The organism is Stenotrophomonas sp. STEN023 (genome assembly GCF_056760135.1).
Genome location: NZ_JBRREF010000031.1, coordinates 1 through 50,669 on the forward strand (window position 1 = coordinate 1; position 50,669 = coordinate 50,669).

Here is a 50,669-nt window from a genome sequence, read left to right on the forward strand (position 1 = left end):
GGGGGCGGGGGGGGCCGCTCAGACCCCCCCCCCCCCCCCCCCCCCCCCCCCCCCCCCCCCACCCAAACCGTGCGGGGCCTGCCGGGTTTGGCCCGCCCCTGGCCCGCCAAGGCGCTATCCCGGCAATGCCCCTGCCGAGCATGGCTCGGCACTGCAGACAAAAAAAAGCCCCGCTAAGCGGGGCTTCTCATCAGCGCGCCATCGCGCGGGTCTGTTCCAGTTCCACCTGGAGCGTAGATGCCAGCTCGTCCCTGGCAACCTCAAACTGCTGCTCGCGGAGCAGATCCTTGACCGCAACCACACCGCGCGCCAGCTCATCCTCGCCGGCCAACACCACAAAGCGAATGCCCGCCTTGGCCGCGTACTGGAACTGCTTGCCGATCTTCTTCGGCTCCATCTGCACTTCGGTATTGATGCCTCCGGCACGCAGGCGACGGGCGATATCCAGCGACTGCGGCATTGCTGCCTCGTCCATCAACGCCACCATCGCATGCACGCTGCTTTCGGCAATGCCATCGATCAGGTTGGCCTCGCGCAGCTGCCAGAACAGACGGGTCAGGCCGATCGAGATACCAACACCCGGCAGCTTGGACTTGGTGTAATGGCTTGCCAGGTCTTCGTAACGACCGCCCGAGCAGATCGAACCGATCTGCGGGTGATCAACCAGACTGGTCTCGTAAACGGTACCGGTGTAGTAATCCAGGCCGCGGGCGATGGAGAAATTCAGGCAATACGCGGTTTCCGGCACGCCCAGCGCCTTCACCAGCTCCAGCACTTCACGAAGCTCGGCGGCACCGGTGCGCAGCGACTCGCTGGCCGAATCACCTGCAGCTGCCAGTACCGCGTCAATCTGCACCAGCGCATCAGAATGCGAGCTGGAACGGACTTCGACAAAGGACAGGATGCGCTCGACGGCGTCAACCGGCAGGCCGAAATCGGGGCCAACCAAGGTTTCACGCACGTAATCCGGGCCGCGCTTGTCGAGCTTGTCGACTTCACGCAACACCAATGCCTGCTGACCGGCATCCACAACACCCTGCGCTTCAAAGAAACCACGCATCAGCTTGCGGTTGTTCAACTGCACGGCGAAGTTGCCGATACGCAGTTCGGAGAACACCGCGTAGATCACCGCCAGAACTTCAGCGTCATAACGGATGCTCAGCGTGTCCTTGCCGATCACATCGACGTCGCACTGGTAGAACTCGCGGAAACGGCCGCGCTGGGCACGCTCACCACGGTAGACGCGCTGCATCTGGTAGCGACGGAACGGGAACGTCAGGTCGTGCTCATGCTCGGCTACATAGCGGGCCAGCGGCACGGTGAGATCAAAGCGCAGGGCCATCTCCGGCAGCCCGCCCTTGTCGGCCGATTCGGCCGCATTGGCCAGCGCACCGGTGGACTGCACGAAATACACCTGGCGCTCGGTCTCGCCACCTGATTTGGTCAGCAGCACATCGGATAGCTCGAACACCGGGGTCTCCACCGGCAGGAACCCGAAGCGCTCGTAGTTGCGGCGGATGACGTCCAGCATGCGCTGGAACGCGATCTGCTCGCGCGGCAACAATTCCATGATGCCGGGCGGGGTACGGGGCTTGATCACGGGCAAAACTCCTGCAACTCAATGGGGAAACGGTCGCCAATTCTAGCCGCACGCCGCCCGTCTGGCCGCATGAAGTATAATTTAGGACATTATTCCCCCCTGTCCTAGTCATGTCCCGGCCAGCCCAAGGCTCCGAGCAATCCCCTGTGTCGTCCGTTGCCAACGAAGGCAATGGCGTGCGTGAGTGCCTGCAATGCTCGGTCCGCCACCTGTCCGTGTGCTCTGCCCTGTCCTGTGATGAGGTGCACGCACTGGAGCAGATCACCGTCTCCACGCCAGTAACCATGGGTACCACGCTGGCCCGTGCCGGCGAGCCGCGCACTTATGTCTATACAGTAACCGAGGGTGCACTGCGCCTGGTCAGGACCTTGGCCGACGGCCGTCGCCAGGTGAACGGCTTCGTGCTGCCCGGCGATTACCTGGGCCTGAGCGGCAGCGACCACCACCGTTACGACATCGAAGCCATCGCCGACAGCCGGGTCTGCCGGGTGCCGACCACACAGATGCGCGACCTGCGCCAGCGCTACCCGCATCTGGAACGCAAGCTGCTGCAGCGCGCCTGCCAGGAGCTGGATGCAGCCCAGGACAACGCGCTTGCACTGGCCCGCCTGCAGCCGCCGGAGCGGCTTGCCGATTTCCTGTTGCGGCTGGCGGCCCGTGAGGCAACCTTGAATGGGCGCAGCAGCAACCGGGTGTCGTTGCCAATGGGCCGCGGCGATATCGCCGACCACCTTGGTCTGACCATGGAAACGGTAAGCCGCACCTTCACCAAGCTGCGCCAACAGGGGCTGATAGCCCTGCCGCATCTGAATGTGGTGGAGATCCTGGATTTCGCTGAGTTGCAACACCTGGCCAACGACGAGTTCTGAGGCTTCACCAGTAGAGCCGAGCCATGCTCGGCTGAGGCATTACCGCTGAAGCCCCCTGCCGAGCTCGGCACTGCATGCGCAGCCGCCCCTTTTTGTGGGAGCGGCGCAAGCTGCGAAGCTCGTACAGTTGCGGAAGGCAGGAATCATTGGCCGCCAAGCGATACCGGCTTCCAGGCTTACGCCGCTCCTACAACCGGGGTTGTCGGTGAGGCCTCTTGCCGAGCATGGCTCGGCACTACGGGCTGGGTTTAGAGCAGCTTTTGGCGCAGTGCTGCGTAGTCCGGTGCGCAAGGCTCGGCGTGGGCTGGACGCTTGAGCAGCTCTGCCAGCGCTGGCGGAACTTCCACCTCGCGACCAATCAGCGGCTCGACCACCGATTCGAACTTGGCCGGATGCGCGGTCGCGGCCACTGCCCAATGCTGGTCCGCGGCTGCACTACCACTGGCGCGCAACTGTTCCAACACCTGCACTGCGGTGGCGGTATGCGGGCAGAAAACTTCGCCGTACGCGTCATAGCGATGCGCAATGGTGTCGCGGATGGTGGCATCGTCCACCGCCTGCGAGGTGAAGGCGGCGCGCAGTGCTGCGTCATCGCCCTTGTACAGCCAACGCAGACGCTCGAAGTTACTCGGCGCGCCCACATCCATGGCATTGGCCAGCGTAGCGACGCTTGCTTTGGGGACGTAATCACCCCCGTTGAAATAGTCCGGCAACACGCCATTGGCGTTGGTCGCCAACACGATCCGCCCCAAAGGCACACCGAGTGCACGCGCCATCACCGCCGCCATCGCATTCCCCAGGTTGCCGGTAGGGATGACGAAATTCAACAACGAGCCGTGCGCAGCCTGATGGCTGAGCGCGGCATGTGCGTAATAACTCATCTGCGGCAGAAGGCGGCCGAGGCTGATGCTGTTGGCTGAACTCAACGGCACCTGCGCCTGCAGCGTGCTATCGCTCAGCGCCTGCTTGGCCATGGCCTGGCAATCATCAAACGAACCAGACACACGCAGCGCTCGGATATTGCCGCCAAGGCAACCAAGCTGATGCGCCTGACGCGGCGACACGCGCCCATCCGGATACAACACCACGACCTGCAGGTTGGGCTGGTTGTGGAACGCGGCGGCAACCGCGGCACCGGTGTCGCCTGAGGTGGCGACCACGATCGTCAGCGGACGCTCCTGCCCCGCACGCAACCGCGACAGGCTGGCAGCGAGGAAGCGTGCACCGAAATCCTTGAATGCTGCCGTTGGGCCATGGAACAGCTCCAGCACATGATCCCGAGGTGTCGCCAAAGCCTGCAGCGGCGCAGGGAAATCAAAGGCTTCGTTGCAGATCGTCGGCAGATCGGTTGCCAAGGCGTCATCTGCGAAGAACGGCTGCAGCAGCCCAGTGGCGGTCGCAGCGAGCGTATCGCCCATCTGCAGATTGCGTGCTGCTGGCATCTGCTCGGGTACGTACAAGCCCCCATCTGGCGCCAAGCCAGCGGCAATGGCCTGACTCAGCGTGGCGGCGGGCGATGCATTGCGGGTGGAGATGAAGTTCATTCGGAAATCCGCGAAAAGGTTGGTGTACTGCATTTGACTCAAGGACTGCGCAGGCGTCTCCCTCACCCCAGCCCCTCTCCCGCAGGGAGAGGGGTTATCAGGCTCAGAGCAGTCGGGCGCCGGGACTGTTGATCGGGCTCACCCAGCTCTGGCTGTCGAAACCTGCGGCAGCGAACGCTGCCTGCACCTTTGGCGCCGCGGCCAATGCGGCGTCACGTTCTTCAAACCAGGCAAATACGCTGGGACCGGCACCAGAGATGCTGGCACCCATTGCACCTGCAGCCAGTGCGGCTGCCTTGGCCGCATCGAAACCAACGATCAAGGGCGCGCGCCGCGGCTCGATCAGAACATCGGCCAGACCCGCACGCACCAAACCCGCATCGCCGGCATGGCAACCAGCGAGCACCAAGGCCAGATTGCTGCTCTGCGCGACAAACTCATTCAGCGCATAGCTGCCCTGCAGTGCCTCGCGTGCACGCCGCGTTTCCAACAGCGCGTCCGGATGCACCAACAAGCTATGCCAATGCGCAGGCACCGGCACCGGCACCAAACGCTCCAGCGTTGAAAGCACCAAGCCACCCAGGAACATCGGGCCAAGGTTGTCACCGTGGCGGCTGCCACTGGCAACTGCTTCACCGTCCAGCGAGTACCTGTACAACTGTTCTCGACTCAACGGCACATCCAGCAAGGCATTGGCTGCAACCAACGCCGCTACACAGGACGCAGCCGACCCGCCCATGCCCGAACTCAACGGTATGCCCTTGTCGATCTCCACCTCGAAGCCGAACGGCAGCGCCAAAGCCTCGCGCAGGGCGATCAGCGCCGCACCTGCAGTATTGCTGGGCGCGTCCAGCGGCAGCTCCACCGCTGCACCACGAATGGCGACAATGCGCACTTCCGCTGCATCGATGCGGCGCACTGTCACTGTGTCGCCAACATCTGGAACCGCATAACCCAGCAGATCAAAGCCGACTGCCACATTGGCCACCGACGCCGGCGAAAACGCCCGCGCCTGACGTGCACCAGAACCCGTCACAGCATCACTCACAATCGCGCTCCCTCGCCCGCTGCCACACGCAGCACATCAGCAAACACACCAGCTGCCGTTACTTCCGGGCCCGCGCCCGGACCCTGCACTACCAAGGGATTGTCGCAGTAACGACGGGTGGTGAACTGCACCACGTTGTCGGTCAAGCGCAGGTTGGCAAAGGCGTGATCGGCAGGCAGCTCAACCAGCCCAACGCTGGGCTGCTGCCCGGGTTTGAACTGCGCCACATAACGCAGCACGTTGCCGCGGGCGCGCGCATCGGCCAAACGCTGAGCGAAGCTTGCATCCACCTCATCGAGGCGCGCCATGAAGTCGTCGACGCTGGCTTGCTGCAGCGCTGCAGGCACCAGGCTCTCCACGGCCACATCTTCCAGACTCAGTTCGTAGCCAGCTTCGCGGGCAAGAATCACCAGTTTGCGCGCCACATCAACACCGGACAGATCATCACGCGGATCCGGCTCGGTGTAGCCCATGCCGCGCGCCTGCGTGACCAGTTCGGAGAACGGCACGCTGCCATCGTACTTGTTGAACAGCCAGGCCAGCGTGCCGGAAAAAATGCCGGCTATCGCCGTCACGTCGTCACCGGTATCGACCAGATCCCGCAAAGTGGTTATCACCGGCAAGCCAGCACCCACCGTCGCCTCGTAGCGAAAGCGTGCGCCGGTGGAAGCCGCCGCCTCACGGATCGCCTGATAGCGCGGCAGCGGGCCGGAACCGGCCTGTTTGTTCGGCGTGACCACATGGATGCCGGCGGCCAGCCAACCGGCATAGCGATCAGCCACTTCGGCACTGCCGCTGCAATCGATGATCAGCGTATGCGGCAGACGCGCCGACAGCAGGTGTTCGGTGAACAGATCAAGATCATTCGGCAGCGCCGCCGAATCGAACGCGGATTTCCAGTTGCCGTGCATACCACGCTGGTCGAGCACCATGCGATTGCGCGAGGCAACCGCACGCAGGCGCAGATCCAGCTTGGCCCTGGCCAGCAGCGCGGCTTCGGACGCATATAGCTGCTCAAGCAAGGCCGCACCGACATTGCCCGGCCCGATCAGGCCGACCGAGAAAGTCTGCGGCGACAACCAGAAGCCGGCGTGCGCCGCACGTAGCGCCTTGGTTGCATCACAGGCCTCGATGGCGACCGAGATATTGCGCTCGGACGAGCCCTGCGCGATGGCCAGGATATTGACCTGCGCACGCCCCAGCGACTCGAACAGGCGTGCGGCGACGCCGGGCTGTCCGGTCATGCCATCACCCACCGCTGCAAGCACGCTCACCCCGCTGGTGAGCTGCACGCGTTGCACCTGGCCTGCGGCCAACTCGTGCGAGAAGGCTTGGGTAAGCGCGTCACGGGCGAACTCGGCCTCGGCCTGCTTCACCACGCAGCAGATTGAATGCTCGGAGGACCCCTGCGAAATCATCACCACCGATACGTGCGCATTGCGCAGCGCCGAGAACACCCGTTCAGCTGTGCCCGGCACGCCGATCAGGCCGGTGCCTTCGACGTTCAGCACGGCCAGGTCCGCACTCAGCGTCAAGCCTTTGATCGGGCCATTGCTGGAGCTATCGGCGGTGATGCGGGTGCCCGGATGATCTGGACGGAAGGTGTTGCGGATGATGATCGGCAGACCGCGCTCGATGGCCGGTGACATGGTCTGCGGATGCACCACTTTTGCGCCGAAGTACGCCAGCTCACAGGCTTCGTCATAGCTCAACGCATCCAGCTGCACGGCTTCGGGCACCACCCGCGGATCAGCCGAGAGCACGCCATCAACGTCGGTCCAGATATGCAGTTCATCGGCGGCGAACAAGGCCGCGAAGATTGCGCCGGAGAAGTCACTGCCGTTGCGCCCCAAGGTGGTGATGTTGCCCTTGCGATCGCGCGCAACAAAACCAGTTACAACCAGGCGCTGCGACGGATGCGCATCCCGCCACAACGCGAGTTTGGCAGCGCTGGACTTCCAATCGACATCCACGCCCAATTCGCCATGGTTGACCACCAGCACGTCACGCGCGTCCAACACATCGGCGTCTTCGCCAAGTGCCTGCAGGTGATGGCCCAGCAGGTGGGCCGAGAACACCTCGCCCAATCCCTGTACACGATCCAGTACTTCCTGCGGCAATTCGCCGATGACCGCCAACGCGGCCAGGATCTCGTGCAGACGATCGAAGCGCGCATCCAGCCATTCAATGGTTGCCCCGGAATGTTCGCCCAACAACGCGGCGGCAGCGCCACGGTGGCGCGCCCGCAACTCGTGCCAACGATCATCCCACTCCGGATCCGCAGCAGCCGCGGCCTTGGCCAAACCAATCAATGCGTCGGTCACGCCCTTCATCGCCGACACCACGGTGACCTGCACTGTCTCGTCGCGGGCCAGCAGCAGCTGCGCTACATGGCGGTAGCGCTCGGCGTCGGCCACGGAAGTGCCGCCAAATTTGTGCACGACGGTACGAACGGCAAGGTTCGCGGCGGGATCGGCGGGGGATACAGCAACTGACGACATCGGAAGAACCTCGGCTGGAGGCCCCGACACGCATCTGGATGGGGTTCCCCCGCATCCTGATCCGGGTGCGGGGCCGTTATTTTCGGAAATTACGCGAAGACGACGGACCGCACCGGGCTAATGGTGACGGTAATAGTGGTGGTGGTAATGGTGGCGCCGGGCCCAGGCACGCCGACCCGGCCGCCAAAGGGCGACTGCGAGGTAACGGCGAAGGGCTGCGAGCTGTTCATGGCATTCAAGAGACAACAGCCGGGATCAGGCTGTCAAGTGCTGCGATGCAAAAACGCAGATAAAGGCAACGTCGGCCAAGCTGCGGCTAAAAGTTGCAAATGTCATCAAGCGCGAACGTCGGGCATCTCACCGGCAAGCAGCGAGCAATACCCTTGCCGACGCGGTTGAGCCGGTCGGCACGCAGACCGGAGCCGCCGCCAGTCGCCGCCAGACGAAAGAACGAGGTTGAACTGGCTTTCGCTCCCTGACTGCGCGGATTCCTCAGGCAGAAGTCGCCACTGCTACCTTGGGCCGGTGCGCCGCAGCGCTCCAGATCACCCCAGCAAGAAGGCACAGGGCAGCAACGACCTCGATAGCCACCGGCCAGCGCTGCTGCCACAGGAAGCCGTAAACCAGGCCGAACAAGGTCTCGAACACGATCATCTGCCCGCCCAGGGTCAATGGCAGGGCGCGACTGGCGCGGTTCCAGCAGGCGTTGCCCAGGATGGATGCAAACACCGCAACGGCGGCGGCCATCGCCCAGAAACCTGCCCACTCGCGACCGCTATGCCCAGCGCCGCCATCGGCGAAGGCCAGCGGCGCCAGCAACAACGCCAAGCCACCGGTTGCCACACCGGTCAACAACGACCAGTCGTGCCCGGATACATCCGGCACCTTGGCCAACCAGCGGGTGTTACCAATCGAATAGGCCGTCCATGAGACCAGTGCGCCGACCCCACACAGCAGCCCGATCAGCCGCTGTGCGCTGCTGGAGTGCACATGCGTGGAGGCGATGGCCTCATAGCCCATCAGCACCACCCCGGCCACGCACAACGCCAATGCTGGTGCCAGCCGCGACAGCGGCACCGCGCCCGGCTCGCGGGCGCCGGCCACGGCCACCAGCACCGGCACCATGCCGACGATCAACGCCGCAGCACCACCCCCACTCCACTGCACGCAGATCGAGAGCAGAACGAAATAGATCAGATTGCCGAGCAGACTCAACCAGGTCAGCGCGGTCCATTCGGCCTTGCCGATGCGCGCCCGCAGCGCCGGCCAGCGTGGCACCAGCAGGATTACCGCGATCAATCCGTAAACGAGATAACGCGCGGCAGCCAACTGCAGCGGCGAGAAGTCCACCAGCACAGCCGGTGCCAGGAACACCAGCCCCCATAGCGCGCCGGAGGCCACGCCGTTGCCGACACCAAACCACATCCGATCTTTCATCACTCCACCCAACGTCAAAATGCCCAGCCAGCATCCAAGTGCCGACCCGGCATGTATTGTCCCAAGCTGCGCGGCGCTGGGCTCAAACTACGCGTCCAGGCCACGCCGATAGCGGCCAGGAGTGGTTCCGAGCGTGCGCCGCATGGCCCGGGTCAAAGCACTCTGGTCGGAGAACCCCGCCTGCTGGGCGACCTGCGCTACAGACAAGCTGCCTTCCAGCAACTTGCCTTGCGCCCATTGCAGACGCTGTTGCTGCAGCCATTGCCCCGGCGTAAGGCTGAACCGGCGCTTGAACGCACCATGCAACGCCGTCAGGCCCATGCCCGCCACCTGCGCCATACGCGTCAGCGGCCACGCCTGACCAGGCGCGCCACGCACCTGTCCGCACAACCGCCGCAGGCCGACGCTGTCGCCCATTGGTTCGGGCTGATCGGCAAACAAGCAGTCCAACAGCAGCGGCAATACATGCCTGGCAACGGGCGCGGCCACCGCATGACCGTCACCTGCACCGATGTCGACGAACTCAAGCAAGCTGCGCGCCGCCGCTGGAATTGCCAGAAATGGGCGTTTCCGCCCGTGATCCAACTGTGAGCGTTCCAACAAGGCACTGTCACAATCCACGATCAGAAACCGGTTCTGTCCATTCCCTGCCTGTACATGCGCCGCCCCCGGAACAATCAGAGCACCTTGCAGGGCATCAAGGCGACCGCCGCGCCCATCGACCTCCAACTCCAGACTGCCCCGTAACGGCAACACCAGCTGCAGATGGTCATGGCTGTGCGAATGGCCGGCCGGGCCATAACTACGAAAATTCAGGGCTTCACCGCATTGCATCGGCATGCGCACCGGGGCTGGCTGGCGCTTGCAGCTGCTGCCACAAGCCGCGCGGAATGATGGTGACCCCGACACGATTCGAACGTGCGACCTGTCCCTTAGGAGGGGACCGCTCTATCCAGCTGAGCTACGGGGCCAAAAGAAGGACGCCAAGATTACAGGCAAGCGCCCCGCCCAGCCAGTAGTTCCCGCGCAGCGAATAGCCCCAGGCCATTCAAGGCCTCGTCAAGAACCACCTTCAACGCACACCCTGGCCTGCGTTTTCCCCAGAACCACGCCATACCCGACTCGCTTCACGTCGACGTGGTTCGCACCAGCACTGGTCGAACTCGAGCAGTGCGGGCAACGCGAAGGGCTCAATTGATGAAAATCACCTGCAAGTTTCAGACAAAACCTAGTCCAGGCACCCCGTCGCCCTCCCTACAATTTCTGCGGTCGTCTGCGAGCCGCAACCGCTCGCTTCAGCAGATGCCCAGGTAACCGCGCGCGCCTACGGCCCGTCGGCAGAGCCCCCCAAACGCAGCCGCTTCCAGCGGAAGATGAGAACCAGCAATGAAGAAATCTTTTTACGCACTGACCCTCGCCGCGCTTTCGTTCCCGGCAATTGCCCAGGACCCGCCGGCGTTTGAGCAGCCTGCCGCCCCCCAGGAAGCTGTTGCACCCGACGAACAGCCCGCAACCGAGGCACCGGCGCAGCAGGAAATGCAGAGCTTCTCCGACACCGTTGCCACCGAAGAGGCCGCTGCAACCGGCGAAGCCGGCCTGCACGAGGCCGAGGTCAGCACCGAGCTGGCAGGCACCGAAGCAGCCACCAGCGCTGCCACTGGCAGCCTGAGCACCGGCATGTTGGTTGGCGCCGGCATCGCTGCCAGCGCACTGGTCTATGCCGTGGTCTCCAACAACGACGACGGCAATGGCGGCGGAACCAAGACCCCGGGCCCGACCGGCACCAAGTAACTCACTACCAGCATCTGTCAACGCCCCTTGCCCGCCATCGCGCCGGCAAGGGGTGCATATAGCCCGACTCGGGCCAGGAATACATAATGAACTGCAAGCGTCTTGTCGCCCCCTTGGCGCTCGCGTTGTTACTCACCGGCTGCGCGCTCGCGCCGGGGCAGCACCTACGCAGCAATGCACCAGCACATGGCGGCCAAACCGTTACCGACAGCGACGTCGAGTTGCTGCCGATCACGCCCAAGCTGATCGCGATGGAGCGCGCCACGCGCGATACCGATGCACTGCCAGCTGCACTGCTCCGTTACCGGCCCGCTCCATATCGGATCGGCGCAGGCGACATGCTCTACATCACGGTTTGGGACCACCCAGAACTCACTGTGCCCGCAGGCCCTCAGCAGCAACTGAATGCTGCCGGTCGCCTCGTGCAATCGGATGGCGCAGTCTTTTACCCATACATCGGCAAAGTCAGCGCGGCAGGCAAAACCCCCGGCGAGCTGCGCGAGGAACTCACCACCAAACTTGCACGCTATATCGAAGCGCCGCAGGTGGATGTGTCCATGCTCAGTTACGCCAGCCAGCGCGTCTGGGTCACCGGCGCTTCGCGACAGCCGGCAACCATTCCGCTGACTATCGTGCCGTTGACCTTGAATGACGCCATCAGTCAATCCGGTCTGGACCCGACACAAGCGGACTTGTCCAGCGTGCGCCTAAGCCGCGAAGGCGTCAGCTACATCGTTGACCTGGAGTTGATGGGCCGTATCGGCGGCAACACCACCATCTTCCTGAAAGCAGACGATCAGATTCACTTGCCATATCTGGATCGCAAAGAGGTCTATGTTGTCGGCGAGGTCAACCAACCCGGCGCGATGAGCTTCAGAACCGGGCGCATCTCGCTGAGCCAGGCATTGGGTCGCGCACGCGGCTTGATACAGACCACATCCAACGGCAACGCCATCTATGTGATCCGTGGCTCCAGCGATCTGCATAACGCGCCCTCCCAGGTCTTCCACCTGCAGGCCAGGTCACCGGCTGCGTTCGCCATTGCCAGTCAATTCGAGTTGAACCCAGGCGATGTGGTGTTTGTCGGCGCAGCCGGCGTTACTCGCTGGAGCCGCTTTGTGAATCAGCTGCTGCCCTTCACCGCGATTCTCAGCAATGCGGCCAGCGCACACAGCGATCTGGACAACAACTGAGGTCCATCTTGATGCGCAAGGATGCCGCTGTAGTGGTGCGAATGACGCGCCCGCTGACAGCTGTCACAACGTTGGTTGTCAGCCTTTTGTTGGCTGGTTGCGGCGCAGTTGCCCAAGCCAGCCTGAAAAGTGTTGGCATTGCCATGCGCGGCAAGTCTGATGTCGCCATAGATGCAAATGCCGTCGCCAACAGTCGCTTCGCTCAGATCAAGGCCTCCAGTGCAGCCGGTAGCGCGATTCTGGTATTGGGCAATATCGATGGACAGCGACAAGCCTGGTATAGCAGCGACAAGAACATTGTCTTCCTACAGCAAGGCCTGATCGTAGCCACCCATGGTGGAACGCCGGAACTGCGCGGCATGTCGATCATGGGGGAGAACCCCTTCACAGACCTGCGTCATGTCGTGGCTGGGACAACCGCACAGCGCCGTTACGACGTGATGCCCGGCTATCGCTACGGGATGCTGGTGACTGGAACCTTGCAACCCATGGGCCACGAAACACTGAACATCCTAGGCAAGGCCCGCAGCCTGTTGCATGTACAAGAAACCTTGCGGGGCGGCGAGTGGTCAGCAACCAATCACTATTGGGTGGACCCAGCCAACGGCTTCATCTGGAAGAGCGTGCAGGCGATCGCCCCTGACGCCTCGCTGGAAATCATTCAACTCAAGCCGTTCGCTGGCGATCTGGAACGCCGATGAAGCGAGCACTCGCCCTGCTGTTCATGCTGCAGCTTTGCATGGATGCCGCATATGCATCTTCTGAGGAAGTATCAGGCAGCGTACATAACCCAGGCCTGCATCAGCTCCCATCCGACAGCCGACTGAGCCACCTCGCACTGGCTGCTGCCCCTACTGCGGATGCCTACATCCTTGGCACCGCGCTGCTGCGCGAGTCGCAGCGCCCTGAACAGACCCGATTGAAAGCAGGCCTGATCTATGACCTCGAGCAGTTGACCCACCACGCAGGAAGAACACCAGCAGTAGCCGCAAGCATTCGGAGGATCTCGCACTGGATCAATAGTCTTCCCGTTACCGGCCGTCTCGCCCTTCCGCTGGAGCCTCGTGCACTTGAAGCAACGCGCTCGCGGGACGTCCCTGTACAAGCCGGTGACGTACTGTTTTACCCCGAGCGCCCTTCCACGATCACGATCACCGGTGCCGTATCGCAGCAATGCTCGCCTTCGCATATCAGCCTGCAAGAGCCTGTCGCCTATCTGCGGCACTGCCCGCAGGCAGCCGGCGCCAGCTCTGACTACATCCATGTGATCCAGCCCGACGGCCATAGCGAACGGCTAGGCATCGCGCGTTGGAACCTTGGGCGGCCATCGACTCTGGCCCCAGGCGCCATCATCTACATACCACTTGCTGAGAAGGTTGTACGAAACACAGCGCCCCACTTCAACGAGGATGCGGTCCGCTTCCTTGCCACCCAGCTATTGGCTGAGCCAGGAACAAACCCGTGAACAAACCACTCAGCCAGTCGCTGATCCCCATCAGCGTCAGCTTGCTATGCCTATGCATCAGCGCCGAACTGCACGCGCAGCAGGCCCCGCAACCTAGGGCTAGCGATTGGGGCAGCGTTGGCTTGATGCAGACCCCTACCGCACGCATGGTCGATGAAGGCGAGGTAAGCATCACTGCGAGCCACACATCTCCCTACAGCCGTTACACCGTCAGCATGCAGCCGATGCCGTGGCTTGAGGGATCATTCCGCTACATCTCGATCGCCAATCGCCGTTATGGCCATGCGTGGCTGAGCGGCGACCAGAACTACAAAGACAAATCCATTGATCTGAAGGTCCGCCTGCTGCAGGAAAGCCGATGGCTACCCGAAGTTGCCATCGGTGCCAGGGATATCGGCGGAACCGGGCTGTTTTCCAGCGAATACCTGGTCGCCAGCAAACGGCTGGGGTCGTTTGATGCAAGCTTGGGATTGGCCACAGGTTACATAGGTAACCGCGGTGATTTCGGCAACCCGCTGAAGCTTGTCGATGACCGCTTCAGGACCCGCCCGAATCGCTCGGATGACACGGGCGAACTGAATACCTCCGCCATGTTCCGTGGGCCGGTCGCTGTATTCGCAGGCATTGCCTATCAGACTCCATGGGAGCCGCTACAGATAAAACTGGAATACGAAGGCAACGACTATCGCAATGAGCCGCAGCGGAATCATCAGCGCCAACGACTGCCACTGAACATTGGCGCGGCGTATGCGCTGAACCAGAACCTGCAGTTCCAGATCGGCTGGGAGCGCGGTGACAAACCCGCATTTGGCCTCACCCTGCACGGCAACCTGGCCACCGCACCAGCGGTAACGAAGTCACTCGACCCGGCACCGATAATTGCCAAGGAAGAACGCGCAGCGCATGGCGATCGAACAAGCCCGCCCGCTGGCGCGGCTCCTACAGATTGGTCGGCAGTCTCACGCCAGCTCGAAGACAACGCAGGGCTTCGCGTAAGCCGCATCACACGGCGCGGGCCCGAGCTTACTGTCAGCGGCGAGCAGCAACGCTATCTGGACCCGGGCATCGCTTTTGGCCGCACAGCACGCATTCTCGACCAGACCGCAGCCAACGATATCCATTGGTTCAACGTGCAGAACACTCGACGGGGCCTTCCGCTGATCGAAAGCAGCGTGGAACGGAGCAGATTCAAGCAATTCTCCGACCATCGTTTGGCAGCCAAGGTACTCGGCATCGACATGGCTGCACCAACGCGCGCCTATCGACATACGCTGTATGAGGCGCCTTTGCGACGCTTCGAAGGAACCTTCAATCTCGATTACCAGCAATCACTGGGCGGGCCAGACAACTTCATCCTGTTTCAGGTAGCAGGCAGCTACAGCGCCGAGCTTCGGTTCACCCACAACATCTGGCTGAGTGGCACACTGAACTACAATCTGTACAACAACTACGATCAATTCCGCTACGACGCCCCCAGCGAGCTCCAGCGGGTGCGTACCGACGTACGTCAGTACCTGACCACCGCTGATGCGACGCTGCCAAACCTTCAACTCACGGCGACCGCGCAGATCGCGCCCGACATCTACGCCATCGGCTATGCCGGTCTGTTCGAGTCCATGTACGGCGGGATCGGAGGTGAAGTGCTGTACCGCCCGCTATTGAGCCGTTGGGCGATCGGTGCCGACGTGAGCACGGTAAAACAGCGCGATTTCGACCAGCGCCTGCGCTTCAGGGACTACAGCGTCACCACCGGCCATGCCAGCCTGTACTACCTCTGGGGTGACATGCGCAACGTTCTCGCAACGCTCAGCGTTGGCCGCTATCTGGCCAAGGACTGGGGTGCAACACTGGCCTTGAACCGGATATTCGATAACGGCGCCAGTATGGGCGCGTATGCGACCAAGACCGACGTATCCGCGCGCACCTTCGGTGAGGGCAGTTTCGACAAAGGGGTCTTTGTTTCGGTCCCCTTCGACCTGATGCTGCCGCGCTCTACCAGAAGCCGCGCCAATCTGAACTGGAGTCCGCTAAGCCGCGATGGCGGCGCTCGCCTGAGCCGCTCCTATACGCTGTACCAGATGACAGCCGAGCGCGGAGTGGACGGAGTTCTCAAGAATCCGGATACGTTGCTCGATTGACTGCAGGCGCGTACGCCCGCCGTCAGCGCTCACGGCCTTCGGGGCGCCGTAGCACCCCGCCCCTCCGCTTCAATCAGACTTCATCTGATGAGTAGTCGTAGTAGCCATAGCTGTAATAGCCGGTCCTACGCTTCTCGACCGCATTGAAGATTGCCCCCTTCAATTGCACCCCATTCTGCTCAAAACACTTCATCGCCAACAAGATTTCCTTCGGATGATTGATGCCAAAGCGGGTAACCATCAGCGTTGATCCGGAATGCTTTGCGACAATCACCGCATCGGTCACCGCAAGAATCGGCGGTGAATCGATGATCACCAGGTCGTAGTCCTTCCGCAGCTCCTCGAGCATCTGCGCAAAGCGAGGATGCATCAGCAGTTCCGAAGGGCTAGGCGGCACCTCGCCGCGGACGATGAAGTGCAGCTTTTCAAGATCGGGCATAGCATTGATCGCCTCACTTGCACTGACCTTTCCTGACAACAGATCCGACAGACCTCGGCCGTGCCCGACATCAAGCACCTTGTGCAGGGTGCCCCTGCGCATATCTGCATCAATAACCAGGACACGCTGCCCTGCCTGCGCAATGACCGCCGCGAGATTGGCTGCAACAAAGGTCTTGCCGATGCCAGGACGAGGGCCCGACACCAGCAACACATTGTTCTTTGCCTCCATCATGGCGAAGTGCAGACTTGTGCGCAGGCTGCGCAGCGCCTCTACGGCCAGATCCGCCGGTGCAGCCATTGCCAGTAAATGCGAGCCTGTACTCACACCGATAGGTTTGCGCTTTGCGCGCACCGCCCTGGTCGAATGCAACAGGCTGGTGGATCTGCTCAAGGGAATCGAGGCGTATACCGGCAAACCCAGTGCTTCGATATCGGCTGGATCTTCTATGCCGGGGTTCAGCATGCGCAGACCGAACACCCACGCGGTGGACAACAAAACGCCCAGCAAGGTCATAGCTAGAACCACAACTGCCTTCTTCGGCTTCACCGGTTTGCTCATATCGGCAACCGCGGCATCCACGATGCGAACATTACCAACCGAACCCGCACGCGCCACGTCAAGTTGCTGAGCCTGATTCAAAAGTGCGGTGTACAGCTCGTTGCTGACCGTCAGGTCGCGGGTGAACCGCAGCAGTTCCTGCTGCGTGTCCGGCAAGGCACTGACCTCACTGCGGAAGCCATCTTTACGCGCCTGCAAGCCGCCGATCTGTTTGAGCAGGGCCCGATAAGCAGGGTGTTCGCGAGTGAACGTCCGGTCAAGCTCAGCCTGCTTCAAACGCAGCTGCTGAATACTGGTTTCAACCGCTACCTCCTGTTCCAGCAGCCCCCTGGTCTGCATGGTGATATCCACTGCATTTGAGCGCGCCTGATAGGCGGCCATTGCCGCCTGCGCGGTCTCGACCTGCCTGCGCACGGCTGGCAGCTGATCCTTCACAAACTGCAACTGGGACGCCGCCTCAGCGGAGCTGCGTTCGACGTTCTGCCGCACATAGATCTCAGCCACGCTCTGCAGTAACGCCTCTGCAGCCGATGCGTCGCGTCCTTCAAAGGCGAGCTTCAGGATGCCGGAGTCCTTGCCCTGCTCGGCTACCTTGATGTCCTTCTGCAGGTCGACCACGACATCCAGCCGGCGTTGCTTTTCCAGAATGAAACGCATGCCAGGATTTGCGCGCAGCTCAGCTACTTCCAGCTTGATGCCAGCAGCCTCTGCGGGCATCCCAACCTCACCTTGCAGCACGTCCTCGCCATCCGGTCCACGCAGCAAAAAGCTCCCCGGTGTGGGCCCCGCAACCAATGTCATGGCTCTATTGAGCAGACCATTGGGTACGTCGAGACGGTGAATCTTCAACACCTCGCCCCCCCAACCATAGCCTGACAGGCCGATTGGAGCGGCCGCCAGTTCGTCAGGTGAACGGCCCGCAAAACGCCTGGCAACGTATCCACCCAGCAGCGGGAACCGTCGCGGCACAACTGCGACATCCAGTTGCAGGCGATCAACTGCGCTACCGACAACCATCCGTGAAGTAAGCAGGGCCACTTCCGTTGTTGCCGCCGTATTGCCGCCGCCGGTCAACGAGGTCAGATCAGACAGCCCCGGTATTGCCGGTACCTTTGATTCAACCTGGATCATTGCCTGCGCCTGATACACCGGCGCGGCCAGCAGCACATAGGCCACACTGACTACGGCGAAAAGCGCTGTGGTCGCAATGATCAACCACTTACGGTCGTAAACAACGCCAAGCAGTTCACGCAGGTCGATCTCATCGTCCTGACGCACCGCTCGTACCCGATTATCCTTTTCCATGACTTCCGTTCTGTTTGTGACCCTGTCGCCTTAAGGCGGCTAGGAGATGTAATTGACCCAACGAGCGACGCTTTGCTCCATCAAGCCATAGACGTGCTCGAAGGCGATGCGCTGCTGTCGATACGGATCGGGTACTTCGATGTTGTCCCAGCGCCCCAGCAGGAACGCCTTTCCGCTGACCTGCGGCGCCTCTCGCGCGATCTGCGCAAGATGCGCGCGCTCCATTGCCAGAATCAGATCTGCAGCGCCAAGCATTGCCGGTGTTATCTGCCGCGCTCGATGTGGAGCAGGATCGTAGCCACGCTCACGCAGTAGTGCCGCGGCCTCGGCATCCATCGCGTGCCCAGCCAACGCCTGCAACCCAGCCGACGCGACGAGAATGCCATCGCGCCCTTTCAGCTGGTGACGTAGCAGGATCTCGGCCGTAGGGCTTCGGCAAATGTTGCCAACGCAGACAAGCAACAGATTTTTGAACACCTAAAGACCTCGGGACTTCTTGCTGCGGAATTGCAGCCAAGCAGGTTGCTTCGTGCGCACGAATGAGCACCTGGGGGAAAGCGCCGCCTCAATCAATGCAACGCACCGAGCAGGGAAAACCTTACGCAATGCTCACTACCGAAGCCTGGCGGGGCCAAGTGTATCCACTGACACAAACTGATACCATTCGAGAGCAAGTGTAACTCTATATTTGCGACTTGGTCGGAATTAGTTGGCGTAGCGAGCTTTTCGCCAGCACCAACGCCCATTTCAGTCGCAACCCACCCACGCAAGAAAGAAGAAGTTCCATGTGGACCGCCCCTCCTCAGCCACATCATGAGCAATGGAAAGCCGCTTCAGGACGGCTGACCACTACATTCGGGATGATTCTCAAAATCAGTGATCCTTTGCTCTTGCTGATCACTGCATTGGTGGCTTACCGGTTGCAATTCGGCGAAACGCAACTGTCTGTTAATTACTGGCGATTGATTGCAATCACGATGTTGCTGAGCCTGCTGGTGCTTGGCGCATCCAAGCTCTACCGCAATTGGCGCGGCCGCGGCTTGCACACAGAACTCGTTCAATTGTTGCTGCGGTGGGCAGTCATTTTCGGCAGCTTGTTTGCCTACGTTTCTGCTATCGCATTGCCGGACAGCCACGTCATTCAGTGGATACAAATCTGGCTTTTGCTGAGTATCACTGCAGTAGTTGCCCTGCGCTTCGTGATTCGCGCCGCAGCAGCAATGGCCCGCGCGACCGGCAGCGATCTGCGCACGGCGGTGATCGTAGGGGCTACCCCCGATACGCAGAAAATAGTTGATGTACTGCAGAGCAGCTCTTGCGCGGGCATCACAATTCTTGGCTGGTTCTCAACCCGTGTCGACCGTTGCATCATTGAAGAACCTACCGCACTTCTTGGTACGTTGCAGGACCTGGGAAGCTACGTCGAAACCAATGACATCGATCAGGTCTGGATTGCATTGCCAATGCGCGACGAGGGCAAGATCGCGCTGGTTCTCAACCAACTGGCGCACTGCACTACAGATGTGAAGTTTGTGCCGGACATGTACGGAATCCAATTGCTCAACCATTCCATCGAGCAACTGGCCGGCTTACCGATAATCAATCTTCAGCAAACGCCATTGCAAGGGAACGCCCGCCTTCTCAAAGCATTGGAAGATCGCATCCTGGCCGCACTGATACTTCTACTGATCTGTCCGCTGATGCTAGCGATTGCGGCCGCAGTGAAGCTCAGCTCGCCCGGACCGGTGTTCTATCGCCAGGAACGCATGAGCTGGAACAACAAGACGTTCCAGATGCTCAAGTTCCGATCGATGCCGGTAGATGCAGAAACCGGCACCGGCGCAGTATGGGCCAAAGCCGGTGAGAACCGCGCCACCAAAGTTGGAGCGTTCCTGCGAAAGACCAGCCTGGATGAACTTCCGCAGTTTTTGAATGTATTGCGCGGCGATATGTCCATTGTCGGGCCACGCCCCGAGCGCCCAGTGTTCGTGCACCAGTTCAAGCATGAGATACCGGCCTACATGAAAAAACACATGGTCAAGGCCGGCATCACCGGCTGGGCCCAGGTCAACGGCTGGCGTGGTTCAACCGATCTGCACAAGCGAATCGAGGCGGACCTGTTCTACATCGAGAACTGGTCGTTCTGGTTCGACATGAAGATCGTACTTCTGACGATCTTCAAGGGCTTCGTGCACAAGAATGCCTATTAGGAATTGGCAATAGCAACGGCGAACCGCGTTGTGCACAAACCTCATCAGACAGCGCACGCCTGAAGCCAAGGCAGGAATTCGTAGTTGAGAAATGGTCTTGAAAGCTCCAACAACGCCGCCCCCGACGCACACACAGCTGCATTCCGCATCTGACGTTGTGCCACACGTCCCCTCGACAAGTCTCAGCGGAAGCATTCGCTCGCTGCTACAGATACTGCTTCTGTGGGGCGGCGCACTGGTCGGTGCAGGCCTGGCATTTCTGACCCAGGCAGCACTGGGCAGACACCTGGGGCCGGAGGACTACGGAAACTTCAGCGCTGGTCTGGCGCAATGCATCCTGCTGTCACAAGTCGCGGGCTTCGGTCTACAGACATATTGGCTCAGCGTGTTCGGCAAAGAGGGGGCACATGCAATCAGATGGATGCCAGCCTCAATCAAGCTTCTGTCGCTGACGGCAAGTGCAAGCATGCTTGCGCTTGTCCTTATTGCAGCGTTCACTACCGCTGATCAGCGTAGCGCACTCGCCTTGCTCTTTCTGGCACCCAGTATCCTGGGGTTCGCTGCGGTGGAGTTGGTTGCCGCCAAACTCCAGCTTGAAGAACGGTTCCTGCTGATGTCACTCTGGCAGGCTGGGCATCATGCGGCGCGTCTGGTACTCATACTGATAGTTCTCAACGTTCAACATGGGGACTTGCTGATACAGGCCTCGATCATCTACTCAACGGTTGCCTGCATCGTCGTCGCATGCGCATATCTGCACATTCGCAGCATGGCAAACAACAGGATCACTCTAAGTGGTCATGCATCAGCTCCGCTGGATGCATCGACCAACTGCGCACCTGGTACCCGCAAGATGCTGAGCGCGGCATGGCCCTTCTGCGCTGATAGCCTGCTGTACATCGTGTACTTCCAGTGCAGCAACATTCTCTTGCTGAAGTTGGCTGACGAACGCGCTGCAGGCTTGTTCTTTGCCGCGTTCAACATAATGAACGCAATCTACCTTCTGCCTTCCGTTTTCTACACGAAGTTCCTGCTGGCCAAGCTTCATCGCTGGGCGCACCACGACAAGGCAAAGCTTCTCCTCGCTTCCAAACTGGGCACTGGCGCAATGGGGATCGCAGGGCTGACCGGAGCGATCCTCGTCTGGTCTACGTCATCAACCATCGTCCAGACTGCCTACGGCGCGGCCTACAAGGACGCCGACGCAATCCTGCGGCTTCTGGCAGTCGGCATTGTTCTGCGATTCCTGAGCACCAGCATTGGTGCGGTGCTTACCACCGGCCAGCAGATGATGACCCGGGTGCGGATGAAGGCAATCTGCACCGTGGTATGCATCGCTTGCAACTTCGCCCTGATCCCAAGCCAAGGCGCAATCGGCGCGGCAGTGTCCACTGTCATCACCGAGCTCTGCGTGCTGATGCTGTTCGCGATGCTGGTATTCATCCGCAGGCGGGAGATATTTCAATGAACCGCTCATTCAACAACGTCGCCCAAGTCAAAAGCAAAACCCAGGAGTACAGATGTCCACGCCAGCCGTTTCGATAGTCATGGCCGAGTTCAACACAGATCCCGTCCACCTCGCGCAATCGATCCAGAGCATGCTGGATCAGACCCTGCATGACTTCGAACTACTGATCGTCGATGACGGCGGATGCAATGACCTGCAGGCGATTGCTTCCAGCTTCAACGATTCGCGAATCCGCATCCTGCAGAATGACGGCAACCAAGGTCTGGTTCATTCGCTGAATTCAGCAGTCCGCAGCGCAAGATCGGAGTATGTAGCGCGGATGGACACTGACGATATTGCTGCACGAGACCGGCTTGAGAAGCTGTACGATTTCCTGGTCGCGCACCCGGAATATACCGTTATCGGTTCTTTGGCGATTGAGTTTTCCGATAAGAACAACACTGGAAGACTGTTGGGCAGCGCAGGCGAGAAGACCGCATCCAACCTTATGCGCGGTGACGTACCGATCCATCCGTCGGTCATGTTCCGTCGCAGCGATATCATCGCGGCGGGACTGTACGACGATCATCATCGCGCAGAGGATCTGGCCCTCTGGTGCAAATTGAATCTTGCAGAAAAACGCATCTACATTCTTGATGAAGTTCTTCTCAACTACCGGGTCAACCCTGCCGACTACCAAAAGCGCAAGCTACGCAACAGAATTGGCGAGATCAAGGTAAGGCTGGCCTATTACCCGCAGCTGGGTGCAGGCCTCATCGACTACCTGTACATCGCCAAGTCCGTGGTCGCTGGTGCACTTCCAGCGTCAATGATGATCTTTCTGCGCAACTGGCTGGTACTTGGCTCGAAGCGGGAGATGGTCTCGTGAGCTTCGATCCGGTTCTGAACACCTATATGGACACGAAATGGCAGATCAAGTCAGTCGTGGCGAATACGTCCATTGGACTTCGCAGGAAGTATGCCCAGACCGGGGCGCTGCTGGCCGCCGTTGACAAGACCTGCAGACCGTCTTTGCATGGGCTTGGACTGAAAGGAAAGCTTTACGTTTTTCTTATCCGCAACCAGCTGACCCTACTGCTGCTTGGGTTGGAACTGGCCCTCGGCAGTGGTGGCAAACGCCTGATTCCTTGGTCGGCCGTCAACTTGTTGCGCCATTACTTCAAGCCGCTGCGCGGAATGGACAGTATCCAGCGGACTGGGAAGACCGCCTTTGTGTTCATGGTGCCTGATCTTGGCAATCTTGGGGACCTCGCGATCGGCATCGCGCAGCGCTCGTTGCTGGAGCGCCAGCTTCCCGATTACGCCATCGTTGAAGTACCGCATGGCCTGACCTACGAGGCAGCGCGTGAAGTGGCGAAGTGTATTTCCGGGGAAGACATAATTTTTCTAACCGGCGGCGGGAACCTCGGAACCATCTATCCGGAAGCTGAGCTGCAGCGCAGATTCCTGATTCGGAAGTTCGCGCGCGCGAACATCATCGTTTTCCCGCAGTCGACGTACTTCGAACCGACGCACTCCGGGGCACGCTACCTTGATCAATCGACGCGGATATACAACCGGCACCCCAAGCTGACCTTGATTGCGCGCGACAAGCCAAGCTTCGAACAAATGAACAGGATATTTCCTACCAAGCGCATCGTGCTTTGGCCGGACATCGTACTGTTGCTTCCGCCAATGCAGACCAGCCTTTTTCGCAATGAAAGGATCACCCTGTCAATCCGCCGGGACAACGAATCCAGCCTCGATACGAAGCAGGCATTGGCCATCGAAGCGCTGGCCGATGCAAGAGGCATGGAGTTGGTCTTCCATGACACCAATATCGACAACCTGCACCATGGCCTCGCCGATCGCCATCAACCGGTAATGGAGATATGGGGGACTTATGCCGAGTCCAGGATGGTCATCACCGACCGGCTGCATGGCGTCATCTTCTGTGCGATCACCGGCACGCCGTGCATTGCCCTGAACAACAACAACAGCAAGGTAAAGAACCTGATCGAGACATGGCTTGGCGAAGCTTCGTTCATCGTCCTGCTATCCAAACCCGATTCGGATCTTATCGAGCGAGCAGCCGATAGGCTGCTCAATGACTATCCAAGGGGTGCTCCGCCCTTCGCAGTGGATGCGCGTCTCTACGACATGCGCGCACTTGTTGAAGCGGCAATGAGCCAATAATGAAAGTCATTGTTCATGTGGTTGAAGCAACCGCGACCGGCACCCTGTCGATGGTCTGCGCCAGCGCCAATCTCCTGGCCGACGCAGGCCTGCGTGTGCACGTTGTATATTCGCCGCGCCCTGAAACACCTGCCTGCCTGAAGGAACTGTTCCGTGCATCAGTGACATTACATCCGGTGCCAATGTCAGCCCGAGCAACCATCACTGCGACAGTGCAGCTGCGCCGATTGGTGTTGTCGATCCGGCCAGATGTCATCCATCTGCATTCCTCGTTCGCGGGCTTTCTTGGCAGGATATCGGCGCTCGCCCTACCCTTCAAGACTCGCATTTTCTATAGCCCACATTGCATCTCGATGATGCGGCAGGACATCAACCTTCGCAGGTATGCCTTCGCCATGCTTGAGCGTATGGCCTGCATCACCGACTGCACCTACCTGGCCTGCTCGGCGAGCGAAAAGAATGAGATCCGGAAGTGGATTGGAAAGGATGCGCGGCTGCTGGAGAACGCAGTCGACTTCGATTTGGCGGAAGCAACAACAGAACCACTGCGTGCTACCACCGCTGCTACTCACATACTGAACTTGGTCACGGTTGGTGGAGTCCGCGCACAGAAAAATCCGAAGCTGTTTGCAGAGATCGCGCGTAGCTGCAAACGCAGACAATTGCCGGTTGAGTTCCTGTGGATTGGCGACGGTGATGAAGCGTTGGTTTCCGAACTTCGGCATTCCGGCGTGGTCGTCAGTGGCTGGAAGCCCAGGCACCAGGTGAAGGAATTGCTGCGGTCGAGTGACTTATACCTATCAACCGCGCAATGGGAAGGCTTGCCGGTTTCCATCATCGAAGCCATGACTTGCGGCATACCGGTACTTGCAACGCGTTGCACAGGAAACGTGGATGTCATTGATCACGCTCGTACCGGCTTGCTGTTCGATAGCGCGGCCGGGGCGTTGGCGATCATCGAGCGCATCACCAGCAATGAGCTGGCGCTGCACCGGCTTGCGAATGCAGCTATCGCGGAGGCAAAAACCCGCTTCTCCATCGAACGCTTCGGCACAGGGCTTCTCACCGTATACGGTCTTTCAGAGTTCATCCAACCAGCGACGGCAACCCGATGAGCATCGAGGAGCTCGGACTGCTATGCATGCCGATGGTATTTGGAGCCTTGCTGACCTTCCTCTGTGCCGGCAATTCACCTGTCTACGCCTGCAGCGAGGGCACCGGTCGGCGCGCGCCGCTATATCTTCTGCTGGCACTACCGATATTCATCTACGGGTTTGTGCAGGTGGCAATGAGGCCACTGGATGCAGGAAACGACACCGTTGGATACATCAGCACCTATGTCCAACTGGATGACATCTCCAGCTCATGGCAGGTAGGTGCGCTGATCTATGGAAATACAGAAATCCTGTGGTGGCCCCTGCAAAGCGTATTGCGCCATTTTCTCTCGCCGCGAGCATGGCTCATTGCCAACTACGTACTTGTCTTTGTCCTGGCAGCATTGTTGTACAGAAGAGCCGCCAAGCCATCGGGCATCCACAGTGGCATATTTGCCTTGGCGTTTCTTACATTTTTCCTTGTCTACACCGGAAACATAATGCGCCAGGCCTTGGCTGCACCCATTGGCGCACTTGGGTTGTTCCTGTTCTTCGAGCGGCGGTTTGTTCGCGCCAGCATACTGATAGCGATATCGATTGGACTGCACTGGTCGTCGATCATTCTTCTTGCAGCTCCGTTATTCGCACTGCGCATTTTCGATCGCGATGGAATCTATCTGGCCCTGCCGATACTGGCACTGGCTGCCTCCACGCTCTCATCGTCAATCATCGGCTATATCGTCAGCCTGCTTGGCATCTCAGGAATATCCGACAAGTTCGCATTGTATTTTTTGCAGGGCCACCAGTCACACATCGAAGCGATCTGGAAAACAGCCAATTTCTGGATCTGCACGGTTTCCTCGGTGGCATTCCTGCTGATAGATCGCCCAAGTCGCAGCAGCAACCGGACCTTGCACAAGTTCACCCTTCTGCTGTTGTCATTGGTCTTGTTCGGGATCAGCAGTGCGGATTTTTCTGAGCGTTACATGCCTTATCTGCTTTTGATCCTGCCTTTGCAGGCAGCGTTGATGGCATTGCGACTGAGCATTCCCCAAACGATCAAGAACTTCGCGTTCATTGGCTTCTTCATCCTGATCGGCACGCTTGTCCTGTTGGCGAAGAGCTCCCAGTACACCTTGGGATACTCACTCTAAAGGTTGATGAAATCAGCCCGAAGAATCGCTTGCGCGTTCTGGATATCGCAGCGAGCAGGATCTGTTTTTTCATTCCGGGTACTTCCAGACACGCAGCATCCACCTGCATCGCAGCGGCGATCAGATTTCAACGCGACCACGCATGCGCGGGATTTGTTGGATCAGTCACCAATGCAACCTGGCCACCACGGATCACTCCCAGCTCATGGTCCGGCCTGCCTGTGCGGACAGGAAAGATGCAACGTCGGATTTCATCGATCCGACGCTGCGCACCCGTAGCGCTCCCTCCCCTTCAATCGGTCAATACATCCAATATGAGCACCAATATTCTTCTCTGCGGTGGTGCCGGTTACATCGGCAGCCACATGGCGCAGTGGCTTGCTACGCATGGCCACACCGTAACCGTGCTCGACAATCTGTCCACCGGGCATGCCGGGGCCGTTCACTGGGGTGAACTGGTCCGCGCTGATTTAATGGACCCCGCTTCACTGGAACGCGCCTTCAAAGGACATCGATTTGACGCGGTAATGCACTTCTGCGCACGCTCGCTCGTTGGTGAATCGGTAGCCAAGCCCTATGACTACTACGCGAACAACGTCACCGGCACACTGAATCTGCTGGCAGCAATGCGCCGCCACGATGTCAACAAGCTGGTATTTTCTTCCACTGCTGCGATTTTCGGAAATCCAGTCCACGACGTAATCGGCGAGCAACACCCCAAGGAACCCATCAATCCGTACGGTGCCAGCAAACTGATGGCTGAGCGCTTCTTCGCAGATGCCGCACACGCATACGGGCTACGCTCGGTGGCCTTACGCTACTTCAATGCAGCTGGCGCCTTGCCCGAACATGGCATCGGCGAAGCGCATGCGTGCGAGACGCACCTCATTCCAAACGTGTTGCGTACCGCACTGTCCGATGGTCCGCCACTGAAGATTTTTGGCGATGACTACGCAACCATTGATGGCACCTGCGTACGCGATTACGTGCACGTGCAGGACCTCGCCCAGGCGCATGCGCTGGCATTGGACTTCATGGACCGGCACGAGGGCGCACACGCCTTCAACCTTGGCAATGGCCAAGGCTTCTCCGTGCGCGAAGTGATTGCCGCCGCCGCCACAATTGTTGGCAGGCCTATTCCTTATGAAGTGGCGCCAAGACGTGCAGGCGATCCACCGAGCCTGGTTGCTTCCAGCCAGAAAGCACGAGATCAGCTTGGCTGGCAGCCGCAATGGACAGAATTGGCGCCAATCATCGAGAGTGCCTGGCGCTGGCACCGGGCGCCACCGAGTTGGTTTCCGGACCAGAACTAGCCCGGTCTCCCATGGCCGGAATGCACGACGCAGCAGTTTGGCAGGCTTCAACGCTTGTGGTCACTGTGACCACAACGAGGGCAGCGCGCGATGCCGAAATCCTACGTCCTTGCCATCACCCCTGGCTTCATGGCAATCGGTTTGAAGGCCAGGGTTCACCGCACAGCCACCGGCTCAAGGTGGCATCAAACAACCGGCTGCCATCCTCGGCAGCCGGCTACAGCCTTCGAATTGATCAGGCGATATCCAACACCGGGAACGCCTTGACCATATCGTCCAGCGCCTTGATCTGCGCCAGGAATGGCTCCAACACATCCAGCGGCAACGCACTGGGGCCATCGCAACGCGCGTTGTCCGGGTCCGGATGCGCCTCGAGGAACAGGCCGGCGATGCCGACGGCCATACCGGCGCGCGCAAGCTCCACCACCTGACGACGGCGACCACCGGAGGCCTCGCTGCCGGCGTCGCGACGCTGCAGGCTGTGGGTGACGTCGAAGATCGCCGGCAAGCCGCCGGTGGCTTCGATCATCTCGCGGAAGCCGAGCATGTCCACGACCAGGTTGTCGTAGCCGAACTGGGCACCGCGTTCACACAGGATGATCTGCTCGTTACCAGCCTCGCGGATCTTGCTGACGATGTGCTTGATCTGAGTCGGGCTGAGGAATTGCGGCTTCTTGATGTTGACCGCGCGGCCGGTACGGGCAATCGCCGTCACCAGATCGGTCTGCCGGGCCAGGAAGGCCGGAATCTGCAGCACGTCCACCACTTCAGCGACCGCCGCGGCCTGTGCCACTTCATGCACATCGGTGATCACCGGCACGCCGAACCGCTGCTTGACCTGTTCGAAGATACGCAGCCCTTCTTCCAGGCCGACACCGCGGAAGGATGTGATCGAGGAACGGTTGGCCTTGTCGAATGAGGCCTTGAACACGTAAGGGATACCCAACTTGCGGGTGACCTCCACGTAACGCTCGGCGGCGTACAGGGTGGAGTCCAGATCCTCCAGCACATTGAGCCCGCCAAACAGCACGAAGGGCAGCTTGTTGCCGACTACTACCCCGTCCGAAATCGTCACGTTCATCTGTCTATCCTGTTCAAACCGGGGAAACCCCAACCAAGGGTGGCGAATATGGCTGAAAACGGGCTTCAGGGACAGCTTCTGCCGTCCTGCAATCCGCGCCGCCTGCCGCGTTCGGCTCGTTCATGCTCCCGACGCAAACCCCAGCCCAGCGCGCGCGGGGCCAATCGGCCCACTCTGATACTATGTGGCACTCACTCCGTCGCCCCACCCGCATTTTCCGACGGCGCCAAAATAACGTTAAGAAACAGGAGTTTGAATGTCTTCCGAGCTGCTCAAGGCCTTGGCTCTGGATGCCACCAACGCTGGCACCTACATGGGCAACGGGGAATGGTCCGCCGCCACCGGCGCGGGCGTCCTCAAGCCGCAGAACCCGACCACCGGCGAAGTGATCGCCGAGGTCCAGGCGACGACCGAAGCTGACTACGAAACCGTCATCGCCCGCGCGCAGGAAGCCTACAAGGTATGGCGCACCACCCCGGCACCGCGCCGCGGCGAAGCCGTGCGCCTGTGCGGTGAAGCACTGCGCAAGCACAAGGACGCGCTGGGTTCGCTGGTCGCGCTGGAAATGGGCAAGTCCAAGCCGGAAGGCGACGGTGAAGTGCAGGAGATGATCGACATCGCCGACTTCGCCCTGGGCCAGAGCCGCATGCTGTACGGCTACACCATGCATTCGGAGCGTCCCGGTCACCGCATGTACGAGCAGTACCACCCGCTGGGTCTGGTCGGCATCATCTCGGCCTTCAACTTCCCGGTCGCGGTGTGGAGCTGGAATGCGTTCCTGGCTGCCATCTGTGGCGACATCTGCATCTGGAAGCCGTCCAACAAGACCCCGCTGACCGCCATTGCGACGATGAAGATCTGCAATGAGGCGCTGGAAGGTGCTGGCTTCCCGAACCTGTTCTTCCTGATCAACGATGCCGGCACCGCGCTGTCGGAGAAGATGGTTGACGACCGCCGCGTGCCGCTGATTTCTTTCACCGGTTCCACCCAGGTCGGCCGCACCGTCAACCAGAAGGTTGCCCAGCGTCTGGGCCGCTGCCTGCTGGAACTGGGCGGCAACAACGCCATCATCATGGACGAGACCGCCGACCAGAAGCTGGCCGTGCCGGGCATCGTGTTCGGCGCCGTCGGTACTGCCGGCCAGCGCTGCACCACCACCCGCCGCCTGATCGTGCATGAATCCATCTACGACAACGTGCTGGCCACGCTGATCAAGGCCTACAAGCAGGTCGAAGGCAAGATCGGCGACCCGACCGACGCGGCCAACCTGATGGGCCCGTTGAACAGCCCGGAAGCCGTGCAGCAGTTCCTCGGCTCCATCGCCAAGGCCAAGGCTGCCGGCGGCACCGTCGAAACCGGCGGCACCGCCATCGACCGCGCTGGCAACTTCGTGCTGCCGGCGATTGTCACCGGCCTGAAGAACAGCGATGAAATCGTCCAGCACGAGACCTTCGCCCCGATCCTGTACGTAATGAAGTACAGCAGCCTGGACGAAGCCATCGACATGCAGAACGGCGTGCCGCAGGGCCTGTCCTCGTCGATCTTCACCCAGAACCTGAAGACCGCCGAGAAGTTCCTGTCGGCTGCCGGCAGCGACTGCGGCATCGCCAACATCAACATCGGCACGTCGGGTGCCGAGATCGGCGGCGCCTTCGGTGGCGAGAAGGACACCGGCGGTGGCCGCGAGTCCGGCTCGGATGCATGGAAGGTCTATATGCGCCGCCAGACCAACACCATCAACTACTCCGACTCGCTGCCGCTGGCCCAGGGCATCAAGTTCGATCTTTGATGGTGCCTGCCCCGGCTTCGGTCGGGGCGTTGGAACGGGAGAGAGCTGAGCTGAAATGCTTCCCCTCACCCCAACCCCTCTCCCGCGCGCGGGAGAGGGGCTTAAATTCGCTGAAACGGAGTTCCCGATGAGCATCCCTGCACCTCGTCAGACCAGCAGCTACGCCGTGATCAGCCTGGTCGCCGGCATTCTTGGCTGGACCCTGTTGCCTGCCATCGGCAGCATCTGCGCCATCATCTTTGGCCATATGGCACGTGGCGAGATCCGCCGCAGCAACGGCCAGATGGAAGGTGACGGCTTGGCCGTGGCCGGACTGGTGCTGGGTTGGCTGGCCACCGCACTGTGGCTGATCGGTATCATCTTCGTCATCGCCATCATCGTGTTCTTTGGTGGCTTGGCCGGCATCGCAGCACTGAATCACTGAGGTAGGCATGGGGCAATCCGATTCCACCGAGCGTTTCAGCAGCCGTGTTGCGGACTACGTCCGCTATCGCCCGGGCTATCCGCCGTCACTGCTGCATTGGCTGCATGGCGATATCAGCCTGTCCCGCACTGCCCTGGTCGCCGATATCGGCGCAGGCACCGGCATTTCCAGTGAGTTGTTCCTGGCTGCCGGCCATCCACTGATCGCAGTGGAACCCAACTCCGCAATGCGCGCAGCCGCCGAACAATGGCTGCTGCCAGAGTATCCGCAGCTGCAATCCGTCGCCGGTACTGCCGAGGCCACCACCCTGCCCGACCACAGCGTCGACCTGGTCGCCGCCGCGCAGGCCTTCCATTGGTTCGACACCACCGCCGTACGCCGCGAATGGATGCGCATCCTGCGCCCGGGCGGACTGGCGCTGGTCTACTGGAACTCGCGCCTGCTCGATACCTCGCCCTTCCTGGCAGGCTACGAGCAACTGTTGCAGGACTACGGTACCGATTACACCGAGGTCGCCGAGCGCTACCAGGACGACCAGACCATGCGCGACTGGTTCGGCGAAGGACTGCGCGGCCTGGCCCACCTACCGAATGTGCAGTACCTGGACTACGACGGTCTGCGTGGCCGCCTGCTGTCCTCCTCGTACGCGCCGCAAGCCGGCCACGAACGTCATTCCCCCATGCTGGAGGCCCTGCAGCGTCTTTTCGATGCGCATGCGGTCGATGGCAAGGTTGCCTTCGAGTACCAAACCCGCGCCTTTGTTGGCACGCTGAACTGAGCTTATGTATTCCATTGCCCGTCCCTTCCTGTTCACCCTTGATGCCGAGCGCGCGCACGGTCTGGGCCTGTCCGCGCTGGATCTTGCCTGGCGCACCGGCACCACGCCGTTGATTGCCGGCCGTATCAAGCCGCTCCCGACCACGGCGTTCGGCTTGAGCTTCCCCAACCCGGTTGGTCTGGCCGCTGGCCTGGACAAGAACGGTGAGCACATCGAAGCCCTGTTCGCGCTGGGCTTTGGCTATGTCGAGATCGGCACCATCACCCCGCGCCCGCAGGTCGGCAGCCCCAAGCCGCGCCTGTTCCGGCTACCGCGGCACAACGCCATCATCAACCGCATGGGCTTCAACAACCTCGGCGTGGATGCACTGGTGAAGAACGTGGAGGCGGTCAAGCATCGGCCCGGCCCGCTCGGCATCAATATCGGCAAGAACAAGGACACGCCCAACGAGGATGCGCTGTCGGATTACCTGACCTGCATGGAAAAGGTCTATCCGCTGGCCGACTACATCACCGTCAATATTTCCTCGCCCAACACCGCCGGCCTGCGTGAACTGCAGGAAGAGCAGGCATTGCGGCGGCTGGTTGCCGGCCTGCGCGAAGCGCAGGAGCAACTGGCCGCAAAGCACGGCAAGCGCGTACCGATGCTGGTCAAGGTTGCACCGGACCTGAGTGACCGCGACATCGATGCAGCCGCCCGTGTCCTCGGCGAGCTCGGCGTGGATGGCGTCATCGCCACCAATACCACCATTGGGCGACCGACCGTGGAATCGGATCCACTGTCCAAGGAAATCGGCGGTCTGTCCGGCGCGCCGCTGCTGGGCCAATCCACCCTGGTACTGCGCCGCCTGCGCGCGCGCCTGCCCGAGTCGGTGCCCTTGATCGGCGTCGGTGGCATCAGCTCCGGTGCCGACGCGGTGGCCAAAATGGCAGCCGGCGCAGCGCTGGTGCAGTGCTATAGCGGGCTGATCTTCCAGGGCCCGAGCTTGATCGGCGATTGCGTGAATGCCATCCGTCGCCGTCGCGAGTCCCCGTCGGGAGGCGCCGTCGCACCGCTATGACGAATGCCGCCCCAGCTTGGTCGCTGACCGAGAACGCTCCACTGCGTCACCTCAATACCTTCCATGTCGACGCGCATGCGCCGCGCATGCTGCGTATCGCCGATCCCATCGCCCTGCCTGAAGCGCTGGCCGCCATCGCCGGCGCCGAACTCCTGGTGATTGGCAGCGGCAGCAACGTGCTGCTGGCCGCCGATCCGGAAGATGTGGTGCTGGTGTTCGACAACCGCGAGATAACCGCGCTGGAACACCGCGCCGATCACACCATTGTCCGCGCGGGCGCAGGGGTGATCTGGCACGAACTGGTCATGTGGTCTTTGAACGAGGGCCTGTCCGGGCTTGAGAACCTGGCACTGATCCCCGGCACCGTCGGCGCCGCGCCGATCCAGAACATCGGCGCCTATGGTGTCCAGGTCGGCGAGTTCATCCAGGTCGTCGACGCCTGGGACCGGCAGGAACAGGCCTGGGTGCGTCTGGACCAGGACGCCTGCCACTTTGGTTATCGCGACAGTCTGTTCAAGCAGCAAGCAGACCGCTACCTGATCACCGCCGTCGAGTTCCGCCTGCCGCTGCTGCATGAGTTGCAGCTGGACTACGCGGGCATCCGCGAGGAACTGCAGGCCATGGGCATCGAGCTGCCGGTCTCGGCCGATGTCGCCAATGCCGTCATCGCCATTCGCCGGCGCAAGTTGCCGGACCCGGATGTGCTCGGCAATGCCGGCAGCTTCTTCAAGAATCCGATCCTGCCGCTGGAACAGATCAGTGTCCTGCTGCAGCACTACCCCGAACTGCCGGTGTTCCCCGGTAACGATGCCAGCAATCGCAAGGTCTCGGCGGCATGGATGATCGAGAAAGCCGGCTTCAAGGGCCAACGCGACGGTGACGCAGGGGTTTCGCCCAACCACGCCCTGGTGTTGGTCAACCACGGCAACGCCAGCGGCGCCCAGTTGCTGGCATTTGCGCGACGCGTGTCGGCCGCCGTGCTGGAAACCTTCGGCGTGCCGGTTGAACCCGAACCAAGGCTGGTCGGCGCCCGCTGGTGAATACTGCCTTGGCTGCACCCCGCTCCACCGCAATGCGCGCTGCCCTGCTGATGTTCGGCAGCGCCATGGCCTTCGGCCTGATGGCCATTGCCATCCGCCTGGCCACCGCCTACGTTCCCACCCAGGAAGTGGCGTTCTTCCGCAACAGCTTCGGCCTGCTGGCGCTGTTGCCGATGCTGCTGCGGCCTGGTCATGCGCCGTTGCGTACCCAGCAGTTGCCCCGCTACTTCCTGCGCAGCGCAATTGGCCTGGCCTCGATGCTGTGTGGCTTCTGGGCCATCGGCAACCTACCGCTGTCGCAGGCTATCTCCCTGTCCTACTCCACGCCGTTGTTCGTCACCATCGCCGCCGTGCTGTGGCTGGGCGAAAAGGTCCGCTTCCGTCGCTGGGCCGCGGTGATCGTCGGCTTCATCGGCGTACTGGTGATCGTGCGCCCGGGAGCGCACAGCTTTGAACTCGGCAGTCTGATCGCAGTCATGGCTGCGGTACTCAGCGCACTGGTCGCGATCCAGATCAAACAGCTCACCCGCGTCGACAGCCCCGATACCGTAGTGCTCTACACCTATGTGTTCTGGGTGCCCTTATCTTTGATCCCGGCAGTGTTCGTCTGGGTCTGGCCGAGCGGCATCGCCTGGTTGTGGTTGGTGGCTACCGGCGTGATGGGCACGCTGGGTCAACTGCTATGGACCCGCGCACTCAAGCTGGGCGAAGTTTCCGCACTCACCCCGATCAGCTTCACCCAGCTGCCGCTGGTAGTGGTGATGGGCTGGCTGTTGTTCGGAGAAACACTGAACCACTGGACCGTGATCGGTGCCCTGATCATCCTCGGCGCCAACGCCTATATCGCCCACCGCGAAGCGGTTCTGGCGCGGCGACGCGAACCACTGCAGAACGCTCGAGCTGGCGATACGCCTGCCTGACTCAAGCCCTGCAGGCGTCAGCCTTGCAGCAGCATCACCAACAGGGGGGCGACGGCCACGTTCAACACGCCGGCCATCACCATCACCAGCCCGGCGATTGCACCTTCGCTTTCGCCCAGCTCACGCGCCTTGGCCACGCCCATGCCGTGCGCGCCCATGCCAAACAACGCGCCACGGGCCATCGCGCTACGCACCGGCAGCAGCTTGAGCAACAGCTGCCCGCACAGCGAACCGCAGACACCGGTAATGATCACGAATACGGCGGTCAACTCAGGGACGCCACCGATACGCCCGGATACATCCATGGCAAACGGTGTCGTCACCGAACGCGGCGCCAGACTCAAACGCAATTCCGGCGACAGATGCAGGGCCGTAGCCATCATCCAGGCAGCGACAATCGCCACGCCGCTGCCGACCAACACACCCGCCCCCAGCACCTTCCAGTGGCGTGCGATCAGCATGCGCTGCTGGTAGATGGGCACTGCAAATGCCACGGTTGCCGGCCCCAACATCGCCACCAGCCAGTGCGTACCACGCAGGTAATCGTGATAACTGGCATGCAACAACAACGCCAGGCCCAGCAAGGCCAGCGGCGCGGTGATCAAGGGCGAGGCCCAAGGCTTCCCGCTGCGCAGATAGAATTTCTTGGCCAGCAGGTAAGCCAACACCGTCACCAGCGCCCAGAACAACGGCCATAGCACCTGCGACCGGGGCTGGCTCAGCATTTCAATGCTCACGACGCTGACTCCAACCCAACAACAGCTCGACGGTCAAAGCAGTGGCCGCCATCACCAACAAGGTGCCGCCTACCACCACCAGCAGCAACTTCACCCCGAGCCAGCCAAACATCTGCCGATTGTCGAGCAGGATCATTGCCGCCGGCACGAAGAACAGCAGCATCTCCGCCAGCAGCCATTGCGCACCGCGCGCGAACGAACGCGGTGACAGCCAGCGCAACGCGAAGGCCAGCAGCAGCACCAGCAAGCCGACGATGCCAGCTGGCACCGGCACAGCCAGGCGCTGCATCAACGTCTGAGCCAGCAGCCAGATCACCACCAGAACGCATATCTGCAAACAGGCGCTACGCCGCAACCCGCGGCGCAGGCCCAGCTGGCCGCGGCGCAAGGATGACATCAAGGTTTCCATTCCCCCTATGTACGCCGGACTTATCCATAAATAAAATGAATTCATTGCATTCAATGGATTCCATCTAGGAATGGATATCAGGCAGCTACGCATGCTGGTGGAGGTAGTCCGCCATGACGGCTTTTCGGCAGCCGCCGAGGCGGTGTTCGCGACCCAGCCAACCATCAGCAAGGCGATCCGCCAGCTCGAGGACGAGTTGGGTGAAGTGCTGCTGCAGCGCTCTCGCAATGGGGTGCGGCTGACCCCGGCCGGGCAGATCGTCTATCGGCGCGCCTTGGCCCTGCTCGGCGAGCGCGAGGACATGCTGCGGGAACTGGAAGAACTGCGCGACCTGCAGCGCGGCGAGCTGCACCTCGGCCTGGCTTCGCTAGGCAGCGACATCCTGTTCGCGCCGGTATTTGCCCGCTTCCGCCAGCTCTACCCGCAGGTCGAGCTGCGCGTACTCGAACGTGGCAGCGAGGCGCTGGAGGAAAGCCTGCGTGCAGGTGAAATCGAGCTGGCTGCCAGCCTGCTGCCGGTCGCTGACGATCTGCAGTGGCAAGCCGTGCGCACCGAGCCACTGGTCGCTCTGCTGCCGCAGCAGCATCCACTCGCCGGTTCGGCCAGCCTGCAGCTGCAGGACCTCGCTGACGTCCCCTTTGTGCTGTTCGAGAAGGGCTTCCTGCTGAACCGGCACATCATCCAGGCCTGCCAGGCCCGTGGCTTCAGCCCACGCGAGGTCACCCGCAGTGGGCAACCGGACTTCATCGTCGCACTGGTCGCAGCCGGCTTGGGCGTGGCCCTGCTGCCGCGCATGATTGCCAACGCACGCGCTCGTACGGATGTAGTGATCGTGCCGCTGGATGAGCCGGAACTGGACTGGAAAATGGTGCTGGCCTGGCGTCGCGGCGGCTATCTGTCCGCTGCGGCCCAGGCTTGGCTGCGGCTGGTGGAGGCGCAGCACAACCAAGCCGATTGAGACTCAGGCCGTCGACATCTTCCGCGGCCCCTGCAAGCGCTGCGCCACCTGCGCGGCATCGACCGCGCGGTCGTACAGAAAGCCCTGGCCAATCCGGTAACCGGCCTCGATCAGGATCTGTCGCTGGCTGGCGTTCTCCACCCCTTCTGCCACCAGATCCAGACGCAGGCTGGGCCCAAGCTTGCCGACCGCTTCGACTATCGCGCGGATCGATGGCTCATCCACCATGCGTGCGACGAAGCTTCGATCAATCTTGAGCACATCAATCGGGTAGTCGCGCAGATGTGCCAATGAGGAATGCCCGGTACCGAAATCATCCAGTGCGATCCGCATGCCTGCTTCTTTCAGCAAGCCCAATGCACGAGCAACGAATGCAGAGCCGCGATCGGTAAGCACCTGCTCGGTGACCTCCAACTCGATCAACACCGGATCAACATCGAAGCGCTGCAATTTCTCCAGCAGGGTTTCGGCAAAGTCATCACGGAGAAACTCAACCGGTGCCGCATTGATCGCGATTGGCGGCACGTCCAGGCCCTGCGCCTGCCAGGCGCAGATATCAGCCAGTACTTGCAGATGCATGGACTCTGCCAGCCGTGAGGCCAGGTCATAGTCGCGAAATGCCTCGTCCAGTTGGCAATCTGCGCCCATGCGCTTGTTTTCGGCACATGGCCAACGCAGCAGCGCCTCGTAGCCCACTACGCTACCATCCTGCAGATTCACCTTCGGCTGGTAGTACGGCACCACGCCACCATCGCGCACCAACTGCCGCGCCATCAGCCGTTGGCTCGCCGCCAGCTCGGCTATGGCCATCAACCGGCGGCTGTACAAACGCACGCCACCGCGGCCATTGGCCTTCAGATCATTCAATGCGGTATCGGCCGCTTTCAACAACTCGGCTGGATCCCGCGCATCGCGCGGGTACAGCGCGCAACCAATACTCATCCCGGTATTGATCACCTGCCCGGCATAGGTCACCGAGCTTTCCGCCAGCAAACTGATGCCTTCGGCAACCTGCAGCAACTCGGCCTCACCGGCAATATCCTCCAGCACAACCGCGAACTCATCGCCGCCCAAGCGCGTGACCAGGGCAGCATCGGACAGGTGCCCGGCCACCCGCTTGGCCAGCACCCGCAGCAGATGGTCGCCAGCCGAATGCCCCAGTGTGTCGTTGACGTGCTTGAAGTGGTCCAGATCGATGATCAGCAAGCCCAAGGTGCCATTGCACTCACGCTGACGTTGCAAACTGACTCGCAGCCTGCGATTGAACGAGCGCCTATTTGGCAAACCAGTCAACTCATCGATCTCGCAGGCGATCCGCAGCCGTCGCTCGGCATGCTGTTGCCGACTGACATCACGCGACACACACAGGATGCCGTTGACCTGTCCTCGCCGGTCAAACATCGGGGTAAGAATGTTGTCCCAGAACTGTACCGGCGCGCCTTCCTTGCCGGTTTGACCTGCAAATCGTGCCGCCCGCCCACTCATTGCCTGGGCCAACGCCCGCCTTCCTTTCTGGCGAAAAGCAGCGGGCAGCAGATCCGTCCACGGCATCCCGAACACACGCGCATCCTGCGGCAAGCCAGATGCCAGGCAGCCGGAACGATTCATATGCCGCACCGAGCCATCGATGTTGATCACCTGGATGCAGTCCAGACTGGCGTCGAGCATGCGATCCTGCAGATCAAGGCTCTGCTCCAGAGATTGACGCAGGTGGCGCCGAGCACTTACATCGGTCATCGTCACTGCCTGCAACGGCACCCCTGCACCCGGACTCCCCAGGCGCACCTCGAACCAACGCTCGATGCCGGCCTCATCCTGCAAACGGCATTCAAATACCGGTGCATGTCCGCGCAGCAGGAACTCGCGCCAAGCCGCTATCGCCTGCGCACGCTCCTCGGCGTGCACACGCTCCAGCCAGTCACGCGAACTGCCCAGCGCTGCATCATTGCCGAAGAACTCACGCCAGCGCAGGTTGGCCTGCACAGGCACGCCGTCGTGAACCATCGCAGCCATCTGCGGCAATGCATCGAGCACCGCCTGCAACTGCACATACAGATCCGCCAATCGCCCCCGTCCTGATGACGGCGCAACAACCTCGTCCCAAAGCATTGCACTTCCCCCTGATGCACTGCCCGTATCAAACAAGGCAGCGGGGACATCATGCAGGACGGAAGACCTGGAAGAAGTGAAGACCGCGTGTGCTTCGTAAACACCGAAATCGATTACAGCCTCGTGACAGATCGTAAGGAAACTACCTATCGCCTGCTTCCTTCATCCCTTCATGGAGGCTGGCCGCCCCTCCTCCTCGCGACCTCACACTCTTCCCGGGCTGCAACCAGGACATACCCAACAGCCGACACCCCATCAGCTAGCGCCGGGAGAGCCTGGCAACCACAACATAGCCAAAAGTATCCAGGTGGAGCTCCGATGCTCTCCCTCGGCCCAGTGTGAATAGCCGCGCATCGCTTCAAAGCGAAGCCGATCAATCCTCGCCTCCATCTCACGATTTGCCGCCTGCAAGGACCTTGGCGAATGAGAACGAGTGGAACTTGTTCGCAACGCCCCCTTTTTCTGGCGAAAGAGAAGAGAAATAGGCCAGCGCTTGCCGAAAAAAAGACGACCTGCGAAATCGAACTATCCCTACAGCCAACCGCACAAGCGCGGCAAGCAACCAGCATCAGAACAGCAGTAAACGGGCGCGCGCGCATGCGCTCATCCAATTGCACAGCACACTCCACCGGGCCTCACCACCAATGACCATGCAGTGCTCGCACTCATCAAGCAGAAACTGGATCGCGCAAGCCGCACATCAATTGCCAATAATTTCCATCAGCACCATCACTTCTCGCCGCCGGTCCGCTGGGAAATACCTACAGCCGAATTCCGCCACGCAACATAACCTTCTCCACGCAATTCATCACCTCAATATCCATCAAGTCCACCGAAGCCGAGCTGCGAGTGCGCAAGCAAGAATCCGATTTCCACATCCGCTCTAACTTCCCAGCGACTCGCGGCCAAGGCTAGGCAGCACTCCACCGATGCGTTCAAGCGATTGGATGATCGCTACCAAAACCCTGCAGAGAAGATAGGCGTTCTCCAAAGCACATTCGTAAACAGCGTCGCACAGCACTCAAAGCTCCGACGGCGCTGTCGCTCTGCCAACGCTGTGTCGCCATTGATAACCAGCGCTTCAGAAATGAATCAATCGTCACCTGGCGCGGCAACGGAGGCGGCGAACTCCGTGACAAGAACCGCGAGTCAACGGACCAATAGTTGTTTCACCACCGCACTCGCTCGCCGCATTGGCAGTGAGTCCATTCCCCCACTCATGCAGAACACCGCATGCCCCAACCACCGCGTCCGCAGCTGTAAGCGCTGGCACTGACAAAAAGCGCAATCAATGCTGCGTCTCACTCAGAGCCAGAACGAAACGCTCCACAGCCACTGCCGCCCTTGACCAGAATGCCTGCGAGATCCCAAAGGTAGCGCCGGCACCACCCTCAACGAGCAGGAAAACCAGATGAACCTTACCAACCCCAACATTCTCAAGACCGCCGCACTTGCACTGGCACTCTCCTGTCTGGCCGCACCAGCGGCCCAGGCAGCATCGGGATCCATCACTTTCAAGGGCGAGATCGTCCAATCCACCTGTGACGTAAGCACGGCCAGCGTCGACCAGACCGTCACCATCGGCACCTTTCCAACCACCCTCTTCAAGGAAGCTGGCGATGTCTCCGCGCCCAAAAGCTTCAACATCAACTTGGAGAACTGCGAAGCCGGCACCTACACCCTGCGCTTTGACGGCATCACCCCAAGCGGCCATCCGGAACTGCTCGCAGTAAGCAAGGCAACCGGCGTTGGCATTGAGATCCTTGACAACAACGACAAACTCTTCCCTATCAACCAGGACCTGATTGACCCGGCACTGGTCACCGTTGCCGCCACCGGCAAGGCAACCGTCAATCTGAAGGCTCGCTACAAGTCCTTCGAGAAGGATGTTGGCGCAGGCGTCGCCGACGCGAACTCGACGTTCTCGATCGAGTACCGCTGATTCTCACCGCGGGGCTGATGACGCATCGCCGTTCCCAGCCCCGCGGACAAGATTCCAAGCGCCCGCGCGCAATCGTCCAACTCCCAGGCAAGACCAATGAACTTCATGCACGCCCCAATCTGCCAGGCAGCGAAGTGGCCTATCGCCTTGGCCGCGCTGCTCTTCCTTTCCTTGTCCACTGCAGCTCATGCAGCAGTGCAAGTGCAAACCACACGTGTGATCTACGACGCAACGTCCGCATCTGCCGCCCTGACATTGTCCAACAAGAGCACCCTGCCCTATATGGTTCAGACCTGGCTGGACACCGGTGACGACTCCATGGTCCCACAGGACCTGCCGATGGCTATCACGCCGCCATTGATGCGGATGGCACCGGGCGAACAGGCGGTGGTTCGAGTGATCTACGCAGGCAGCGGACTACCAAAGGACAAGGAATCACTGTTGTGGATCAACGTGCAGGAGATTCCGCCCACTGCAGAAACCGACAACGTCCTACAGGTGGCCATCCGCACCCGCATCAAGCTGTTCTACCGACCGCGTGAACTCGACACCACACTGCATGAAGCAGCCCGCAGCCTGCAGTGGCGTATAGATGGCCAGCAACTGGAAGTGCGCAACGACAGCCCAATGCATATCACCTTCTCGCACCTGCAAGGGCTGGCAACAGCAGGCATCGGTAACGACATCAAGCTGGACATGATCGCTCCGGGCCAGACGCTCTCGGTCCCATTGTCCAAACTAAAACTCAACGATACGCACTCATTGCGCTTTGGTTACATCAACGACTACGGCGGCATCAGCGATGTCACCGACGTGCCGTTGCGGTCCTAAGCCCCCGATCCACTTCGCGATATCCATCATGCTTCGCAGAATCCGTGTAACGCTAGGAGGGGGCAGTGCGGCCCCTCGCCTGGCACCGCTCGCGGTCGCCATCAACGCACTTGGGATCGGCAGCGTAGTTGCCGCTGAGAACTTCAATCTGGATTTTCTGCGCGGCGATGCCAACCGCGCCGATGTCGCCGCGCTGTCCAGCCCCGGTGCCATCCTCCCTGGCACTTATCCCTTCGCCGTCTATCTGAATGGCAATGAGGTGGCTCGCGAAGAAATCACGTTCGCGACATCCGCATCCGGCCGGACCGAACCATGCCTGCCACGTAATCGCGTCGAACAGTGGGGCATACGTCTCGAGGATATCAAGACCGGCGCTGCCGACGCATCTGACTGCGTCGCGCTTGGTCGAGTCATTCCCGATGCAAACGTCAGCTACAACGGCAACCAGCAGCGACTGGACCTACGTATTCCGCAGGTGCACCTGATCAACCTGCCACGCGGCCACATTCCGGTGGCACTGCGAGACCAAGGCGTCAGCGCACTACTGGTCGACTATGCCCTCAATGGAGCGCACAACAATCACCAGGGCCAGCGCAGCGACAACTACTTTTTCGCATCGATCAACAGCACGCTCAATGCAGGCATGTGGCGTTTCCGGCATACCTCCAGTGGCAACCGATCAGGCAGCGACAGGGGGATGCACTGGAAAACACAGGGTTTTCGCGCAGAAACCGACCTCGGCTCCACGCATAGCAGATTGACGTTTGGCGACACATATACCGCATACGGAGTTTTTGACAGCATTCGTTTTCGCGGCGTGCAGGTATCCAGCGATGACGAAATGCTGCCTTACAGCCAGCGCAGCTACGCACCTGTTGTACGCGGCGTCGCCGCCAGCAACGCGCGCGTCGAGATCCGCCAGGACGGCAGCCTCATCTATGCGCTGAACGTGGCTCCTGGCGCCTTTCAGATCGACGATATAGTGCCCAACCGCATGAGCGGCGAGCTGGAGGTTTCCATCGTTGAAGCGGATGGCTCGTTGCAACGCTACAGGCAATCTTTCTCCGCGGTCGAAACAATGCTCCGACCAGGCTTTCTGCACTACGAATTCAACGCCGGCGAACTACGCAATGGCTATGACCGCTACCAGCCGCGTTTTGTACAGGCAAGCACAGCGCTGGGCTTGGCATCGGACACTACGCCTTATGTTGGCCTGCTGTTGTCAGAAGACTACAGCGCGATAGCACTTGGGGCGGCCCAGAGCCTCGGCCGGTTTGGATCGGCTTCCATCGACCTTGTCCATGCCCGCACCCGGCTGGCTCAAGGCACGGTCAGCAATGGCCAGAGTTACCGGTTCCTGTACTCGAAATCGCTGAATGCACACGGCACCGAATTCCGTCTGGTCGGTCATCGCTATTCCACCTCCGGCTACTACGATTTCAGCGACGCAGCCGCAGAGCGCACACAGTGGCGTCACGGCTACTACGAGACCAGCTACGACGACCCGATGGAATCTGCAGACCACGCCACCTCGTGGACTGAGCCAGCGCAACAACTGATCCGTAGCCAGCGCTATCACAATAAGCGCAATCGCCTCGAAATCGCATTGAATCAGCGCATCTCCGACAGCTACACGCTCAATGCCAGCTACAACAATCAGAACTATTGGGGTGCAAACGAACGCGAGCGTGAACTACAAATGGGGTTGAATGGCAAGATTGGCGCAGTCAATTTTGGCGCGTTCATTCGCCATAGCCAGAGTCGTTACAGCCGCGCGGACCGTTCATTCGGCATGACCCTATCCATGCCTCTCGATCGATTTGGCAAGCGCCGTAACAGCGGTTCTGCCTCCTACAGTCACTCGCGCCATGGTGGCGCAAGCTACCAATCCGGGGTAAATGGCTCCCTGCTTGATGGCGACCGGCTCGGCTATGGCGTCAATATAGGCAGAACCGATGCCGGCAATACTGGCTCGGCAAACCTGCGATACATGGGCAGCAAGGGTGTCGCGACGTTCGGCGGTACGCTCGCGGACGGTTACTCCCAGATCAACTGGGGAGTCCGCGGCGGTTGGGTTCTGCATCGCAACGGCCTGACCTTTGCACAGTCACTGCACCGTACCAATGTCCTGGTACACGCGCAGGATGGCGCCGGTCTTGGCCTGGAGAATCAGTCAGGGGTTCGCCTGGATCGCCGCGGCTACGGCCTGATCAGCGGCATCAGCGCGTATCGGACCAATCGGGTTGCACTGCGCACCGATGATCTTGGCGCTGACATTGATGCCAGCAGAATCTCCAGAAACGTAGTGCCAACGCGCGGTGCCTTGACGCGCGTGGATTTTCAGACCCGTCGCGGCGTCAGCTTGATGATCCACCCCATTCTTATCGAGGACATCCGTGTTCCGCTCGGGGCAACCGTGTTCGGCAATGACGGCTTGAGCCGCGGCATCGCAGGTCCCAATGGCGAGATCTTCGTCAGTGGCGTGAATCCGGGCGACCGACTCTCGGTGCGTTGGGGAAACAAGCCTGATCAGCACTGCGAGATGCGCCTCGATCAAGTGCACACAGCGCCATCCCACCTGACATTGCCCGGCTATCGGAACATCGAGTTGCACTGCGTTCCGCCAGGCCAATCACAGTCACAATGATTATGAAAATGAAGAGAGTTCTACTCCAGGCCCTTGCAGCATTGATGCTTCTGTTGATGCTACCAAGCACAGCGTTGGCATTGTCCTGCAAGGATGCCATGACCGAATCGGTCAACCAGGTCATCCCACTACTCGATGAGATCACCATTTCAAAAGGTGATGCAGTCCGCGGCCGACTGTTGTGGCGCTCGGATGATTACACAGTCAGTTTCCGCTGCGTCGACGCGCAGGGTGCACCGCAAGGAGAAGAAGCATTCTTCTACTGGGACCCTGACATGACCGTTGCCCGGATCCATCCCTCGATCGAGGTTGGCGTGACCATCAAGCACGTCGATCACAAGATCAATGGAGGTGATCCAAGATTTCTGGCAGGTAGAGGAACCGTGCCGCCGGCAAACCGGCAGAACTGCAAGATGTACTGGAACAACGCCAAAGCCAGGCAATGTGCAACGTCGATGGTGTTGAACGTAACGTTCTCGGTCTACATCAAGGCGACCGGCAGCCCGCCGCCCCCTAGTGGGCAGATCGACAACTACGGGGTCTACGATCTGTTTCAAGTGGACGGGGAAGGTGGCTTGAATACCATACCCAACTCCAACTTCCGCGCAGGCATTTCTGGACTCGGGCAGATCCACTTCATTGCCTGCAACCCGAACATCACGGTCATCGGAAACTCGGGTAGCACGGTGAACTTCGGCCGCATCCCGATTGCAGACATCAACAAGGGAGCAATCCAGTCGCAGATCCCGTTCCAGATCCAGGTCGACATGACCCATCCGGGTGCAGGCAATGAATGCAGCAACCGGATGCTGATCGCCTCTATCAGCACCCTCAACATGGTGACCGATGGCAGCGTCATTGTGCCAGAACTCAATGGCGGCTTCGGCATCGCGATATCCCAGGCAGATACCCCGAGTCACTTCATCCAGTTCAAGAAATCGATTCCACTTGGGCCAATCAACAACACGCTGATGAACTACGACTTCCTGGCCTCGCTGATATGGACTGATGACACCGCCAAGCTTGGGCCGTTCTCGGCAACCGCGACGGTCAATGTAACGTTCCGCTGAGACCATGCACAGCACACCAAGGGCGTCGAAGCGAGCAGCACTGACGACGGCTTTTTTGACGTGGAGCCACAGCGAGATCACTTCTTGCTGGTGCCGACTCGCGGGCTGCGCTTTGCCACCCTCAAGCAGGCGGTGTCCTGTTTCAGCCGACCAGCAGCGGCGGCCTTGAGCAAGCGCCTGAAGCTCGGGCAGTCGACATGATTCACCGCTGGGCATGCGGCTGCATGGCGCAGGCCTTCGCTCATTGCTCGCAAGCGCTTGACGGTCGCATCTATTTCGTCTGCCTTGGCTGACAGCAGCACCCGATCGACACGCGGAGCTCCGTGCGGCGAGAGCATGGTCTGGATCTCCTCCAGCGACAGCCCGCCGGCCTGACCCAGGGCAATCAGAGCCAATTGGTCAAGCACGTCAGGCGCAAAATGCCGCCGGCCACCAGCGCCACGGCTGGCCACGACCAGGCCCTTGCTCTCGTAATAACGCAGCGTGGACGAGGGCAACCCGGTTCGCATGGCGACTTCGGCGATATCCATCGCAGCCCCTTGACTTGAAGTTGACTTCAACTTTTACCATGTCTGCGTTGCTAGCTGCATCGATTGCAAAGGAACAGACATGACGTGGATGGACTTGACGCGGGTGGCCCTGGTTGGGATTGGAGCGACAGCGGTGATGGATGTCTGGACGCAGCTCCTCAAGCGACGGGGCATTCCAACACTCGACTTCGCATTGCTCGGCCGCTGGGTGGGACACCTCGGCAACGGCTGGTTCGCACACGCCAACATCAGGCAGGCCACCGTAATACCGGGCGAGCGACCACTTGGTTGGCTCATTCACTACGCCATTGGCATCGCTTTCGCGGCGCTGTTGCTGGCAATTGAAGGCTGGTCCTGGATGTTCGATCCCAGTCTGCTGCCCGCCTTGACCGTCGGCGCGGCGACCGCAGTGGCACCGCTATGGGTCATGCAACCCGCAATGGGTGCGGGGTTCATGGCATCGAAGACGCCAACGCCGTTGAAGAACTGCCTGCGCAGCCTGGCAACGCATACGGTGTTCGGGTTGGGGCTGTATCTTTCGGCTACGCTGATCGTGTTCTGTGAGGCTTGATATGACGACAAATGAAATCCGCTTTCGCGACGGCGCTACCTATGAGCGCTACATGGGCGTGTGGAGCCAACTTGCCGGCGAAGTGTTTCTCGATTGGATTGAGCCGGCACCGCATCAGCAATGGTTGGATGTCGGCTGTGGCAACGGCGCCTTCACCGGCATGGTAATCGGGCGCTGCGCGCCCCGTTCGATTCATGGTGTAGACCCATCCCTGCAACAACTTGCCTATGCAAGTGCCCAGCCAGCGCTGCAGGCAGCAGTGTTTGAGCAAGGCGATGCGATGGCCCTGCCCTACCCTGACGCTGCCTTCGATATCGCCGTAATGCCGCTGGTGATTTTCTTCGTCCCCGAGCCCGCCCGCGGCGTAGCTGAAATGGCACGCGTGGTTCGCCCCGGCGGCAGCGTTGCCGCCTACGCCTGGGACATGCTGGGTGGTGGCTTTCCCTATGAAATGTTGCTGGCTCAGATGCGCAGGCTTGGCCATGCAGTTCCCTCGCCGCCCAGCCCTGAAGCCTCACGAATCGAGGTGTTGCAGGAGTTATGGAGCGACGCTGGTCTGGAGGCGATTGAAACCCAGGAAATCGAGGTGTCACGAACGTTCGTCGATTTTGAAGACTTCTGGTCCACCGCGCTCGGCGCGCCCAGCGTTGGCTCGACGCTCGCGGCAATGGCCGCTGAGGAGCGCGCCTCGCTCAAGGCTAGCGTCAGTGCCGGTCTGCCAGCGGATGCTGATGGACGTATCACCTGCCGCGCACGTGCGAATGCGGTCAAAGGTCGCGTGCGCAGTTAGCTTCACCCGAGTGTCGATAGCCATTGTTTGGTGCATAGCTAAGTCTTGGAGAATCTGCACCGGAGTTCTCCTGACAAATATGCCGCTCGATGGTATGCGTCGGTAAGGCCCCTGCCGAGCATGGCTCGGCACTACCCCAACCCAACCCCCCCGCCATCTGATTACGCCGCTCCCACAAAACGAAAAATCCGATGCCAGAGGTCTGGCATCGGATTCCGGGTTGCTCATTGAACAGCACTACGCACTACGCGGGCGTTTGGCTTGTCACCGCCAGCTGCTACCGCGTCGTGCCAGACGCCCGATCACTCCCACTCGATCGTCGCCGGCGGCTTGCCGGAGATGTCATAGACCACGCGCGAGACGCCACGCAGTTCGTTGATGATGCGGTTGGACACGCGGCCGAGGAAGTCGTACGGCAGATGCGCCCAATGCGCGGTCATGAAGTCGATGGTCTCAACCGCACGCAGTGCGATCACCCACTCATAGGCACGTGCATCGCCAACCACGCCTACCGACTTGACCGGCAGGAACACAGCGAAGGCCTGACTGGTCTTGTCATACAGATCAGCAGCGCGCAGTTCTTCGATGAAGATCGCGTCGGCCTTGCCCAGCAGCTCGGCGTACTCACGCTTCACTTCACCGAGGATGCGCACACCCAGACCCGGGCCCGGGAACGGATGGCGATAGACCATCGCACGCGGCAGGCCGAGTTCGACGCCGAGGCGGCGCACTTCGTCCTTGAACAGCTCGCGCAGCGGTTCTACCAGCTTGAGCTTCATGTCTTCCGGCAAGCCGCCAACGTTGTGGTGGCTCTTGATGACGTGTGCCTTGCCGGTCTTGCTGCCGGCCGACTCGATCACGTCCGGATAGATCGTGCCCTGCGCCAGCCACTTGGCATTGCTCAGCTTGTTCGACTCTTCGTCGAAGATCTCGACGAACAGGTTGCCGATGATCTTGCGCTTGGCTTCCGGATCGCTGACGCCTTCCAATGCCTTGAAATAACGGTCGGCGGCGTTCACGCGCACGACCTTGACGCCCATGTTGTCGGCCATCATCTTCATGACCTGGTCGCCTTCCTGGAAGCGCAGCAGGCCGGTGTCGACGAACACGCAGGTCAGCTGCTCGCCGATAGCCTTGTGCAGCAGTGCTGCGACCACCGAGGAATCAACGCCGCCGGACAGACCCAGAATCACTTCATCGCTGCCAACCTGCTCGCGCACGCGGGCGATCTGGTCGTCGATGATGTTGGCCGCGGTCCACAGCGTGTCGCAACCGCAGATCTCGGTGACGAAACGCTTCAGCAGTGCAGAGCCCTGCTTGGTGTGGGTCACTTCCGGGTGGAACTGCACGCCGTACCAGCGCTTGTCTTCGTTGGCCATCGCGGCCACCGGGATGCGATCAGTCACAGCAGTGATGGCAAAGCCCGGCGGCACGTGGGTGACGTGGTCACCGTGGCTCATCCACACATCCAGGCGCGGCTCGCCGTTGTGGTCGGATAGGCCGCCCAGCAGCGCGTCGTTGCCGAGCAGCTTCACCTCGGCATGGCCGAACTCGCGCTGGTCAGCGGCTTCAGTGCCACCGCCCAATTGCTTGGCCATGGTCTGCAGGCCATAGCAGATGCCCAGCAACGGCAGACCGCTGTCGAACACTTCCTGCGGTGCAGCCGGCGCGCCGGGCAACGTGGTGGTTTCCGGGCCGCCGGACAGGATGATGCCCTTGGCACCAAAGCTGGCGATCTCGGCCGGATCGTGGTCCCAGGCCCAGACTTCGCAGTACACACCGAACTCGCGGATGCGACGCGCGATCAGCTGCGTGTACTGTGCGCCGAAATCGAGGATGAGGATCTTGTCGTTATGGATGTTGGTCATAAAGCCCGGCAAGTGATCAATGAAAACGGGAGTCGATGCAAAACGAATGGCGGATAGAGAAAGAGGAACGGGACCAGGTCCACGTTCCTCTTCTGCTTACCGCATCAAGCGCGGTAGTTCGGCGGCTCTTTGGTGATCTGCACGTCGTGGACGTGGCTCTCACGCTGGCCGGCACCGCTGATCTTGACGAAGTTCGGCTTGGTGCGCATTTCTTCGATGGTGGCGCAACCCACATACCCCATGGTCGCGCGCAGGCCACCGATGAGCTGATGGATGATGCCGCCAACCGGGCCGCGATACGGCACGCGGCCTTCGATGCCTTCCGGCACCAGCTTGTCGGCAGTGGCGGCGTCCTGGAAGTAACGGTCCTTGGAACCCTTTTCCATCGCAGCCAGCGAACCCATGCCACGGTAGCTCTTGTAGGAGCGGCCCTGGAACAGTTCGGTCTCGCCCGGCGATTCTTCGGTACCGGCGAGCAGGCCGCCGATCATCACCGTCGAAGCACCAGCGGCCAGTGCCTTGCCGATATCACCGGAGTAACGGATGCCACCGTCGGCGATCAGCGGGATGCGATCCTGCAGCGCTTCGGCAACAAGGTCGATCGCGGTGATCTGCGGCACGCCGACACCGGCGACAACGCGCGTGGTGCAGATCGAGCCCGGACCGATACCGACCTTGACCGCATCGGCGCCACAATCCAGCAATGCCAGTGCGGCGTCGCCGGTGCAGATGTTGCCGCCGATGACCTGTACGTTCGGGAAGTTCTTCTTGACCCAGCGCACGCGGTCCAGCACGCCCTGCGAATGGCCGTGCGCGGTGTCCACCACCAGCACGTCCACGCCAGCAGCGACCAGCGCTTCGACGCGGCGATCGGTGTCGCCACCAACGCCGACCGCAGCACCAACCAGCAGACGCGTCGCGGCGTCCTTGGCAGCGTTGGGGTTGTCGCTCTTCTTCTGGATGTCCTTGACCGTGATCAGGCCGCGCAGTTCGAACGCGTCGTTGACCACCAGTACTTTTTCGATGCGGTTCTTGTGCAGCAGCGACAGGACTTCATCCGAGGCCGCGCCTTCCTTGACCGTGATCAGGCGATCCTTCTTGGTCATGATGTGGCGGACCGGATCGTCCAGCTCGGTTTCAAAGCGCATGTCACGGTGGGTGACGATGCCGGCCAGCTGGCCGTCGTTGCCCACCACCGGCACGCCGGAGATGTTGTGCGCCTGGGTCAGGGCCAGTACGTCGCGGATCGTGGTTTCCGGACCAACGGTGATCGGGTCGCGGATGACGCCGGATTCGAACTTCTTGACCTTGGCCACTTCGGCAGCTTGCTGCTCGACGGTGAGGTTCTTGTGCAGGATGCCGATGCCACCGATCTGGGCCATGGCGATGGCCAGGCGAGCTTCAGTGACGGTATCCATGGCGGCCGAGACAATCGGCAACTTCAACCGCAGGTCGCGCGTCAGCCGCGTGCCGAGGTCAACGTCCTTAGGCAGAACGATGGAGTGAGCGGGGACGAGAGAAACGTCATCGTACGTTAGTGCTTCAGCCTGGATGCGCAGCATCGGCGTGCCCGGTAGATGTGGGGAAGCGCGACATTTTACCCTTATTTGCCCGCCGATGTCAGGGGGCAAGTGCGACGCAGTGTCGCGCTGGCGGGGAGGTGTTCAGGGACCACGGCGCCTGTAGTGGGGGGGGGGGGGGGGGGGGGGGGGGGGCGGGGGCGGGGGCCGCGGCGGCGGGGGGCGGCGGGGGAAGAGGGTGGTGGGTTGTGGGGGCCGCGGGGAGGGCAGCAGGACCCACCGGCCGCCCC

At 60.9% G+C, this 50,669-nt stretch carries 41 protein-coding genes and 1 tRNA gene; 26 read left to right on the forward strand and 16 right to left on the reverse strand.

The window, feature by feature from the left end; all coding sequences use genetic code 11:
- Window positions 1-190: 190 nt before the first annotated feature.
- Entirely contained in the window at window positions 191-1,600 is a 1,410-nt protein-coding gene (gene hisS, locus ACVOLV_RS10710; protein ID WP_481554382.1) for a histidine--tRNA ligase, read from the reverse strand.
- A 110-nt stretch (window positions 1,601-1,710) separates the two neighbouring features.
- Here hisS and ACVOLV_RS10715 point away from each other — a divergent pair, with 110 nt between their 5' ends.
- Window positions 1,711-2,469 carry a Crp/Fnr family transcriptional regulator gene (locus ACVOLV_RS10715; protein ID WP_481554383.1) on the forward strand — a complete coding sequence of 253 codons (759 nt, stop codon included), beginning with the start codon at window positions 1,711-1,713 and terminating at the stop codon, window positions 2,467-2,469.
- 248 nt (window positions 2,470-2,717) lie between these two features.
- Here the strand turns inward: ACVOLV_RS10715 and thrC are convergent, their stop codons facing one another.
- From thrC to ACVOLV_RS10745, 6 genes are all read right to left on the reverse strand, one after another.
- Window positions 2,718-4,013 (reverse strand): threonine synthase, encoded by a 1,296-nt coding sequence (gene thrC, locus ACVOLV_RS10720; RefSeq protein ID WP_481554384.1) that lies wholly within the window; start codon window positions 4,011-4,013, stop codon window positions 2,718-2,720.
- Between the two features lie 103 nt (window positions 4,014-4,116).
- Window positions 4,117-5,061: a homoserine kinase gene (locus ACVOLV_RS10725; RefSeq protein WP_481554385.1), complete on the reverse strand. Its 945-nt coding sequence runs from the start codon at window positions 5,059-5,061 to the stop codon at window positions 4,117-4,119.
- Window positions 5,058-7,562, reverse strand: coding sequence for a bifunctional aspartate kinase/homoserine dehydrogenase I (thrA, locus tag ACVOLV_RS10730; RefSeq protein WP_481554386.1), 2,505 nt, complete (start codon window positions 7,560-7,562; stop codon window positions 5,058-5,060). Before thrA ends, ACVOLV_RS10725 begins: the two co-directional genes overlap by 4 nt.
- 492 nt (window positions 7,563-8,054) lie before the next feature.
- Window positions 8,055-8,999: a DMT family transporter gene (locus ACVOLV_RS10735; RefSeq protein WP_481554387.1), complete on the reverse strand. Its 945-nt coding sequence runs from the start codon at window positions 8,997-8,999 to the stop codon at window positions 8,055-8,057.
- 87 nt (window positions 9,000-9,086) lie between these two features.
- Entirely contained in the window at window positions 9,087-9,833 is a 747-nt protein-coding gene (locus ACVOLV_RS10740) for an AraC family transcriptional regulator (protein ID WP_481554388.1), read from the reverse strand.
- Between the two features lie 60 nt (window positions 9,834-9,893).
- Window positions 9,894-9,970: transfer RNA gene (locus ACVOLV_RS10745), tRNA-Arg, on the reverse strand.
- A gap of 415 nt (window positions 9,971-10,385) precedes the next feature.
- Between ACVOLV_RS10745 and ACVOLV_RS10750 the strand changes: the two genes are divergently transcribed.
- The 5 genes from ACVOLV_RS10750 (at window position 10,386) to ACVOLV_RS10770 (ending at window position 15,586) form a co-directional block, all read left to right on the forward strand.
- The gene (locus ACVOLV_RS10750; protein ID WP_481554389.1) at window positions 10,386-10,790 is read left to right on the forward strand and encodes a hypothetical protein; all 405 of its coding nucleotides are present in this window, start codon (window positions 10,386-10,388) and stop codon (window positions 10,788-10,790) included.
- A gap of 86 nt (window positions 10,791-10,876) precedes the next feature.
- Window positions 10,877-11,983, forward strand: a complete 1,107-nt coding sequence (locus ACVOLV_RS10755) for a polysaccharide biosynthesis/export family protein (RefSeq protein ID WP_481554390.1) — start codon at window positions 10,877-10,879, stop codon at window positions 11,981-11,983.
- An 11-nt stretch (window positions 11,984-11,994) separates the two neighbouring features.
- On the forward strand, window positions 11,995-12,684 hold the full coding sequence (locus tag ACVOLV_RS10760; RefSeq protein WP_481554391.1) for a YjbF family lipoprotein: 690 nt from the start codon (window positions 11,995-11,997) through the stop codon (window positions 12,682-12,684).
- A complete protein-coding gene (locus tag ACVOLV_RS10765; RefSeq protein WP_481554392.1) occupies window positions 12,681-13,448 on the forward strand; it encodes a capsule biosynthesis GfcC family protein in 768 nt (255 codons plus the stop codon). The genes ACVOLV_RS10760 and ACVOLV_RS10765 overlap by 4 nt, the downstream gene beginning before the upstream one ends.
- The gene (locus ACVOLV_RS10770; RefSeq protein WP_481554393.1) at window positions 13,445-15,586 is read left to right on the forward strand and encodes a YjbH domain-containing protein; all 2,142 of its coding nucleotides are present in this window, start codon (window positions 13,445-13,447) and stop codon (window positions 15,584-15,586) included. The genes ACVOLV_RS10765 and ACVOLV_RS10770 overlap by 4 nt, the downstream gene beginning before the upstream one ends.
- Before the next feature lie 73 nt (window positions 15,587-15,659).
- Here ACVOLV_RS10770 and ACVOLV_RS10775 read toward each other — a convergent pair whose 3' ends face one another.
- Both ACVOLV_RS10775 and ACVOLV_RS10780 read right to left on the reverse strand, forming a co-directional pair.
- Window positions 15,660-17,891, reverse strand: coding sequence for a polysaccharide biosynthesis tyrosine autokinase (locus ACVOLV_RS10775; RefSeq protein WP_481554394.1), 2,232 nt, complete (start codon window positions 17,889-17,891; stop codon window positions 15,660-15,662).
- Between the two features lie 39 nt (window positions 17,892-17,930).
- A complete protein-coding gene (locus ACVOLV_RS10780; RefSeq protein WP_481554395.1) occupies window positions 17,931-18,368 on the reverse strand; it encodes a low molecular weight protein-tyrosine-phosphatase in 438 nt (145 codons plus the stop codon).
- 308 nt (window positions 18,369-18,676) lie between these two features.
- Here ACVOLV_RS10780 and ACVOLV_RS10785 point away from each other — a divergent pair, with 308 nt between their 5' ends.
- From ACVOLV_RS10785 to galE, 7 genes are all read left to right on the forward strand, one after another.
- Complete coding sequence (locus tag ACVOLV_RS10785) at window positions 18,677-20,101, forward strand: undecaprenyl-phosphate glucose phosphotransferase (RefSeq protein ID WP_481554396.1); 1,425 nt, start codon at window positions 18,677-18,679, stop codon at window positions 20,099-20,101.
- A gap of 97 nt (window positions 20,102-20,198) precedes the next feature.
- The gene (locus ACVOLV_RS10790) at window positions 20,199-21,569 is read left to right on the forward strand and encodes an oligosaccharide flippase family protein (protein ID WP_481554397.1); all 1,371 of its coding nucleotides are present in this window, start codon (window positions 20,199-20,201) and stop codon (window positions 21,567-21,569) included.
- A 52-nt stretch (window positions 21,570-21,621) separates the two neighbouring features.
- Entirely contained in the window at window positions 21,622-22,437 is an 816-nt protein-coding gene (locus ACVOLV_RS10795; RefSeq protein ID WP_481554398.1) for a glycosyltransferase, read from the forward strand.
- Window positions 22,434-23,744, forward strand: a complete 1,311-nt coding sequence (locus ACVOLV_RS10800; RefSeq protein WP_481554399.1) for a polysaccharide pyruvyl transferase family protein — start codon at window positions 22,434-22,436, stop codon at window positions 23,742-23,744. The genes ACVOLV_RS10795 and ACVOLV_RS10800 overlap by 4 nt, the downstream gene beginning before the upstream one ends.
- Window positions 23,744-24,859, forward strand: a complete 1,116-nt coding sequence (locus ACVOLV_RS10805) for a glycosyltransferase (RefSeq protein WP_481554400.1) — start codon at window positions 23,744-23,746, stop codon at window positions 24,857-24,859. Before ACVOLV_RS10800 ends, ACVOLV_RS10805 begins: the two co-directional genes overlap by 1 nt.
- A complete protein-coding gene (locus ACVOLV_RS10810) occupies window positions 24,856-25,992 on the forward strand; it encodes an EpsG family protein (RefSeq protein WP_481554401.1) in 1,137 nt (378 codons plus the stop codon). The genes ACVOLV_RS10805 and ACVOLV_RS10810 overlap by 4 nt, the downstream gene beginning before the upstream one ends.
- 314 nt (window positions 25,993-26,306) lie before the next feature.
- Window positions 26,307-27,305, forward strand: coding sequence for a UDP-glucose 4-epimerase GalE (galE, locus tag ACVOLV_RS10815; RefSeq protein WP_481554419.1), 999 nt, complete (start codon window positions 26,307-26,309; stop codon window positions 27,303-27,305).
- Between the two features lie 235 nt (window positions 27,306-27,540).
- Here galE and kdsA read toward each other — a convergent pair whose 3' ends face one another.
- Window positions 27,541-28,386, reverse strand: coding sequence for a 3-deoxy-8-phosphooctulonate synthase (gene kdsA, locus ACVOLV_RS10820; RefSeq protein ID WP_481554402.1), 846 nt, complete (start codon window positions 28,384-28,386; stop codon window positions 27,541-27,543).
- 256 nt (window positions 28,387-28,642) lie between these two features.
- Between kdsA and amaB the strand changes: the two genes are divergently transcribed.
- The 6 genes from amaB to ACVOLV_RS10850 all read left to right on the forward strand — a co-directional run bounded on the left by amaB (window position 28,643) and on the right by ACVOLV_RS10850 (window position 34,397).
- Window positions 28,643-30,175, forward strand: coding sequence for an L-piperidine-6-carboxylate dehydrogenase (amaB, locus tag ACVOLV_RS10825; RefSeq protein WP_481554403.1), 1,533 nt, complete (start codon window positions 28,643-28,645; stop codon window positions 30,173-30,175).
- 127 nt (window positions 30,176-30,302) lie between these two features.
- Entirely contained in the window at window positions 30,303-30,599 is a 297-nt protein-coding gene (locus tag ACVOLV_RS10830; RefSeq protein WP_303749754.1) for a DUF4190 domain-containing protein, read from the forward strand.
- 7 nt (window positions 30,600-30,606) lie between these two features.
- Complete coding sequence (locus ACVOLV_RS10835; RefSeq protein ID WP_481554404.1) at window positions 30,607-31,377, forward strand: class I SAM-dependent methyltransferase; 771 nt, start codon at window positions 30,607-30,609, stop codon at window positions 31,375-31,377.
- 4 nt (window positions 31,378-31,381) lie between these two features.
- Window positions 31,382-32,437: a quinone-dependent dihydroorotate dehydrogenase gene (locus ACVOLV_RS10840; RefSeq protein ID WP_481554405.1), complete on the forward strand. Its 1,056-nt coding sequence runs from the start codon at window positions 31,382-31,384 to the stop codon at window positions 32,435-32,437.
- Complete coding sequence (gene murB, locus ACVOLV_RS10845) at window positions 32,434-33,477, forward strand: UDP-N-acetylmuramate dehydrogenase (RefSeq protein ID WP_481554406.1); 1,044 nt, start codon at window positions 32,434-32,436, stop codon at window positions 33,475-33,477. Before ACVOLV_RS10840 ends, murB begins: the two co-directional genes overlap by 4 nt.
- Window positions 33,478-33,509: 32 nt before the next feature.
- Window positions 33,510-34,397, forward strand: a complete 888-nt coding sequence (locus ACVOLV_RS10850; RefSeq protein WP_481554420.1) for a DMT family transporter — start codon at window positions 33,510-33,512, stop codon at window positions 34,395-34,397.
- A gap of 17 nt (window positions 34,398-34,414) precedes the next feature.
- Here the strand turns inward: ACVOLV_RS10850 and ACVOLV_RS10855 are convergent, their stop codons facing one another.
- Both ACVOLV_RS10855 and ACVOLV_RS10860 read right to left on the reverse strand, forming a co-directional pair.
- Complete coding sequence (locus ACVOLV_RS10855) at window positions 34,415-35,134, reverse strand: LrgB family protein (RefSeq protein WP_481554407.1); 720 nt, start codon at window positions 35,132-35,134, stop codon at window positions 34,415-34,417.
- Window positions 35,124-35,531 carry a CidA/LrgA family protein gene (locus ACVOLV_RS10860; protein ID WP_481554408.1) on the reverse strand — a complete coding sequence of 136 codons (408 nt, stop codon included), beginning with the start codon at window positions 35,529-35,531 and terminating at the stop codon, window positions 35,124-35,126. The genes ACVOLV_RS10855 and ACVOLV_RS10860 overlap by 11 nt, the downstream gene beginning before the upstream one ends.
- 82 nt (window positions 35,532-35,613) lie before the next feature.
- On the opposite strand from ACVOLV_RS10860, the gene ACVOLV_RS10865 reads away from it, so the two are divergent.
- Complete coding sequence (locus ACVOLV_RS10865) at window positions 35,614-36,501, forward strand: LysR family transcriptional regulator (protein ID WP_481554409.1); 888 nt, start codon at window positions 35,614-35,616, stop codon at window positions 36,499-36,501.
- A 3-nt stretch (window positions 36,502-36,504) separates the two neighbouring features.
- On the opposite strand, the gene ACVOLV_RS10870 is transcribed toward ACVOLV_RS10865, so the two are convergent.
- The gene (locus ACVOLV_RS10870) at window positions 36,505-38,565 is read right to left on the reverse strand and encodes a putative bifunctional diguanylate cyclase/phosphodiesterase (RefSeq protein WP_481554410.1); all 2,061 of its coding nucleotides are present in this window, start codon (window positions 38,563-38,565) and stop codon (window positions 36,505-36,507) included.
- Window positions 38,566-40,021: 1,456 nt separating this feature from the next.
- Between ACVOLV_RS10870 and ACVOLV_RS10875 the strand changes: the two genes are divergently transcribed.
- The 4 genes from ACVOLV_RS10875 to ACVOLV_RS10890 all read left to right on the forward strand — a co-directional run bounded on the left by ACVOLV_RS10875 (window position 40,022) and on the right by ACVOLV_RS10890 (window position 45,100).
- On the forward strand, window positions 40,022-40,552 hold the full coding sequence (locus tag ACVOLV_RS10875) for a fimbrial protein (RefSeq protein WP_481554411.1): 531 nt from the start codon (window positions 40,022-40,024) through the stop codon (window positions 40,550-40,552).
- A gap of 201 nt (window positions 40,553-40,753) precedes the next feature.
- On the forward strand, window positions 40,754-41,383 hold the full coding sequence (locus ACVOLV_RS10880; protein ID WP_481554412.1) for a fimbrial biogenesis chaperone: 630 nt from the start codon (window positions 40,754-40,756) through the stop codon (window positions 41,381-41,383).
- A 28-nt stretch (window positions 41,384-41,411) separates the two neighbouring features.
- Window positions 41,412-44,030, forward strand: coding sequence for a fimbria/pilus outer membrane usher protein (locus ACVOLV_RS10885; protein WP_481554413.1), 2,619 nt, complete (start codon window positions 41,412-41,414; stop codon window positions 44,028-44,030).
- Between the two features lie 98 nt (window positions 44,031-44,128).
- Window positions 44,129-45,100 (forward strand): fimbrial protein, encoded by a 972-nt coding sequence (locus ACVOLV_RS10890; RefSeq protein WP_481554414.1) that lies wholly within the window; start codon window positions 44,129-44,131, stop codon window positions 45,098-45,100.
- A 77-nt stretch (window positions 45,101-45,177) separates the two neighbouring features.
- Here the strand turns inward: ACVOLV_RS10890 and ACVOLV_RS10895 are convergent, their stop codons facing one another.
- A complete protein-coding gene (locus ACVOLV_RS10895) occupies window positions 45,178-45,630 on the reverse strand; it encodes a helix-turn-helix domain-containing protein (RefSeq protein WP_481554415.1) in 453 nt (150 codons plus the stop codon).
- A gap of 79 nt (window positions 45,631-45,709) precedes the next feature.
- On the opposite strand from ACVOLV_RS10895, the gene ACVOLV_RS10900 reads away from it, so the two are divergent.
- Window positions 45,710-46,201: a DUF2938 domain-containing protein gene (locus ACVOLV_RS10900; RefSeq protein ID WP_481554416.1), complete on the forward strand. Its 492-nt coding sequence runs from the start codon at window positions 45,710-45,712 to the stop codon at window positions 46,199-46,201.
- Window position 46,202: 1 nt separating this feature from the next.
- Window positions 46,203-46,991: a class I SAM-dependent methyltransferase gene (locus tag ACVOLV_RS10905; protein WP_481554417.1), complete on the forward strand. Its 789-nt coding sequence runs from the start codon at window positions 46,203-46,205 to the stop codon at window positions 46,989-46,991.
- A gap of 302 nt (window positions 46,992-47,293) precedes the next feature.
- Here the strand turns inward: ACVOLV_RS10905 and guaA are convergent, their stop codons facing one another.
- Window positions 47,294-48,859: a glutamine-hydrolyzing GMP synthase gene (gene guaA, locus ACVOLV_RS10910; RefSeq protein ID WP_481554418.1), complete on the reverse strand. Its 1,566-nt coding sequence runs from the start codon at window positions 48,857-48,859 to the stop codon at window positions 47,294-47,296.
- Window positions 48,860-48,963: 104 nt separating this feature from the next.
- A complete protein-coding gene (gene guaB, locus ACVOLV_RS10915) occupies window positions 48,964-50,421 on the reverse strand; it encodes an IMP dehydrogenase (RefSeq protein ID WP_481513301.1) in 1,458 nt (485 codons plus the stop codon).
- Between the last annotated feature and the right edge of the window lie 248 nt (window positions 50,422-50,669).

Excerpts from the sequence above, each read along its gene's own strand:
- ACVOLV_RS10715 (WP_481554383.1), top strand. The coding sequence starts at position 1,711 with ATGTCCCGGCCAGCCCAAGGCTCCGAGCAATCCCCTGTGTCGTCCGTT.
- thrC (WP_481554384.1), bottom strand. The coding sequence starts at position 4,013 with ATGAACTTCATCTCCACCCGCAATGCATCGCCCGCCGCCACGCTGAGT.
- thrA (WP_481554386.1), bottom strand. The coding sequence starts at position 7,562 with ATGTCGTCAGTTGCTGTATCCCCCGCCGATCCCGCCGCGAACCTTGCC.
- ACVOLV_RS10735 (WP_481554387.1), bottom strand. The coding sequence starts at position 8,999 with ATGAAAGATCGGATGTGGTTTGGTGTCGGCAACGGCGTGGCCTCCGGC.
- ACVOLV_RS10740 (WP_481554388.1), bottom strand. The coding sequence starts at position 9,833 with ATGCAATGCGGTGAAGCCCTGAATTTTCGTAGTTATGGCCCGGCCGGC.
- ACVOLV_RS10750 (WP_481554389.1), top strand. The coding sequence starts at position 10,386 with ATGAAGAAATCTTTTTACGCACTGACCCTCGCCGCGCTTTCGTTCCCG.
- ACVOLV_RS10755 (WP_481554390.1), top strand. The coding sequence starts at position 10,877 with ATGAACTGCAAGCGTCTTGTCGCCCCCTTGGCGCTCGCGTTGTTACTC.
- ACVOLV_RS10760 (WP_481554391.1), top strand. The coding sequence starts at position 11,995 with ATGCGCAAGGATGCCGCTGTAGTGGTGCGAATGACGCGCCCGCTGACA.
- ACVOLV_RS10765 (WP_481554392.1), top strand. The coding sequence starts at position 12,681 with ATGAAGCGAGCACTCGCCCTGCTGTTCATGCTGCAGCTTTGCATGGAT.
- ACVOLV_RS10775 (WP_481554394.1), bottom strand. The coding sequence starts at position 17,891 with ATGGAAAAGGATAATCGGGTACGAGCGGTGCGTCAGGACGATGAGATC.
- ACVOLV_RS10785 (WP_481554396.1), top strand. The coding sequence starts at position 18,677 with ATGTGGACCGCCCCTCCTCAGCCACATCATGAGCAATGGAAAGCCGCT.
- ACVOLV_RS10795 (WP_481554398.1), top strand. The coding sequence starts at position 21,622 with ATGTCCACGCCAGCCGTTTCGATAGTCATGGCCGAGTTCAACACAGAT.
- ACVOLV_RS10805 (WP_481554400.1), top strand. The coding sequence starts at position 23,744 with ATGAAAGTCATTGTTCATGTGGTTGAAGCAACCGCGACCGGCACCCTG.
- ACVOLV_RS10810 (WP_481554401.1), top strand. The coding sequence starts at position 24,856 with ATGAGCATCGAGGAGCTCGGACTGCTATGCATGCCGATGGTATTTGGA.
- galE (WP_481554419.1), top strand. The coding sequence starts at position 26,307 with ATGAGCACCAATATTCTTCTCTGCGGTGGTGCCGGTTACATCGGCAGC.
- kdsA (WP_481554402.1), bottom strand. The coding sequence starts at position 28,386 with ATGAACGTGACGATTTCGGACGGGGTAGTAGTCGGCAACAAGCTGCCC.
- amaB (WP_481554403.1), top strand. The coding sequence starts at position 28,643 with ATGTCTTCCGAGCTGCTCAAGGCCTTGGCTCTGGATGCCACCAACGCT.
- ACVOLV_RS10830 (WP_303749754.1), top strand. The coding sequence starts at position 30,303 with ATGAGCATCCCTGCACCTCGTCAGACCAGCAGCTACGCCGTGATCAGC.
- ACVOLV_RS10835 (WP_481554404.1), top strand. The coding sequence starts at position 30,607 with ATGGGGCAATCCGATTCCACCGAGCGTTTCAGCAGCCGTGTTGCGGAC.
- ACVOLV_RS10840 (WP_481554405.1), top strand. The coding sequence starts at position 31,382 with ATGTATTCCATTGCCCGTCCCTTCCTGTTCACCCTTGATGCCGAGCGC.
- murB (WP_481554406.1), top strand. The coding sequence starts at position 32,434 with ATGACGAATGCCGCCCCAGCTTGGTCGCTGACCGAGAACGCTCCACTG.
- ACVOLV_RS10850 (WP_481554420.1), top strand. The coding sequence starts at position 33,510 with ATGCGCGCTGCCCTGCTGATGTTCGGCAGCGCCATGGCCTTCGGCCTG.
- ACVOLV_RS10860 (WP_481554408.1), bottom strand. The coding sequence starts at position 35,531 with ATGTCATCCTTGCGCCGCGGCCAGCTGGGCCTGCGCCGCGGGTTGCGG.
- ACVOLV_RS10865 (WP_481554409.1), top strand. The coding sequence starts at position 35,614 with ATGGATATCAGGCAGCTACGCATGCTGGTGGAGGTAGTCCGCCATGAC.
- ACVOLV_RS10875 (WP_481554411.1), top strand. The coding sequence starts at position 40,022 with ATGAACCTTACCAACCCCAACATTCTCAAGACCGCCGCACTTGCACTG.
- ACVOLV_RS10885 (WP_481554413.1), top strand. The coding sequence starts at position 41,412 with ATGCTTCGCAGAATCCGTGTAACGCTAGGAGGGGGCAGTGCGGCCCCT.
- ACVOLV_RS10890 (WP_481554414.1), top strand. The coding sequence starts at position 44,129 with ATGACCGAATCGGTCAACCAGGTCATCCCACTACTCGATGAGATCACC.
- ACVOLV_RS10895 (WP_481554415.1), bottom strand. The coding sequence starts at position 45,630 with ATGGATATCGCCGAAGTCGCCATGCGAACCGGGTTGCCCTCGTCCACG.
- ACVOLV_RS10900 (WP_481554416.1), top strand. The coding sequence starts at position 45,710 with ATGACGTGGATGGACTTGACGCGGGTGGCCCTGGTTGGGATTGGAGCG.
- ACVOLV_RS10905 (WP_481554417.1), top strand. The coding sequence starts at position 46,203 with ATGACGACAAATGAAATCCGCTTTCGCGACGGCGCTACCTATGAGCGC.
- guaA (WP_481554418.1), bottom strand. The coding sequence starts at position 48,859 with ATGACCAACATCCATAACGACAAGATCCTCATCCTCGATTTCGGCGCA.
- guaB (WP_481513301.1), bottom strand. The coding sequence starts at position 50,421 with ATGCTGCGCATCCAGGCTGAAGCACTAACGTACGATGACGTTTCTCTC.